Source organism: Shewanella carassii, from assembly GCF_019670705.1.
Lineage (GTDB): Bacteria > Pseudomonadota > Gammaproteobacteria > Enterobacterales > Shewanellaceae > Shewanella > Shewanella carassii.
The window spans coordinates 3,055,939-3,113,609 of the sequence record NZ_AP024618.1 but is presented as its reverse complement, the minus strand read 5'-3'; the positions used below and the strand labels follow the sequence as shown (position 1 = coordinate 3,113,609).

At 54.4% G+C, this 57,671-nt stretch carries 47 protein-coding genes (2 of these 47 only partly in view); 30 read left to right on the top strand and 17 right to left on the bottom strand.

Annotated elements, in window-relative coordinates:
- From bamA to K5621_RS13975, 18 genes are all read left to right on the top strand, one after another.
- On the top strand, positions 1-1,290 hold the 3' portion of the coding sequence (gene bamA / locus K5621_RS14060; RefSeq protein ID WP_221049542.1) for an outer membrane protein assembly factor BamA. 1,194 nt of this gene lie to the left of the window's left edge; only the last 1,290 of its 2,484 coding nucleotides appear in the window; its start codon lies off the left edge, out of view; its stop codon occupies positions 1,288-1,290.
- A gap of 58 nt (positions 1,291-1,348) precedes the next feature.
- A complete protein-coding gene (locus K5621_RS14055; protein WP_100145779.1) occupies positions 1,349-1,846 on the top strand; it encodes an OmpH/Skp family outer membrane protein in 498 nt (165 codons plus the stop codon).
- Positions 1,847-1,850: 4 nt separating this feature from the next.
- On the top strand, positions 1,851-2,876 hold the full coding sequence (gene lpxD / locus K5621_RS14050) for a UDP-3-O-(3-hydroxymyristoyl)glucosamine N-acyltransferase (RefSeq protein WP_221049541.1): 1,026 nt from the start codon (positions 1,851-1,853) through the stop codon (positions 2,874-2,876).
- Between the two features lie 37 nt (positions 2,877-2,913).
- Positions 2,914-3,375: a 3-hydroxyacyl-ACP dehydratase FabZ gene (fabZ, locus tag K5621_RS14045; protein ID WP_025010987.1), complete on the top strand. Its 462-nt coding sequence runs from the start codon at positions 2,914-2,916 to the stop codon at positions 3,373-3,375.
- A complete protein-coding gene (gene lpxA / locus K5621_RS14040; RefSeq protein WP_025010988.1) occupies positions 3,372-4,142 on the top strand; it encodes an acyl-ACP--UDP-N-acetylglucosamine O-acyltransferase in 771 nt (256 codons plus the stop codon). The genes fabZ and lpxA overlap by 4 nt, the downstream gene beginning before the upstream one ends.
- Before the next feature lie 14 nt (positions 4,143-4,156).
- Positions 4,157-5,317 carry a lipid-A-disaccharide synthase gene (gene lpxB / locus K5621_RS14035; RefSeq protein WP_221049540.1) on the top strand — a complete coding sequence of 387 codons (1,161 nt, stop codon included), beginning with the start codon at positions 4,157-4,159 and terminating at the stop codon, positions 5,315-5,317.
- On the top strand, positions 5,314-5,934 hold the full coding sequence (rnhB, locus tag K5621_RS14030) for a ribonuclease HII (RefSeq protein WP_221049539.1): 621 nt from the start codon (positions 5,314-5,316) through the stop codon (positions 5,932-5,934). Before lpxB ends, rnhB begins: the two co-directional genes overlap by 4 nt.
- A gap of 203 nt (positions 5,935-6,137) precedes the next feature.
- Positions 6,138-6,227: a K(+)-transporting ATPase subunit F gene (kdpF, locus tag K5621_RS14025; RefSeq protein ID WP_071238225.1), complete on the top strand. Its 90-nt coding sequence runs from the start codon at positions 6,138-6,140 to the stop codon at positions 6,225-6,227.
- Between the two features lie 2 nt (positions 6,228-6,229).
- Positions 6,230-7,915 carry a potassium-transporting ATPase subunit KdpA gene (gene kdpA / locus K5621_RS14020; RefSeq protein WP_221049538.1) on the top strand — a complete coding sequence of 562 codons (1,686 nt, stop codon included), beginning with the start codon at positions 6,230-6,232 and terminating at the stop codon, positions 7,913-7,915.
- Positions 7,916-7,934: 19 nt separating this feature from the next.
- Positions 7,935-10,040, top strand: a complete 2,106-nt coding sequence (gene kdpB / locus K5621_RS14015) for a potassium-transporting ATPase subunit KdpB (protein WP_243885961.1) — start codon at positions 7,935-7,937, stop codon at positions 10,038-10,040.
- 12 nt (positions 10,041-10,052) lie between these two features.
- Positions 10,053-10,610: a potassium-transporting ATPase subunit KdpC gene (gene kdpC, locus K5621_RS14010; protein WP_221049537.1), complete on the top strand. Its 558-nt coding sequence runs from the start codon at positions 10,053-10,055 to the stop codon at positions 10,608-10,610.
- A gap of 4 nt (positions 10,611-10,614) precedes the next feature.
- On the top strand, positions 10,615-13,272 hold the full coding sequence (locus K5621_RS14005; RefSeq protein WP_221049536.1) for an ATP-binding protein: 2,658 nt from the start codon (positions 10,615-10,617) through the stop codon (positions 13,270-13,272).
- A complete protein-coding gene (locus K5621_RS14000; RefSeq protein ID WP_221049535.1) occupies positions 13,256-13,975 on the top strand; it encodes a response regulator in 720 nt (239 codons plus the stop codon). The genes K5621_RS14005 and K5621_RS14000 overlap by 17 nt, the downstream gene beginning before the upstream one ends.
- Positions 13,976-14,150: 175 nt before the next feature.
- Positions 14,151-17,624, top strand: a complete 3,474-nt coding sequence (gene dnaE / locus K5621_RS13995) for a DNA polymerase III subunit alpha (protein ID WP_221049534.1) — start codon at positions 14,151-14,153, stop codon at positions 17,622-17,624.
- Positions 17,624-19,171, top strand: a complete 1,548-nt coding sequence (gene tilS, locus K5621_RS13990; protein ID WP_221049533.1) for a tRNA lysidine(34) synthetase TilS — start codon at positions 17,624-17,626, stop codon at positions 19,169-19,171. Before dnaE ends, tilS begins: the two co-directional genes overlap by 1 nt.
- Positions 19,172-19,702: 531 nt before the next feature.
- Positions 19,703-19,972: an OadG family transporter subunit gene (locus K5621_RS13985; RefSeq protein ID WP_221049532.1), complete on the top strand. Its 270-nt coding sequence runs from the start codon at positions 19,703-19,705 to the stop codon at positions 19,970-19,972.
- A 26-nt stretch (positions 19,973-19,998) separates the two neighbouring features.
- Positions 19,999-21,792, top strand: coding sequence for a sodium-extruding oxaloacetate decarboxylase subunit alpha (oadA, locus tag K5621_RS13980; protein ID WP_221049531.1), 1,794 nt, complete (start codon positions 19,999-20,001; stop codon positions 21,790-21,792).
- A 9-nt stretch (positions 21,793-21,801) separates the two neighbouring features.
- The gene (locus tag K5621_RS13975) at positions 21,802-22,935 is read left to right on the top strand and encodes a sodium ion-translocating decarboxylase subunit beta (protein ID WP_221049530.1); all 1,134 of its coding nucleotides are present in this window, start codon (positions 21,802-21,804) and stop codon (positions 22,933-22,935) included.
- Positions 22,936-23,117: 182 nt separating this feature from the next.
- Here K5621_RS13975 and K5621_RS13970 read toward each other — a convergent pair whose 3' ends face one another.
- A complete protein-coding gene (locus K5621_RS13970; protein WP_025010950.1) occupies positions 23,118-23,285 on the bottom strand; it encodes a hypothetical protein in 168 nt (55 codons plus the stop codon).
- A gap of 291 nt (positions 23,286-23,576) precedes the next feature.
- Here K5621_RS13970 and K5621_RS13965 point away from each other — a divergent pair, with 291 nt between their 5' ends.
- From K5621_RS13965 to K5621_RS13945, 5 genes are all read left to right on the top strand, one after another.
- Positions 23,577-24,002, top strand: a complete 426-nt coding sequence (locus K5621_RS13965; RefSeq protein ID WP_071477249.1) for a YqaA family protein — start codon at positions 23,577-23,579, stop codon at positions 24,000-24,002.
- A gap of 38 nt (positions 24,003-24,040) precedes the next feature.
- Entirely contained in the window at positions 24,041-26,896 is a 2,856-nt protein-coding gene (locus K5621_RS13960; protein WP_221049529.1) for a M16 family metallopeptidase, read from the top strand.
- A gap of 300 nt (positions 26,897-27,196) precedes the next feature.
- Positions 27,197-28,762 carry a glutamate--cysteine ligase gene (gene gshA, locus K5621_RS13955; RefSeq protein WP_221051207.1) on the top strand — a complete coding sequence of 522 codons (1,566 nt, stop codon included), beginning with the start codon at positions 27,197-27,199 and terminating at the stop codon, positions 28,760-28,762.
- Positions 28,759-29,184, top strand: a complete 426-nt coding sequence (locus tag K5621_RS13950) for a hypothetical protein (RefSeq protein WP_208181420.1) — start codon at positions 28,759-28,761, stop codon at positions 29,182-29,184. Before gshA ends, K5621_RS13950 begins: the two co-directional genes overlap by 4 nt.
- Before the next feature lie 104 nt (positions 29,185-29,288).
- Positions 29,289-29,921, top strand: a complete 633-nt coding sequence (locus tag K5621_RS13945) for a transglycosylase SLT domain-containing protein (RefSeq protein ID WP_245003088.1) — start codon at positions 29,289-29,291, stop codon at positions 29,919-29,921.
- 90 nt (positions 29,922-30,011) lie between these two features.
- Here the strand turns inward: K5621_RS13945 and K5621_RS13940 are convergent, their stop codons facing one another.
- From K5621_RS13940 to nadK, 6 genes are all read right to left on the bottom strand, one after another.
- On the bottom strand, positions 30,012-30,581 hold the full coding sequence (locus K5621_RS13940) for a LutC/YkgG family protein (RefSeq protein ID WP_100145206.1): 570 nt from the start codon (positions 30,579-30,581) through the stop codon (positions 30,012-30,014).
- Positions 30,582-30,585: 4 nt separating this feature from the next.
- Positions 30,586-31,962, bottom strand: a complete 1,377-nt coding sequence (locus K5621_RS13935; RefSeq protein ID WP_100145208.1) for a lactate utilization protein B — start codon at positions 31,960-31,962, stop codon at positions 30,586-30,588.
- Positions 31,963-31,972: 10 nt separating this feature from the next.
- Positions 31,973-32,716 (bottom strand): (Fe-S)-binding protein, encoded by a 744-nt coding sequence (locus tag K5621_RS13930; protein WP_100145210.1) that lies wholly within the window; start codon positions 32,714-32,716, stop codon positions 31,973-31,975.
- A 312-nt stretch (positions 32,717-33,028) separates the two neighbouring features.
- Positions 33,029-35,833, bottom strand: a complete 2,805-nt coding sequence (locus K5621_RS13925; protein ID WP_221049528.1) for an FAD-binding and (Fe-S)-binding domain-containing protein — start codon at positions 35,831-35,833, stop codon at positions 33,029-33,031.
- Between the two features lie 79 nt (positions 35,834-35,912).
- Positions 35,913-37,559 (bottom strand): L-lactate permease, encoded by a 1,647-nt coding sequence (locus K5621_RS13920; RefSeq protein ID WP_100145214.1) that lies wholly within the window; start codon positions 37,557-37,559, stop codon positions 35,913-35,915.
- 652 nt (positions 37,560-38,211) lie between these two features.
- The gene (gene nadK / locus K5621_RS13915; protein WP_100145216.1) at positions 38,212-39,090 is read right to left on the bottom strand and encodes an NAD(+) kinase; all 879 of its coding nucleotides are present in this window, start codon (positions 39,088-39,090) and stop codon (positions 38,212-38,214) included.
- A 94-nt stretch (positions 39,091-39,184) separates the two neighbouring features.
- Between nadK and grpE the strand changes: the two genes are divergently transcribed.
- Entirely contained in the window at positions 39,185-39,802 is a 618-nt protein-coding gene (gene grpE, locus K5621_RS13910) for a nucleotide exchange factor GrpE (protein WP_100145218.1), read from the top strand.
- Between the two features lie 307 nt (positions 39,803-40,109).
- Here the strand turns inward: grpE and K5621_RS13905 are convergent, their stop codons facing one another.
- From K5621_RS13905 to dauA, 8 genes are all read right to left on the bottom strand, one after another.
- On the bottom strand, positions 40,110-42,401 hold the full coding sequence (locus K5621_RS13905) for a toxin-antitoxin system YwqK family antitoxin (protein ID WP_342370171.1): 2,292 nt from the start codon (positions 42,399-42,401) through the stop codon (positions 40,110-40,112).
- A gap of 76 nt (positions 42,402-42,477) precedes the next feature.
- On the bottom strand, positions 42,478-43,701 hold the full coding sequence (locus tag K5621_RS13900) for a sensor domain-containing diguanylate cyclase (protein ID WP_221049526.1): 1,224 nt from the start codon (positions 43,699-43,701) through the stop codon (positions 42,478-42,480).
- Between the two features lie 65 nt (positions 43,702-43,766).
- A complete protein-coding gene (gene purK, locus K5621_RS13895) occupies positions 43,767-44,846 on the bottom strand; it encodes a 5-(carboxyamino)imidazole ribonucleotide synthase (protein WP_221049525.1) in 1,080 nt (359 codons plus the stop codon).
- Between the two features lies 1 nt (position 44,847).
- A complete protein-coding gene (purE, locus tag K5621_RS13890) occupies positions 44,848-45,339 on the bottom strand; it encodes a 5-(carboxyamino)imidazole ribonucleotide mutase (RefSeq protein WP_025010942.1) in 492 nt (163 codons plus the stop codon).
- A gap of 241 nt (positions 45,340-45,580) precedes the next feature.
- The gene (locus K5621_RS13885) at positions 45,581-46,747 is read right to left on the bottom strand and encodes a PQQ-dependent sugar dehydrogenase (protein ID WP_221049524.1); all 1,167 of its coding nucleotides are present in this window, start codon (positions 46,745-46,747) and stop codon (positions 45,581-45,583) included.
- 98 nt (positions 46,748-46,845) lie between these two features.
- Positions 46,846-48,237 (bottom strand): SPFH domain-containing protein, encoded by a 1,392-nt coding sequence (locus K5621_RS13880; RefSeq protein WP_221049523.1) that lies wholly within the window; start codon positions 48,235-48,237, stop codon positions 46,846-46,848.
- A 10-nt stretch (positions 48,238-48,247) separates the two neighbouring features.
- The gene (locus K5621_RS13875) at positions 48,248-49,333 is read right to left on the bottom strand and encodes an alpha/beta hydrolase (protein ID WP_221049522.1); all 1,086 of its coding nucleotides are present in this window, start codon (positions 49,331-49,333) and stop codon (positions 48,248-48,250) included.
- Between the two features lie 209 nt (positions 49,334-49,542).
- A complete protein-coding gene (gene dauA / locus K5621_RS13870; protein ID WP_221049521.1) occupies positions 49,543-51,330 on the bottom strand; it encodes a C4-dicarboxylic acid transporter DauA in 1,788 nt (595 codons plus the stop codon).
- Between the two features lie 284 nt (positions 51,331-51,614).
- On the opposite strand from dauA, the gene K5621_RS13865 reads away from it, so the two are divergent.
- From K5621_RS13865 to K5621_RS13850, 4 genes are all read left to right on the top strand, one after another.
- Positions 51,615-53,510, top strand: a complete 1,896-nt coding sequence (locus tag K5621_RS13865; protein WP_245003087.1) for a vWA domain-containing protein — start codon at positions 51,615-51,617, stop codon at positions 53,508-53,510.
- A 239-nt stretch (positions 53,511-53,749) separates the two neighbouring features.
- Positions 53,750-54,328 (top strand): sigma-70 family RNA polymerase sigma factor, encoded by a 579-nt coding sequence (locus K5621_RS13860; RefSeq protein ID WP_071476276.1) that lies wholly within the window; start codon positions 53,750-53,752, stop codon positions 54,326-54,328.
- Positions 54,325-55,170, top strand: coding sequence for a hypothetical protein (locus K5621_RS13855; protein WP_221049520.1), 846 nt, complete (start codon positions 54,325-54,327; stop codon positions 55,168-55,170). Before K5621_RS13860 ends, K5621_RS13855 begins: the two co-directional genes overlap by 4 nt.
- Positions 55,171-55,274: 104 nt before the next feature.
- Complete coding sequence (locus tag K5621_RS13850) at positions 55,275-55,745, top strand: cupin domain-containing protein (RefSeq protein WP_100145239.1); 471 nt, start codon at positions 55,275-55,277, stop codon at positions 55,743-55,745.
- A 206-nt stretch (positions 55,746-55,951) separates the two neighbouring features.
- Here K5621_RS13850 and K5621_RS13845 read toward each other — a convergent pair whose 3' ends face one another.
- Together K5621_RS13845 and K5621_RS13840 are read right to left on the bottom strand one after the other, a co-directional pair.
- Positions 55,952-56,374 carry a ribosomal maturation YjgA family protein gene (locus tag K5621_RS13845; protein WP_221049519.1) on the bottom strand — a complete coding sequence of 141 codons (423 nt, stop codon included), beginning with the start codon at positions 56,372-56,374 and terminating at the stop codon, positions 55,952-55,954.
- The gene (locus K5621_RS13840) at positions 56,371-56,709 is read right to left on the bottom strand and encodes a winged helix-turn-helix transcriptional regulator (RefSeq protein ID WP_100145242.1); all 339 of its coding nucleotides are present in this window, start codon (positions 56,707-56,709) and stop codon (positions 56,371-56,373) included. Before K5621_RS13840 ends, K5621_RS13845 begins: the two co-directional genes overlap by 4 nt.
- Before the next feature lie 206 nt (positions 56,710-56,915).
- On the opposite strand from K5621_RS13840, the gene K5621_RS13835 reads away from it, so the two are divergent.
- Positions 56,916-57,230, top strand: coding sequence for a monooxygenase (locus K5621_RS13835; protein ID WP_100145244.1), 315 nt, complete (start codon positions 56,916-56,918; stop codon positions 57,228-57,230).
- Between the two features lie 134 nt (positions 57,231-57,364).
- Positions 57,365-57,671 carry the 5' end (the start) of a S41 family peptidase gene (locus K5621_RS13830; RefSeq protein ID WP_221049518.1) on the top strand. Its footprint extends 2,960 nt past the window's final position, so only the first 307 of its 3,267 coding nucleotides appear in the window; it begins with the start codon at positions 57,365-57,367; its stop codon lies beyond the right edge, outside the window.

Genomic DNA, 57,671 nt, shown 5'->3' with positions numbered 1-57,671 from the left:
TACTTTGAAACAGTCGATACTGAAACCGTGCAGGTGCCGGGCACAGACGACTTGGTGGATGTGGCCTTCAAGGTGAAAGAGCAGCCATCAGGCTCCTTTAACGCTGGTATAGGTTATGGTACCGAGTCTGGCATGAGCCTGCAGTTCGGGGTTCAGCAGTCCAACTTCCTCGGTACGGGTAACCAGGCCGGGATCAACCTGAACACCAACAAGTACTCCAAGAACGTCAACCTGTCGTATACCGATCCTTATTTCACCAAGGATGGGGTCAGCCTGGGTGGCAGCATCTACTGGAACGAGTTCGATGCCAATGAGGCTAACCTCGAGCGTTATAAGAACAGCTCCTATGGTATTGCACTCAACAGTGGTTTCCCCATCAACGAGTACAACAGGATCAACGGCGGCATAGGCTATCGTCATAACACCATTTCTGAGATTTCCAGTTATGAGCAGGCGATCCGCTTCTATAACATCTATCGTGACAACGAGGATCCCAACTCTGACTTGAGCTTCGACAACTTCGAACTCAGCCTGGGGTGGTATCGCAGTACCCTTAACCGCGGAACCTTCCCAACCGACGGTTCATCCCAGCGTTTGAGCGGGAAAATGACGGTTCCCGGTTCAGATCTGCAGTACTTCAAGACAGACTTCGATACCAGCTTCTACTGGCCGCTTACCCGTAGCCATAATTTTGTGCTCTTGACTCGAGCTCGTTTGGGTTACGGTAATGGCTACGGTGGTTTCAATGACAACGACCAGATCCTGCCGTTCTGGGAAAACTACTACTCAGGGGGTTCCAGCTCATTGCGTGGCTTCAAGTCCAACTCAGTGGGCCCAAGGGCTTTCTATCTGTATCGCGGCAGCGAGCCTTGTGGACCCAATCCGGATGGTGAAGGTTGTAGCCTGCCGGGCGATCCAAACCAAGTTTACATCAGCTCAGGTCGTTCTATCGGTGGTAACGCCATCGCCACGGCCAGCATGGAGCTGATTGTGCCGACTCCTTTCCTGGATGAGGCTTATAGCAACTCAGTACGTACCAGCTTCTTTATCGATGCGGGTAACGTCTGGGATACGGAGTTTGATTATGACTCCTATCGTTTCTTGCCGGCAGATGAGTTTTCCAAGTTGGCCGACTACAGTGATCCGAGCCGTATCCGTGCTTCCTGGGGGCTTAGCCTACAATGGCTGTCGCCCATGGGCCCCATGGTGTTCAGCCTGGCCTGGCCTGTTAAGGAATACGATGATGACGAGACCGAGATCTTCTCGTTCAATATTGGCAAAACTTTCTAAATTACATAAACTCGGCAAGCATTGCTGAAGAAAAACAAGGAGTCTGACTTTGAAAAAAATGGTAAACGGCGCACTGATGACGCTGATGTTGATGGGTGCTCCCCTGGCCGCACAAGCCGAGAAGCTGGCGGTTGTTGATATGGGCGCCGTGTTTGAACAACTGCCACAACGCGAGCAGATCAGCAACGCACTCAAGACTGAGTTCGGTGATCGTATGGCTGAAGTTCAGAAACTACAGGAAGAACTTCGTGGTTTGCTGGAAAAGCAACAGCGTGATGCCGCACTGATGAGCGAAACGCAAAAGACCGAACTGGTTCGTAAAATGGAATCACTGAAGGCCGACTACCAGCTTAAAGGTAAGGCGTTGGATGAAGATCTGCGTCGCCGTCAGGGCGAAGAGCAAAACAAGCTGCTGGTAAAAGTGCAGAAGGCCATTAACAGTATTGCCGAAAAAGAGAAGTACGACATGGTACTGCAACGCGGCGCTGTGGTTTATGTTAAGCCAGCTGCCGATATCAGCTCTAAAGTGGTTGAAGCCTTGAGCAAAGGCCAGTAAATAGATGAAGTCTTTTTCGTTGAAAGAGCTTGCCCAGCTGTTAGGGGCCGAAGTCCGCGGGGATGACAGTGTGACTGTCTCCTCGGTGGCGACACTTGAAAAGGCGCAGCCGGATCAGATCTCCTTTCTGGCCAACACCAAATATCGTAGCCAGCTGGAGCAGACTCAGGCTGGTGCGGTATTGATCTCGCCTAAAGAGTTGGACGGTTTTGCTGGTAACGCCTTGGTACTCAATGACCCTTATGTCGGTTTTGCCAGAGTTGCGCAATTGCTGGATAGTACGCCTGCCGCTGCAGAGGACATCCATCCCTCGGCACAAATTCATCCCAGTGCCAAACTGGGTGAGGGCGTTGCGGTTGGTGCCAATGTGGTCATCGGCGCCAACAGCATTTTGGGCGAAAACGTCCAGATAGGTGCCGGTACTGTGGTTGGTCAGGATGTCATCATAGGCTCAGGCAGCCGTTTGTGGGCCAATGTCACCGTTTATCACGATGTTCATATGGGGCAAAACTGTATCGTTCACTCTGGGGCCGTTATCGGCTCTGATGGTTTCGGTTATGCCAACGAACGCGGTCAGTGGATCAAAATCCCTCAGACCGGCGGTGTGCGCATAGGTGACAGAGTGGAGATTGGCGCTGGTACTACTATAGATCGCGGCGCGATCGACCATACTGAAATTCATGATGGCGTGATAATCGACAACCAGGTGCAAGTAGCTCACAACGATATCATAGGGGCCAACACTGCGATTGCCGGCTGCACTGTACTGGCAGGCAGCGTGACTATAGGTAAGCATTGTATTATTGGTGGCAACTGCGCGATTTCCGGCCATCTGAGCATTACGGATGGGGTGCACGTCACCGGCAGCACCAACATTACTAACGATGTTCGTGAACCTGGGGTATACTCCTCGGCCACTGTGGCCATGCCCAACAGGCTATGGCGTAAAAATACGGTTCGCTTCCGTCAGTTGGACGAGCTGTTCCAGCGGGTCAAGACCCTGGAAAAAACCGTTAAACCCCAAGATTAATACCGCTGCGTGTTAAGCGGCATGAGGAAACGAGTTCGTGTCTAATCAATTAAATACAATGGATATCAAAGAGATTTTGGCTTACTTGCCACATAGATATCCATTTTTGTTGATCGATAGAGTACTGGATTTTACTCCGGGTGAAACTCTGCATGCGATCAAGAACGTCACCATCAATGAGCCTTTCTTCCAGGGACACTTCCCTGTGCAGCCGGTTATGCCAGGCGTGCTCATTCTGGAAGCCATGGCGCAGGCCACCGGCTTGTTGGCGTTCAAGACCATGAGCGACAAGCCGTCTCCGGACGTGCTGTATTATTTTGCCGGTATCGACAATGCTCGTTTCAAGCGGGTTGTTGAGCCAGGTGATCAGCTGCACTTTGAAGTGAAGATGATCAAGGAACGCCGCGGGATTGGCGTTTTCTACGGCGAGGCCAAAGTGGATGGTGAGCTGGTGTGTTCAGCCGAAATCATGTGTGCCCGCAGAGAGATTAGCAAGTGATAGATAAATTAGCTTTCGTTCACCCCGAAGCCAAGATAGGTAAAAATGTCACTATCGGTCCCTGGAGCTACATAGGGGCGGATGTGGAGATCGGCGATGACTGCTGGATCAGTTCCCACGTGGTTATCAAGGGACCCAGCATCATTGGCAAGGGCAACCGGATTTTCCAGTTTGCCTCCGTTGGTGAAGATTGCCAGGACAAGAAATACGCCGGTGAACCTACCCGGCTTATCATGGGTGATAACAATATCATCCGTGAATCTGTCACCATTCACCGCGGTACAGTGCAGGACAACAGCGAGACCCGTATCGGCTCCAATAACCTGTTTATGGCCTATGTACATATCGCCCACGACTGCGTGGTGGGTGACAATGTGATCATGGCCAATAACGCCTCTATTGCCGGTCACTGCCATGTGGGTGACTGGGCTATTCTCGGCGGTATGACAGGGGTGCATCAGTTTGTGCACATAGGTGCCCATGCCTTTACAGCAGGTTGCTCTTTGGTGCTGCAGGACGTACCTCCCTTCGTGATGGCCTCTGGCCAGGCGGCCATTCCCCGTGGTCTGAATATGGAAGGCATGAAGCGCCGCGGTTTTGCCAAAGAGACCCAACAAGCGCTGCGCCGGGCCTACAAGACCCTGTATCGCAGCAGCCTGACTCTGGAAGAGGCCGTTGCCGCCATGGCTGAAGACGCCGCAAAGGAGCCGCAGGTACAAGCATTTGTTGATTTTGTGACCTCCTCTAATCGAGGAATTATTCGCTGACACAGTGAGAACGAATGACACAAAATAGAAAGTTAGTCTTTGCAATGGCCGCCGGAGAAATCTCCGGCGATATTTTAGGTGCCGGCCTGATGAAAGCATTGCAACAGCGCTATCCGGATGCCCGTTTTATCGGTATCGGTGGCCCCCGCATGGAAGCACTCGGATTCGAGTCGCTGTTTGCCATCGAAGAGTTGGCCGTGATGGGAATTGCCGAGGTGCTCTCCCGCCTACCGAGATTGTTGAAGATACGCTCGAGTCTGGTCAAACAGATAACCGCGCTGCAGCCGGATTGCTTTATCGGCATAGATGCCCCGGACTTCAATATCGGCCTGGAGCTCAAGCTCAAGGCGAGCGGGATCAAGACGGTGCATTATGTCAGCCCATCGGTTTGGGCCTGGCGCCCTAAGCGGATCTTCAAAATCGCCCGCGCCACCAACATGGTGCTGTCACTGCTGCCGTTTGAAAAGGCCTTCTACGACAAGCATCAAGTGCCTTGCACCTTTGTCGGCCACACTCTGGCCGATGAGATCCCGATGGAGAATGACAAGCGTCTTGCCAGAGAAGCACTAGGCTTGAAAGTCGAAGCCGAATATCTGGCTATCCTGCCGGGCTCCCGTGGTGGAGAGTTGAAGATGTTGGCCCAGCCCTTTGTGGAGGCGGCCAGGCTGCTGAAACAGCGCTATCCGGATCTCAAGTTTATTACCCCCTTGGTGAATGAAAAACGCCGTCAACAGTTTCTTGCCGCGCTGGAAACCTATGCGCCGGATCTGGAAATTCATATGACGGAAGGGCGCTCTCGGGAAGTGATGGCCGCCAGCGATGCTATCTTGCTGGCATCGGGCACCGCCACGCTGGAAGCCATGTTGGTCAAGCGCCCCATGGTGGTCGGCTATCGGGTCAGCCCTATCACTTACCGTATTGCCAAGCGGATGATGCAGATAAACCACTTCTCTTTGCCCAATTTGTTGGCCGGAAGGGAGTTGGTGCCGGAGCTTATCCAAGATGATTGCACTGCCGAGCGGCTAGCCGAAGAGGTGGGTAAATTGCTGGATAAAGATAACCGGCCGCTGCTGGCCGAGTTTAGCAAGCTACACAGCCTGCTGGCCTGCAACGCCAGTGAGAAGGCGGCCCAGGCGGTTGTGGCCTTACTCGATAAAAAAACCGAGGAAAGATGACTGTCTATAAGCAACTCTCGGAAGCCGAAGCGCAGCTGTTGTGCCAGGGGCTGGTCGCCGGGGTAGATGAAGTGGGGCGTGGCCCCTTGGTCGGTGATGTGGTCACCGCGGCGGTGATCCTGGATCCCGCCAATCCAATTACCGGCCTCAATGATTCCAAGAAGCTCAGCGAAAAGAAACGCGATGCCCTCTATGAAGAGATCCTGGCCAAGGCGCTGGCGGTCTCAGTCGGTCGAGCCAGCCCCGCAGAAATCGATGAGCTCAACATATTGCATGCCACCATGTTGGCGATGCAGCGCGCCGTGGCGGGCTTGAACGTGCGTCCCGAGAAAGTCTTGGTAGATGGTAATCGGACCCCGGATTTTGGCCTGCCTTCGGCCGCAGTGGTTAAGGGTGATGGCTTGATCCCAGTAATCAGTGCCGCCTCTATCATAGCCAAGGTCACCCGCGACCGGGAGATGGCCGAGCTTGACCTCCGCCACCCTGAATATGGTTTTGCCGCCCATAAGGGCTACCCCACCAAGGCGCATTTCGAAGCCTTGAGTCAACACGGTGTCTTGCCTGAGCACAGGCGCAGCTTCCGGCCGGTACGCGAATGGCTGGAGCAGCATTCATAAGCCGTACTGAAACCTAAAGATGCAACCAAAAGGGCAGCAGCAGCTGCCCTTTTTTGTCGGTTATCACCCCGTAACATCTATTGATGGTTTTCGCCATTTATACAGCTTTTATACAAACCCTGCGGATATTTACACCCCGTTTTTATACCGGTTTTCATAAGCTTTGACCCTGAAATTAAAGTCTTTTTCAGGAGATATTCATTATGGCTGTTATGGAGTGGGCCGCTTTACTGCTGGCCTTGGGACTATTTGGCTATCTGTTTTTTGCCCTGATGCATCCAGAGGATTTCTGACTATGTTGACTATGGAATCCTTAGGCTTGCCGGCGATTTTTCTAGGGCTCTTGTTGGCGGCATCCCTATTGTTGGCAAAGCCGTTGGCGCTATTAATCCGGCATCAAAAGCCTTTCAAACGCGAGGCGGCGCTATGGTCCGGTATGACCGCGGTATTTGAGGAGATGAACTGGCGCCAATATGCGGCGGCGCTCTTGTGTTTCAATGCCCTTGGCGCCCTGTGTCTGATGCTTATCCTGCTGTTGCAACAATACCTGCCGCTTAACCCGCAAAACCTGCCGGGGATGGATTGGCAACTGGCATTCAACACCTCAATCAGCTTTGTGACCAACACCAATTGGCAGGCCTATTCGGGCGAAACCAGTCTCAGTTATTTCAGCCAGATGGCGGGGCTGACGGTGCAGAATTTCTGCTCGGCCGCCACGGGTATGGTGGTGGCCTTTGCCATTATCAGAGCCTTGACAACCAAGGGGCAGACTATGCTCGGTAACGCCTGGTTGGATTTGCTGAGGGTGAACCTCTATCTGCTGTTGCCTCTGGCCTTGTTGATCGCCCTGTTGTTGGTGCAGCAGGGCGTCATTCAGAATCTTGCCGCTTATCTGCCGGTGACCGGGCTGGAAGGTCAACAACAGCTGTTGCCCATGGGGCCCGTAGCATCCCAGGAGGCGATTAAGATGCTGGGTACCAATGGCGGCGGTTTCTTTGGCGCCAATTCGGCGCACCCCTTTGAAAATCCTACGGCGCTGAGCAATCTGCTGCAGATGCTGTGTATTTTCCTGTTGCCCTGCAGCCTGGTTATCGCCTTTGGCCTCTGCGCCGGGGATTGGCGCCAGGGGGCGAGTATTTTGGGGTGTATGGCATTGGTGTTTGTGGCGGCCTTTCTATGGATAAGTCACTCTGAGCTGCAACTGCAGCAGATGGCCGATATTCACTTCCCCGGCAATATGGAAGGCAAGGAGACTCGCTTTGGCATCGGAGCAAGCAGCCTGTTTGCTACTGTCACCACGGCAGCTTCCTGCGGTGCGGTGAATGCCATGCACGACTCCTTTACCGCGCTTGGCGGCATGATGCCCATGTGGTTGATGCAACTTGGTGAGGTGATCTTCGGCGGCGTTGGCAGCGGTTTTTACGGCATTTTGCTGTTTGTATTCCTGACAGTGTTTATTGCCGGACTGATGATAGGCCGCAGCCCCGAGTATCTGGGCAAGAAGATTGAAACCCGGGAGATGAAACTTGTCTGTCTGGCACTGCTCTGTTCGCCTGTGATAGTGCTGTCCGGCGCGGCGCTTGGCTTGGTGCTCTCTCCCGAGTCGCTGCAGGAAACCGGCCCCCATGGTTTCAGCGAGCTGTTGTACGCCCTGTCCTCGGCGGCCAACAACAACGGCAGCGCCTTTGGTGGCTTCAACGCCAATACGCCTTTTTACAACCTTCTGCTGGCGGCGGCCATGCTACTTGGGCGCTTTGGCGTGATCCTACCTGTGCTGATGATAGCCGGCAGTATGGCTGCCAAACCCGCCCAAGAGGCAGGCCCAGGCACCTTGCCCACCCATGGCTGGTTGTTTGCCAGCATGTTGTTGGGAACCCTTTTGCTCTTTGGCGCCTTGACCTTTATTCCGGCATTGACTCTCGGGCCTGTGGCCGAGCAGCTGACATTCCCGTTGCCGCAAGCACTGCCGACAGCTCAATGAATTCAGGGAGAAACAGACAATGAAAACCTTCAGTTTTGATATAACGCCAGATCATCCAAGAGAGACAGGCTGCAACAAGCGTCATCCGGTGCTGCAGATAGATGCCGCCATGCTGAGGCAAACGCTGCTAAGCGCGCTGACCAAGCTGGACCCCAGAGTGCAGCTGAAGAACCCCATCATGTTTGTGGTCTATATCGCCAGTATTCTTCTGTCGCTGGAGGCGGTGGCCATAGGCTTGGGTTGGCGCGCCGGAAATCCCTGGTTCAGCGGTATTATCGCCATCTGGCTGTGGCTGACCTTGCTGTTTGCCAACTTTGCCGAGGCGCTAGCCGAGGGACGCAGCAAGGCGCAGGCCGACAGTCTGCGGGGGCTTCGACGCAGCAGCTGGGCCAACAAGCAGACAGACAAGGGGCTTGAGAAAGTGCTTGCCGATACTCTGAAGTGCGGTGATATAGTGCGGGTGGAAGCCGGTGAGATCATTCCTTGCGACGGGGAGATTATTCAAGGGGTTGCCTCTGTGGATGAGAGCGCCATTACCGGTGAGTCGGCACCCGTTATCCGCGAGTCCGGTGGCGACTTCAGCTCTGTGGTGGGTGGAACCCGGCTGTTGTCAGACTGGCTGGTGGTGCGCTGCGCCCAGGAGAGCGGCAATACCTTCCTCGATCGCATGATTGCCATGGTGGACGGCGCCAAGCGGCGCAAGACCCCCAATGAGGTGGCGCTGAATATTTTGCTGATCACCCTGACGCTGATTTTCCTGTTGGTCACTGTGACTCTGGCGCCATTTTCCGCTTATGGTGCCATGGGCAGCGGCGGCGAGCCTATCTCGATGACAGTGCTGCTGGCGCTGCTCATCTGCCTCATTCCCACCACCATAGGCGGGTTGCTGTCTACCGTGGGTATCGCCGGCATGAGCCGCATGATAGGCGTCAATGTGATAGCCACTTCGGGAAGGGCGGTGGAAGCCGCCGGTGATGTGGATGTGCTCTTGCTGGACAAGACAGGCACCATCACCCTGGGCAATCGCCAGGCGAGTGATTTTCTGCCTGTGGCCGGTATAGCTGAAGAGGCATTGGCCAATGCGGCGCAGCTGGCCTCTCTTGCTGATGAAACCCCGGAGGGGCGCAGCATAGTGGTGCTGGCAAAACAGAAGTTTGCCATCCGGGAGCGCAGTCTTGCCGAACTCGATGCCAGTTTTATTCCCTTTACTGCCCAAACCCGCATGAGCGGTATCAATCTGGGGACGAGGCAGATACGCAAAGGCTCTTTCGACGCCATCAGCCAATATGTGAAGGCCAACGGCGGCGAGGTTCCCAAAGAACTGGGAGCCTTGGTGGATAAGGTGGCCAAGCAGGGCTCCACTCCTCTGGTGGTGGCCGAAGGCAACAAACTTCTCGGGGTGATAGCGCTCAAGGACATAGTCAAAGGTGGTATCAAGGAGCGCTTTATCCAACTGCGCAAGATGGGCATCAAAACCGTGATGATCACCGGCGATAACCCGCTCACCGCCGCGGCCATTGCCGCCGAGGCCGGAGTGGATGAGTATCTGGCCGAGGCCACGCCCGAAGCCAAGCTGGCGCTGATTCGGCAATACCAGAATGAGGGCCGCCTGGTGGCCATGACAGGCGATGGCACCAATGACGCACCTGCGCTGGCACAGTCGGATGTGGCACTGGCAATGAACTCGGGCACCCAAGCGGCCAAGGAGGCCGGTAATATGGTGGATCTCGACTCCAACCCCACCAAGCTTATCGAAGTGGTGCATATCGGCAAACAGATGTTGATGACTCGTGGCTCGCTCACCAGCTTCAGCATAGCCAATGATCTGGCCAAGTATTTTGCCATCATTCCCGCGGCTTTCAGCACCACCTTTCCGGCGCTCGAGAGCCTCAACCTGATGCGACTGCACTCGCCCGAGTCGGCGGTCATTTCGGCGGTGATCTTCAATGCGCTGATCCTGGTGGCACTGTTGCCGCTGGCACTCAAGGGCGTGCGTTATCGCGCCATGGCGGCCGCTGCAGTGCTCAAACGCAACCTGTTGTTTTATGGGGTTGGCGGCCTGCTGTTGCCCTTTGTTGCCATTAAAGTCATAGACGCATTGCTTGCCGCCACTGGCTGGATCTGATTGGAGTATGTTATGAAAACCTTGAAAATGGGCTTGTGGGTCTTCGGCGTTATCTTTGTCGTGACCGGGTTGGTCTATCCGCTGCTGGTCACTGTTGCCGCCACGGCACTGTTCCCGCATCAGGCGGGAGGCAGCATAATAGAGCGAGATGGCGTCTTACTGGGCTCAGAGCTTATCGGGCAGGAGTACAAGACGGATGGTTTTTTCCATGGCCGCGCCTCGGCCTCGGCTTATGACGCCCAGGCTTCCGGCGGCAGTAATCTGTCGCCCCACAGCCGTGAGCTGCAATCCCTGTGGCAGCAGCGAGCCGCGGCCTTGAATGCCCACAACCCTGGAAATTCGTTTGTGCCTGGGTTGCTGGTCACTGCCTCCGGCAGTGGTCTGGACCCCCATATCTCACCCGAGGCCGCCTACTGGCAGCTGGGGCGAGTCGCCAAGGCGAGAGGGGTATCAGAGGCGCGGTTAAAGGCACTGATTGACAGCCATATTCGGCAGCCGCCCTTGCCCTTTGTCGGCCAGCCCACGGTCAATGTTTCATTGCTGAACCTGGCATTGAGCAAAATGGAGTAATCACTTGTCAGAAATCAGGCCCAATGCCGATTTGCTGCTACAGCAACAGCCGTCCTCCCGGGGGCGGCTCAAAATCTTCTTCGGCGCCTTTGCCGGGGTGGGTAAAACCTATGCCATGCTCAGCGAGGCTCGCAGGCTAAGACTGCAGGGGCTGGATGTACTGGCCGGATTGGTTGAAACCCACGGCAGAGATGAGACGGCGGCCCTGCTCGAAGGCTTGGAGCTGCTGCCGCCCAAAGCGCTGAGCATAATGCACAGGCGTTATCAGGAGTTTGATATCGATGCCGTGCTTGCCCGGCATCCGGCGCTGGTATTGGTCGATGAGCTGGCCCACAGCAATGCCCCGGGATGCCGTCACCGCAAACGTTGGCAGGATGTCAAAGAGTTGCTGGATGCCGGTATAGATGTGTTTACCACAGTCAATGTGCAGCATCTTGAAAGCCTCAACGATCTGGTGGGCGGCATTACCGGTATCAAGGTGTCGGAAACCCTGCCGGACTCAGTGTTTTATGAGGCCGATGAAGTGGTGCTGGTGGACCTGCCACCCGATGACCTGATGCAGCGAATGCGTGAGGGTAAAATCTATCTCTCATCCCAGGTGGAAAGGGCGATAGAAAACTTCTTCAACCGTCAGAATCTCACCGCACTCAGGGAGTTGGCCCTCAACGCCACCGCCGAGCGGCTGGAGCAGCGCAGGCGTCAGGACAATGAGCCCGGCCTCAGGGGCGGCCTGCTGCTGGGGCTGACCCATGGTGAGCAGCAGGAGAAGCTTATTCGCCACGCCATGCGTCTGGCCAAGCGTCTCAATTGCCGCTGGTATGCCCTGCATGTGGAAACGCCCGAGGCGCAGCAGTGGGATGATAGCAAGCGGCAACAGCTGCAGGATAACCTCAAGCTGGCCGAGAGCCTGGGGGCCGAGACCGCGACTCTGGTGGATCATGATATCTGCCACGGCTTGCTGGAATTTGCCGGCGAACACAGGTTGGAGCGGATCCTTATCGGCCACCACAGCGGCAAGTGGCAGCTGCCATGGCGCCGGGAGCTTGGCCAGAGTTTGAGAAAGCGCGCCGCAGATGAGGAGATTATCAGCCTCAACCTTGATCAAGCCACTAAACAGCCCAAGGCCGCCAATCCCAGAGCCTGGCCAAGACTGCGCCCGGCGAATATTGCCATGGCCCTGGGTATGTCGGCCTTTTGTACCTTGCTTGGCTATTGGCTGGCGCCCTGGTTTCATGCCACCAACATAGTGATGATCTACCTCTTGGGCACTGTCTTGCTGTCGCTCAGGCTCGACAGAATGAGCGCCTTGTTGGCAACTTTGGTCAATGTGGCCTGCTTTGACCTCTTCTTTGTCGAGCCCAGGTTCTCCTTCTCGGTTGCCGATGCCCAATATCTGATGACCTTCTTCGCCATGGCCATAGTCAGTATCGCCATCACCCAACTCACACATACCACGCGTATTCAGGCGCAAATGGCCCGGCAGCGGGAGCTGCGCACCTATCAGCTGTTTGAGATGTCGCAGCAACTGGGCTCGGCGCAAACTGAGCGGGAGATGGCTGCCATCGCCCAGCAGCATATCGGCAAGAGCTTCGCCGCGGCGGTGGCGGTATTGAAGGCCGAAGAGCAGGGAACCTTGCTGTTGACCAAGGGGTTTACCCGTTATGATTCGGCCATTGCCAAGTGGAGCATAGCCAACAACTGTGCAGCCGGCGCCGGAACAGATACCCTGCCCAATGCCGGTTGCTACTATCAGCCGGTAGCGATAGAGCAGCGGGTGCTGGCTATGGTGGTGCTCGAACCTGTGAGTCTCAGCGGTTGGTTGGCACCTGAGCAGCAAAGGCTGCTCAATGCCTTTGTTTGCCTGTTGGCGCAGGCGCTTGAGCGGCTCGAGCTGGCCAAGGCCTCCAAGCAGGCGCAGTTGAATGTGGAAACCGAAAAGATGCGCAGCACCATGCTCTCTTCCCTGTCCCATGACTTGCGCACTCCGCTGACGCTTATCCGCAACCAGAGCGACAGCCTGGTGACCAGTCTGGCGCCTTTCCCCGAACAGTGTCAGCAGGCGCGCCAACTGGCGCAGCGGATAGGTGAAACCATTCGGCTGACCAACAATGTAATGGAGATGATCCGCCTCGAGTCGTGCCATTTTATTTTGCAGCTTGACTGGCAGGATCTGGAGGAGATCCTCGGGGTGACGCTAAGGCAACTGGAACCCAGAACCCAGATTCGGTTGAATATCCCTGCCGAGCTGCCGCTTATCTATTGCGATGGCAATCTCATTCAGCGGGTGCTGTTGAATCTTTTGGAAAATGCATTTAAATATGGCCCGCCAAAGGTACAGATAAGCATCAGTGCTCAGTTGGATGCCGAGCAGTTTTATATCGAAGTGGCCGACAACGGACCCGGGCTTCCCACAGAGGATGCCAGTTGGCTGTTTACCAAGTTTGAGCGCGGCAACAAGGAGTGTGGCATTCCCGGGCTGGGGCTCGGCTTGGCCATCTGTCAGGCGATAGTCTCGGCCCACGGTGGCCGCATCTGGGCCCATAACCGCGAACAGGGCGGCGCCGTGTTCACCTTCAGCTTGCCCTATGTTTCACCGCCCGAGATGTGCGGCGAAGAAGAGTATTTACCCGAGCAGGAATCCAGTTATGCCAGCATTGATTGAGCCGCAGCCGTTTCATCACAGAAGGGTATTGGTGATAGATGATGCCCAGGAGATCTGTCAGTTTGTCAGTAAGGCCTTGCAGCAGCAGGGGCTTGAGGTGTTCACCGCTCACTCGCTCAATCAGGGCTTGATGGAGGCCTCGACCCGGCAGCCGGATACTGTGATCCTGGATCTCGGCTTGCCCGATGGCGATGGCCAGAGCTTTATTCCCCGCTTTCGCAGCTGGAGTGATGCTCCTGTGATAGTGCTGTCGGCCCGCAGCGATGAAGCCGACAAGGTGCAGGCGCTTAACAGCGGCGCCGACGATTACCTGTGCAAGCCCTTCGGCATAGAGGAGCTGCTGGCCCGGGTGCGGGTGGCGTTGAGGCGACACTTACGTCACAGCCATGAGCCGGAGGCTCAGGTGCAGTTGGGAGAGGTCTTGTTCGACCGCCACCGTCAGCAGCTGAGCCGCAACGGCAAGCCCGTGCATCTGACCAAGACGGAATTAAAGCTCCTGAACGCCTTGCTGGAGCAGCCGGGCAAGGTATTGACTCAACAAAGCCTGCTGAAACAGGTCTGGGGGCCGACATTTGTCGAGCATGGCCACTATGTGCGCACCTATATGAAGCATCTGCGCAATAAGATAGAAGCAGAGCCCGCCAACCCCAAATACCTGCTGACGGAAATCGGCATAGGTTATCGCCTCGTCACAGGTAAATAATGGAGAGGCCCGGCTCGGCTTCACGGCTTAGATTTTGATTTTGTCGCAAAAGCCGCCAGATAACGCCTTTGGCGTGATTTTGCCGACAAGGCGGCCGGTTTTAACTTTGGTGAACCTCTCCCGGCGTGTTATCTTTCCCTATTGATTTTCAGCCAGTCAGAGTAATCGGATTTTCATGTCACAGCCCCGTTTCGTCCATCTACGTGTTCACTCAGACTTTTCCATGACCGATGGTCTGGCCAAGGTCAAGCCCATTCTGGCCAAGGTGGCCGATGAGGGCATGGCGGCAGTGGCACTGACGGATCAGAACAACCTCTGTGGCCTGGTGAAATTCTACGGTGGCTGCCATGGCGCCGGGATAAAGCCCATCATAGGGGCCGACTTCTGGATGTTGGTGCCCGGCTTTGAAGATGAGTTCTGCGCGCTTACCGTGCTGGCCATGGATAACGACGGCTACCAGAACCTGACTCAGCTGATCTCCAAGGCCTATCTGCGCGGTCAGGTGCGTGACCGGGTCGCTATCGATCAGGAGTGGCTGCTGGAGCACGGCGCCGGTATTTTGCTGCTCTCCGGCGCAAGGGAAGGGGACTTGGGCAAGGCGCTGCTCAAGGGCAACCTGAACCAGGCCCAGGAACTGACCGATTTCTACAAGCAGCACTTCAACGACCGTTACTTTATTGAACTGATCCGCACCGGGCGCCCGGATGAGGAGCGCTACCTGCATATGGCGGTGGAACATGCCGCCAACACAGGCCTGCCTGTGGTTGCCACCAACCAGGTGGTGTTCATGACCCCGGAAGAGTTTGAGGCCCATGAAATTCGGGTGGCTATCCACGATGGCTACACACTGGCTGACCCCCGTAGACCCAAGAAATACAGCGAGCAGCAGTATCTCAAGACAGAAGCTGAGATGTGCGAGCTGTTTGCCGACATTCCGGAAGCGCTGCAAAACACGGTGGAGATCGCCAAGCGCTGTAACGTTACTGTGCGGCTCGGCGAATACTTCCTGCCCAACTTTCCCACGGGTGAGCTGTCTACCGAAGACTATCTGGTAATGCGCTCCAAAGAGGGACTGGAAGAGCGTCTCGAGTTCCTGTTTCCGGATCCAGAAGAGCGGGCGGAAAAGCGTGGCGAGTATGACGAGCGTCTGGATATTGAGCTCAAGGTAATTAACCAGATGGGCTTTCCCGGCTACTTCCTTATCGTGATGGAGTTTATCCAGTGGGGTAAGGACAACGGTATTCCCGTGGGCCCGGGGCGGGGGTCGGGTGCCGGCTCCCTGGTGGCCTATGCGCTTAAGATCACTGACTTGGACCCGCTGGAATTTGACCTGCTGTTCGAACGTTTTCTTAACCCCGAGCGGGTGTCGATGCCCGACTTCGACGTCGACTTCTGTATGGACAGGCGCGATGAGGTTATCGATCACGTGGCCGAACTCTATGGCCGGGATGCAGTATCGCAGATCATCACCTTCGGTACCATGGCCGCCAAGGCGGTAGTGCGTGACGTGGGCCGGGTGCTGGGTCACCCCTATGGCTTTGTCGACAGAATTTCCAAGATGATCCCGGCCGAGCCCGGGATGACGCTGGCCAAGGCTTTTGAGGCCGAGCCTGCGCTGCCCGAAGCCTATGAGGCCGATGAGGATGTCAAAGACCTTATCGACATGTGCCGCAAGCTTGAGGGGGTGACCCGTAACGCGGGTAAGCACGCCGGTGGCGTGGTGATTGCGCCGACCAAGATCACCGACTTCTCGCCGCTTTATTGCGACGCCGAAGGGAAAAACCCGGTGACCCAGTTCGACAAGAACGACGTGGAAACCGCCGGTCTGGTGAAGTTTGACTTCCTGGGTCTCAGAACCCTGACCATTATCGACTGGGCGCTGGGGATGATTAACCCAAGGCTCGCCAAGCTCGGCAAGCCGCCGGTCGATATTGCCGCCATTCCGCTTGACGATGCCAAGTCCTTCGGGGTACTGAAACGCTACGAAACCACGGCGGTATTCCAGCTGGAATCCCGCGGCATGAAAGATCTTATCAAGCGTCTGCAGCCCGACTGCTTCGAAGATATGATCGCTCTGGTGGCCCTGTTCCGCCCAGGCCCCTTGCAGTCGGGGATGGTAGATAACTTTATCGAGCGTAAGCACGGCCACGAGGCCATCTCCTACCCGGATGAGAAGTGGCAACACGAGAGCCTTAAACCGATTTTGGATCCTACCTACGGCATCATCCTCTATCAGGAACAGGTGATGCAGATTGCCCAGACGCTGGCGGGTTATACCCTGGGCGGCGCGGACATGCTGCGCCGGGCCATGGGTAAGAAAAAGCCGGAAGAGATGGCCAAGCAGCGTGCCGGTTTTGAAGCCGGGGCGATAAAAAACGGCGTCGACGGCGAACTGGCGATGAAGATCTTCGATCTGGTGGAGAAATTCGCCGGTTACGGCTTCAACAAATCGCACTCGGCCGCCTATGCACTGGTGTCCTATCAGACCCTCTGGCTCAAGACCCACTATCCGTCTGAATTTATGGCGGCGGTAATGTCCGCCGATATGGATAACACAGACAAGATAGTGACCCTGGTGGATGAGTGTGAGCGCATGGGACTCAAGCTTATTCCGCCGGATGTCAACAAGGGCCTGTTCAAGTTTACCGTCGATGAAGAGCTCAATATCGTCTACGGCATAGGCGCCATCAAGGGCGTGGGCGAGGGGCCGGTCGAATCGATTCTGGAAGCTCGCAAGGGTGGGCCGTTCAAAGACTTGTTCGATTTCTGCGCCCGGGTGGATTTGAAAAAACTCAACCGCCGGGTGATCGAGAAGCTGATCAATGCCGGCGCCATGGACAATCTGGGGCCGCACCGGGCCTCCATGATGGCTACCTTGCCGGAGGCGATACGCGCCGCCGATCAGCACGCCAAGGCCGAAGCCATAGGTCAGTGCGACATGTTCGGTCTGCTCAACGACGACCCAGAGGACAGCAAGCAACAGTTTGTTGACTGCCCGCGTTGGCCGGACAAGGTCTGGTTGGAAGGGGAGCGTGAGACCCTGGGGCTTTACCTCACAGGTCACCCCATCAACCAATATCTCAAAGAGCTCAGGCACTACACCTCCGGGCGGCTCAAGGATATTCACCCCACAGACAGGGGCAAGACGGTCAAGGCCGCCGGATTGGTGGTCGCCACCCGGGTGATGCTGACCAAGAGAGGCTCCAAGATGGGGCTGCTGACACTGGACGACAAGAGTGCCCGTCTGGAAGTGATGCTGTTTACCGAGGCCTTCGAGAAATTCAATCACCTACTGGAGAAAGACAGGATCCTCATCTGTGAAGGTGAAGTGAGCTTCGATGACTTCTCCGGCGGTAACCGGATGACGGCGCGCAACATCATAGATATGGGCGAAGCCCGCAGCCACTTTGCGGCGGCGGTGGAGCTGGATCTCGATGCGGCAATATTGAGCCCGGAATGGCTGACACAGTTTTATGAGACCCTTTCGCCCTGGCGCGGTGGCTCTGTGCCTGTGGCGATCAACTATCGTCAGGCCCAGGCCAAGGGACAGTTCCGTTTGAGTGACGACTGGCGGGTAAACCCCAGTGATGAACTCATGATGGCACTGGAAGCCATGCTCGGCACAGATAAGGTCAGGATCCTCTTTTAATGTCTCACACTCTGGTCGATACCCTGGTACTCAAGTTAACGGCGCTGCTGGATCAAATCGGCGCCACGGCTGACAACCACCTCTGGCTGGGTTACAGCGGCGGTATGGACTCAGAGCTGCTGGCCTACACCTTGGCGCGCTTTCGCCAGACTCATTCCAATACGCCTTATCAAATCTCCCTGGTGCACGTACACCATGGCCTCAGCCGCAATGCCGATGCCTGGGCGGCCCATTGTCGCCAAAGAGCCGAGCATTATGGCCTGAATTTTGTTCTTCGGAAGGTGCAACTTGAGCTCGGTCCGCGCGTCAGTATTGAGGCCGAGGCGCGGCGCGCCCGCTATCAGGCGATTGCCGAGCTGCTCAATCCCGGTGACATTTTGCTGACGGCCCATCATCAGGACGATCAGTTGGAGACGCTGCTGCTGGCACTCAAGCGTGGTCAGGGTCCCAAGGGGCTGGCGGCCATGGGGCAAGCCCAGCACTTAGCTCTGATATCCAGGGCAGAAAGTGCACCATGCTGGCAATTACGGCCGATGCTGGACAGCAGCCGGGCTCAGATAGAGCAGGCGGTGGCGAGTCTCGAGCTGCCCTATATCAATGATGAGAGTAATCAGGACACCCAGTATGACCGCAACTTCCTGCGCGCCGAGGTGATCCCTGTACTCAAGCAGCGCTGGCCTTCGATTGCCACAACGGCCTCACGCAGCGCCGCCCTGTGCGCCGAGCAGCAGTTGCTGCTCGATGAAGTCAGCGCCGAAAAGTTGCAGCCCTTGCTCGGCCGTTGCCGCTTCAGCGGCGTTCGGGTACTGGATAGCGCCGGGCTCAAAGTGCTGTCACCCCAGTGGCAGGCGCAGTTGCTGCGGCAGTTTATTCAGATGCAGCGCTTGCCCTTACCGGCGCAGGTACAGTTGCAGCAAGCCTTGGCGCAGCTACTCGATGCCAGGGAGGATGCTCAGCTTGAGCTTAGCTTTAAGGGATTGCTCCTCAAGCGTTATGGGCAACAGATCTATGCCATGGCGCCTCTGCCGGGGGCAGCATTCCAATTGCTTGATGGCGCAGGTGCGACCGAAGATTTGGCAGCAAACCCCTCGAAACTGACCCTGAGCCAAAAGCAGCTACAAGCACTGAGCCAAGGGCAGAGTCTGAGTGTTGGGCTCACCTCCCCCTGGCAGCGCCTGGAGCTGACATTGGCTGACTCAGGGCCCAGGGTGGCGCTGGCTCAAGTCATGGCCCCACAACTGGCGTCACTATCGGCGTCACTAGGGGCAAAAGTTCAACTATCAGATACCGCTGCTGCGCCTGAATTGCTCATGGGGCTCAAGGGCAGTTACCGCTGTCAGCCCCACAATAGAGACAAGGGGCGGGAGCTCAAGAAACTCTGGCATGAACTCGGGGTGCCGCCCTGGCTCAGAGACAGAGTACCGCTGCTGATGCAAAATGGCCGACTGCTGGCGCTGGCCGGTGGTTTTGTCGAGCGTAGCGCACTGGCATCTGGCTCAGAACCCGGAATCGTGTTGAAGCTGGTGGCCGATGCAAGCTTTGAGTGACGGCCACCAGAGTTAATTGGTGTTGCCCCATACATGCTGCGGGTTACCGCTCGGGTAATTTAGTGTCTTTATGAGCATGTTACAACGGTCTGATTTTGACTGTCAGTGATAAGCTTTTGGGGATAGAGTTAACCTTTGTTAATTAATATTCAGTGGCAGCCATCCGCAACTGAATCATCCTGGTTGTTGGTATATTCGTATCGATACTTTGTCTTTCCAGCCTTTCAAATAGTGTTTTTATAAATTTTTTGCCATTATATTTGTGATTTCTCAATTGATTCGAGATTTTATTAGTTTGTTTTGGTATTACCAATTTACATTCAGGCAGGTTTTTTGTTATAGATTGGTTGTGTTTTTTGATGCCGGTCACATACCTCAATAGATACTCACTGTTAGTTCAGAATAAAAATGTGACTACAAATGACATTTTTCTGCATGTTTACCATTTATGCCCGGGTTGAGTTGTTCGCCATCCCGGCCTGCCCTTAATCGGGAAAAGCGAGCCAAGCCGTTAACAATGATGAGGAAGAGATGATGTCGCTATCTGAGCAACTCATGGAGTCTGTAGGGATTATGCTGCTCGGTATGGGGTTGGTTTATCTATTTTTGGGGTTGCTGATCTTGGGGATCCGGATATCGGCTCACTATCTGGCACCGAGACCCGGTTTGGAAACGAGTCACTCACAAACGCAGGAAAGAGCTGCGGCTCGCTCCCCCGGTGTAGCTCAAGCAGGAGCGCCCACACCGCAACAGCTGGCAGCCATTAGCTGTGCCATTCACCAATACCGCAAACAGGCTTAACTGCCGTAATCTGATGGATAAGAAAGATGAGTAAAGCTTTAGCATTAACCGACGTTGTCCTGCGGGATGCTCACCAATCACTATTGGCAACCAGAATGCGTATCGACGATATGTTGCCAATCGCCGCCAAGTTGGACAGTGTTGGCTTCTGGTCCCTGGAGTCTTGGGGCGGTGCCACCTTCGATGCCTGTATCCGTTATTTGGGGGAGGATCCCTGGGAGCGGATCCGGGCGCTGAAACAAGCTATGCCTAATACTCCGCAGCAGATGTTATTGAGAGGGCAAAATCTGCTGGGTTATCGCCATTACAGTGACGACCTGGTGACTCGGTTTGTCGAGCGTGCCCATGAGAGCGGGGTCGATGTATTCCGAGTATTCGATGCCATGAATGATGTGCGCAACTTGCAAGCGGCGCTGAAAGCCGTGATTGATGTTGGCGCTCATGCCCAGGGCACAATTTCTTATACCACAAGCCCCGTACATACACTGCAAACCTGGTTGACCATGGCCAAGCAGCTGGAAGATATGGGCTGCCATTCACTCTGTATCAAGGATATGGCCGGGTTGCTCAAGCCGATGGAGGCCTTCGAGCTAATCAGCCGCTTGAAGTCGGAAACCGATCTCTTGATCACCATGCAGTGCCATGCCACCACAGGGTTATCGACTGCCACCTATCAAAAGGCGATTGAGGCCGGGGTCGATGTGCTGGATACGGCCATCTCTTCCATGAGTCAAACCTATGGTCACAGTGCCACCGAGACCCTGGTTGCCATGGTCGAAGACACCGATAGGGCGACCGGCTATGACTTGGCGCTGCTGGAGGAGATTGCCGCCTATTTCCGTGAAGTCAGAAAAAAATATGCCCGTTTCGAAGGGGCACTCAAGGGCATAGATTCACGCATTCTGCGGGCTCAGGTGCCGGGTGGCATGCTGACCAATATGGAAAACCAGCTCAGAGAGCAGGGCGCCGAGGACAAGCTGGATCTGGTGCTCGAAGAGATCCCCAGAGTGCGGGAAGATCTGGGCTTTATTCCACTGGTGACCCCCACCTCCCAGATTGTTGGTACCCAGGCGGTAATCAATGTGCTGATGGGCGAGCGCTATAAGTCGCTGACCAAGGAGACAGAAGGGGTTCTCAAGGGCGAATATGGCGCCACCCCTGCCAAGGTCAACAGTGAATTGCAACAGCGGGTGCTGCAGGGAGCCGAGCCTGTGAGTTGCCGCCCGGCCGATCTGCTCGCGCCCGAGCTTGAACATCTGCGGGCCGAACTGGCCGAAAAGGCGTTGGCGCAAGGTCTGAGGCTCAGTGAAGAGCGCGATGATGATGTGCTGACGTATGCACTGTTCCCGCAAATCGGTCTGCAGTTTATTAAGAACCGTGGTAATCCTGCGGCATTTGAACCCAAGCCAGAATTGGAAGCTCCTCAGCCGCAAGCCACTCAAACCAAGGCCGGTGGTCGTCAGCCCGAGGTTTATACCGTAGATGTGCAGGGCCAGCGTTTTGTGGTGCAGGTCAGTGAAGGCGGTGATATCAGTCAGGTGGCGCCTTTGCCGGTGGCAGAGCCCCAGGCCACCCCAGTGCAGGCCCCTGCTGTTGCCTCTGGCCCGGAGCTGGAGATGAGCGCGCCGCTTTCCGGCAATATCTTCAAGGTACAGGTGGCCGCCGGAGACAGCGTTCGCGCCGGTGATGTCGTTATCATCCTCGAAGCGATGAAGATGGAAACTGAGATCCGGGCTCAGGCCGATGGCGTGGTCAGCCGCATTCTGGTCAAGGAAGGCGATGCCGTCAGCGTCGGTACCAAGCTGTTGGCTCTGGCCTAAGGAGCAATGATGGACGGTTTACTCGCTTTTTGGTCCGAGACGGGAATAGCGCACTTTACCTGGCCGCAGGCCTTGATGATGTTGGTCGGCGCCTTGCTGTTGTATCTGGCAATCGTGCGCAAGTTTGAACCACTGCTGCTGCTTCCCATCGGCTTCGGCGCCATTCTGGCCAATATCCCCAACGCAGGATTTACCGAGGAAGGTGGGCTGCTCTACTATGTTTATCACGTGGGCATAGATACCGGGATTTTTCCGCTGCTGATCTTTATGGGGGTCGGCGCCATGACAGACTTCGGCGCCTTGATAGCCAACCCAAAGATGCTGCTGTTGGGCGCGGCCGCTCAGTTCGGGATCTTTGCCACCCTGATTGGTGCGATAGCCCTTAACCTGGTGCCCGGGTTTGAGTTCAGTATGCAAGATGCCGGTGCCATCGCCATCATAGGCGGCGCCGATGGTCCGACGGCCATTTTCCTCGCCTCCAAACTGGCGCCTGATTTGCTGGGAGCCATTGCGGTGGCGGCATACTCCTACATGGCCTTGGTGCCGCTTATTCAGCCACCCATCATGCGAGCCTTGACCACGGAAGCCGAGCGGCAGATCAAGATGGAACAGCTGCGGGAAGTCAGCAAGAAGGAGAAGATCATCTTCCCCCTTATGGTGCTGGGAATGACCATACTGTTTTTGCCGACGGCGACCCCCCTGGTGGGCATGTTCTGTCTCGGAAATCTGATGCGTGAGTCCGGGGTGGTGGATAGACTTTCCAACACGGCGCAGAACGAACTTATCAATATAGTCACCATTTTCCTCGGATTGGCGGTGGGTTCCAAGCTCTCGGCCGAGCAGTTTCTTCGGGTCGAGACATTGGGGATCTTGCTGCTCGGGGCGGTGGCTTTCAGCATTGGCACCGCTGCCGGGGTCTTGATGGCCAAGCTTATGTGCAAACTCAGTGGTGGCAAGGTCAACCCCTTGATTGGTGCCGCCGGGGTCTCGGCCGTTCCCATGGCCGCCAGGGTGGTGAATAAGGTGGGGCTAGAGGCCAATCAGCAAAACTTCCTGTTGATGCACGCCATGGGCCCTAATGTGGCCGGGGTGCTGGGCAGTGCAGTCGCTGCCGGTATTCTGCTGGCGGTATTGGGCAACTGAGCGCTTTGAGCGCTTAACGCTGAGTGCCATGACGTTAAAATAACCGGCGTAGCCAGTGGCCGCGCCGGTTATCTGTTTTAAGGCTCGCTAGCGGGCAATCCGCAACGAACGGGTTTTGGTACGCTCTGAGTCGATTCAAGCACTCATTTCAAAGGCTCATATCAAAAGTTCATATCAAAAGCTTAGGCCGTCAGCCAGATGGCCAGTGACAGCAGGGCTATCAAGGCGCCACTGACGCCTATTATCCAAATAAACCCGCGTTTCCCCTGCGCCAAAGGGACATTATTGAAGTGTAAAAATGCTATCCAGAATAGGGACAGGATAATAGGCAGAAACAAAAGACGGGCCATGATTGCTCACTATTCAAAGGGATATGGCTTAATCATAGACTGGGATACTCACGGAGTACCAGTCAGATGCTTGAATATTGCTCGCTGCAATGCCTTTATCCGCCAGCACCTTAATTAACATCTGTCTCAGTTTCTTGGCTTGGGACAAGTATGGCTCTAGTGGCAGACTCAGCTGGGCAAGGGCGCCATTTTCTTATATCTTTCAGCACTAAAAAATCAGTTTTTATCCATTTATCTATAAAGTCCGCCTGGCCGGGCCTTTGATTCAAGCAGTATGCAGGAAGGTATCTTATGTGGGAACTCTGGCTGATGTTCAGCGGCGCTTTTTTGGCGGCGACATTGCTGCCTGGAGGCTCGGAAGTCTTGTTGCTGGCTTTGCTGGACAAGCAGCCGGAGATGGCATGGTCGCTGCTGCTTAGCGCCACTATAGGCAACACCTTGGGGGCCTTGAGCAGCTATCTACTTGGGCTTTTGGGGCGCAAGGCGGTCACGCCAGAGCAACTCGACAGTGGTCGTCACAAGCAGGCGCTGGCGCTGCTGAAGCGCTACGGTTATTGGGCCTTGTTACTTTCCTGGGTGCCGCTTATTGGCGATATTTTGTGCCTTTTAGCTGGTTGGATGAAACTTCCTCTTACAAAATCCACTCTGATGATTTTGACAGGCAAGGGCCTGCGCTATTTGATAATTGTGTTGTTGGCTTTAGAGTGGCTGCAATGAGTTTTTTGAGTTTGGTTTCTGGTTGAAGGAGTAACGTTTTGAAGAAATGGTTATTGGCGGCGGCAATTTCGGCCGCATTGGCGGGTTGCTCAGTGCAAACCGACACAGGATTGACTGAGGTTTCCTCGGTACAACTGCCGGCGGGAGTGACTCTAGTCGAGTCGGTCACCCCCAAGGCCGGTGAAGTCGGTATCCCTTACAGCAAGTATCGCTTGGCCAACGGCCTGACCGTGATACTGCATCAGGACAATTCTGATCCTCTGGTGCATGTGGATGTAACCTATCATGTGGGCTCGGCTAGAGAGCAGGCCGGGCGCAGTGGTTTTGCCCATCTGTTTGAACACATGATGTTCCAGGGCTCTGAAAATGTGGCCGATGAACAGCATTTCAAGATAGTCACCGAGGCTGGCGGCACCTTGAATGGCACCACCAACACAGACCGCACCAACTATTTCGAAACTGTTCCCAGTAATCAATTGGAAAAAATGCTTTGGCTGGAGTCGGATCGCATGGGCTACCTGCTTCCGGCCCTGACCGACAAGAAATTTGAAGTGCAGCGGGAAACCGTGAAAAACGAACGGGCCCAGCGCATCGATAACCGTCCTTATGGGCGGATGAATGAACGCTTCAATCAGGCGTTTTATCCCGCCGGTCATCCCTATTCCTGGCCTGTTATCGGTTGGCCGGAGGATCTCGACCGCGCCACGCCTGACGATGTAAGACACTTTTTCCAGCGCTGGTATGGCCCCAACAATGCCACTCTGACCATAGGCGGCGATATAGATACCGCGCAAACATTGGCCTGGGTCAGCAAGTACTTTGGAGATATTCCCAAAGGGCCTGAAGTAGCAGACGAGGCCAAGCCTTTGGTAACGCTGGACAAGAGCCGCTATATCTCGATGGAAGATAAGGTCCATCTGCCACTCATCCGCATGGCTTTCCCAACCGTTTATGCCCGTCACCAGGATGAGGCTGCGCTGGATCTGCTGGCCAATATTCTCGGTGGCGGCAAGACCTCGCTGGTTTACAAGAATCTGGTGAAAGATGGTTATGCGGTGCAGGCCGGGGTCAGTCATCCTTGCCAGGAGCTTGCCTGTCAAATGTCCATCTACGCCTTGGCCAATCCGGCCAAGGGCGGAGCACTGGCGCCGATAGAGGCCAAGATCCGCGAATCGATTACCGAATTTGAACAGCGGGGCGTCACAGATGAAGATCTGCAGAAGGTCAAGGTGCAGTTCCGCGCCGACAGTATCTTCTCGCTGCAGAGTGTCTCGGGTAAGGTGTCCAACCTGGCCTATAACCAGACATTCGCCGGTGATCCCAATCAGATAGCCAAAGATTTAGCCCGTTATGATGCAGTGACCAAAGAAGATGTGATGCGGGTATTTAAGCGCTATATCAAGGATAAGCCCAGTGTGGTGATGAGCGTTGTGCCCATGGGCGCCAAGGCGCTGGTGGCCAAGGCCGATAACTTCACCCCGCCTGAGCCAAGGGTTGCCGCCGAAGCCGTTGCCGGGTTGCAGCAGGCCGTAAGTGCCAACAGCAGTTTCGATCGCACTAAGATCCCCGCTGCCGGCAAGGCGCCCTCCATGCAGGTGCCCAAGCTTTGGTCTGCCCAGCTGAACAACGGTATCAGTGTCATGGGCACTGAAAGCCATGAAACGCCCACTACCGAGCTGGTCATCTACCTCAACGGTGGTCACAGACTGGTGCCGGTGGAAAAGGCCGGGCTTGCCGGTTTGACTGCGGCCATGCTCAATGAGTCCAGTGCCAAACGCAGCAGTGAAGAACTGGCCCAGGCGCTGGAGCTGCTGGGATCTTCCGTGGTGTTTGACAGTAGCGGTTATCAAAGCAGCATCCGGATCTCGGCCTTGACCGAAAACCTGGATAAGACCCTGGCGATAGTCGAAGAAAGGCTGTTTGAGCCAGGCTTCAAGGAAGCCGATTTCGAGCGGGTAAAACAGCAACAGTTGCAGAGCCTGCAACATCTGGCCTCGGATCCCAACTATCTGGCCGAAGAGGGGTTCAGTAAGTTGTTGTTTGGCAGCCAGACCAGTCTAGGTGTCAATGATAACGGCACGCTTGAGAGTGTCAGCCAGCTGACGCTCGATGATATCAAGGCTTTCTATAAGGAGCAGTATCGAGCCGGTAACGCCCAACTGGTGGCGGTAACCGATCTGCCTCGCGAGCAGCTAATCGGTAAGCTCAAGGGATTAGAGTCTTGGGGCGGTCAGGCGGTGTCTTTGCCGGCCTTGAGTGAGCTGCCCGAGGGCAAACCCGGAGTGGTATTCCTTATCGATAAGCCGGGAGCAGCCCAGTCGGTTATCAGCATAGGCAAGCGCGCCCTGCCTTACGATGCCACGGGCGACTTCTTCAAGGCTTACTTGATGAACTATCCCTTAGGCGGCGCCTTCAACAGCCGTATCAACCTTAACCTCAGGGAAGACAAGGGCTACACCTATGGTGCCCGTAGCTTCTTCAGTGGTGGGATTGAGCAGGGCTACTTCAAGGCGGGCGCCAGCGTTCGCAGCGATGTCACCGACAAGGCGCTGGCCGAGTTTATCAAGGAGCTTAAGGCTTATCATGATAAGGGGATGACGGCACAAGAGCTTAGCTTTATGCGGGCCTCCATCTCTCAGGGCAAGGCTCTGGATTATGAAACGCCTTACCAAAAGGCCGGCTTTATCCGCATGATCCAGAAGTACGGTCTGAGCGATGATTTTACCGCCCGTCAGGATGAGATTATCAATGATGCCACGCTGGGCAGCCTCAATGAACTGGCCAAAGAATGGTTGGATCCTGCCAGCATGCAAATATTGGTGGTCGGGGATAAAAATCTTATCGAGCCTGGGATTAAGGCAATGGGTTATTCAGTGATCAATCTGCCCTTGTAAAACGACCACTTTGACCCCATATTGATCTTAACCGCGGCGGGTTACGACTCGCTTGCCACTACGCAAGGCGGTGATGCTTCGAGGAGCATCACCGCCTGTGTCTTTTAAATTACACTTGCCTGAAAGGTCGCTTAGGCTTTATTTTTGGGCAACCGTCATACAGAGCAGTCCTGTGCCTTTTGATGCTGAATCATCAAGAGATGAAAGCGGAGCAGGTATGCCCCGGTCTATTGGCCCGAAAAAGGCCTAAGCCGTCAAGCAGAGAACAAGAATTTGAAGTCATTTACCGAATCTGTCGCAATGCTCAAAGGAGCCGAAGGTCGCGCCGCACTTAAGGATATGCGCCGTGGGATTGAGCGAGAAGCCTTGAGAATTGATGCCAGCGGGCACCTGGCTATGGATGGTCATCCCAAAACCCTGGGCTCGGCCCTGACCCACTCGCGGATCACTACCGATTACAGTGAGGCGCTGCTTGAGTTCATAACGCCGGTTACCCACAGCATAGATGAGCTGCTGACCGGTCTCACCGAGACTCATGCTTTTACCCTCAATCAGCTTAAGGGACAACAGCTTTGGCCCGTGAGCATGCCTTGCTATGTGGGCGATGAGAAGGATATTCCCATTGCCCAATATGGCAGTTCCAACTCGGGACGGATGAAGACCCTCTATCGCAAGGGGCTGACCTACAGATACGGCGCCTTGATGCAGATCATCTCAGGAGTGCACTTTAACTTCTCGGTTTCTGACGAGCTTTGGGATCTACTCTATGCCCAGAGCGACAAGTCGGTTTCCCGTTGTGATTTTATCTCGGAACGTTACTTCGGCCTTATCCGTAACTACCGCCGTTTGGTGTGGGTGTTGCCTTATCTGTTTGGCGCTTCGCCGGCGTTGTGCCACTCTTTCATCAAAGAGCAGCAGACAGAGCTGGATTTTGAAAAGATGGGCCGTGGCACCCTGTATCTGCCCTGGGCGACTTCATTGAGAATGAGCGACCTGGGTTACACCAACAAGGAACAGGAGCGGCTCAGTATCAGCTATAACTCGCTGGCGGATTACCTCAAGGGGATCCGTGCCGCCATCAAGATGCCTTCCGACAACTTTGCCAACATAGGGGTGAAAGTCGACGGCGAATATCGCCAGCTCAACGCCAATGTGTTGCAGATAGAAAATGAGTTTTATGCTCCCATTCGCGCCAAGCGGGTGACCCGTAGCGGTGAAAAGCCCTCCGAGGCGCTGGCAAGAGCCGGGGTGGAATATATCGAAGTGCGGGCACTGGATGTAAACCCCTTCAGTGCCATAGGCATCGAGGCCTCTCAGGTGCGATTCCTGGATCTGTTTTTGCTCTATTGTCTGTTGAGTCCATCGGCGACCACTGACGCTGCAGGTGAACAAGAGATAGCCGCCAACCTCAAGGCCGTGGTGTTGGAAGGGCGTAAGCCCGGCTTGATGCTGAGCCAAAACGGCGAGCCTGTGGCGCGTGAGCAGTGGATGCTGGCACTGTTTGCCGAGCTGCAGCAACTGGCCGAGCTGCTCGATGGACAAGATGACGCCCAATATCAGCAGGCGCTGGCCAAGTGGCATCAAGCCGTTATCGACCCGAATGAAACCCTGTCTGGGCAGGTGATGAAGACCTTGGCTGATAAGGGGCTGGATCACGGCGCCTGGGTGATGGCATTGGCGAAAGAATATCAGCAGCAACTGCTGGATTACCCGTTGAGTGCCGCAACGCTGGCTTCCTTTGAAGCCGAAGCCCAGGCCTCCATCGAGAGTCAATTGCAGATGGAAGCCGCGGATCGTTTGAATTTTGATGATTTTCTGGTTCAGTACTTTGCCAATGAGCCAGCCAAGGAAGCAGTCAGTCAGTGAAGTCTTTGTTGTTAATCTCGGCCGCAGCCCTGTTGTTGTCGGCCTGCGCCAGTGCTCCCGAGCCCGGGCGCGAATGTGGTACGGTTTCAGGTTATCTGGAGCCGGATCGGGAGCAGCAGTTCTACCGCTTGGTGGTCACTCATCTCGATGGCCAACCTGTGATCTCCAAACCCAACTATCAGTTGCCGCCGGGGGAGCACAGCTTTACCGTCTCTGAGCTGATAGATTCACCTGAGCTCAAGGTACGGCTGTCGGCTCGCACGCCCAAGGAACTGAAGTTGCTGGTGGAAGCCGGGCAACGTTATCACCTGGCGGCCAAGTTCAATACCGACAGGCGCTATACCGGCAAGGATACCGGTTACTGGGAACCTGTGGTCTGGCAACAAGAAGCACACGAGTGTGAGTTGCCGGAGCCGCAATAGAGCTCACTTTTTCAGAGGCTCAGGTTGCATTTGATGTTTGACTCGGGTGACACTTGAGCCCAAGTTCAAGCAAAGGCCTGGCCTTTGAAAGCCGTGAGATTCTCGTGAAGCGACAGTTGTTATCCAAATTTGCCCCGGTGCTCGTCATTACCGCCTCCCTGTTTTTGGGCGGCTGCGCCACATCTCCTCCCAAAGATCCCGATAATATCTGCGCCATCTTCAAAGAGCACAGATCTTGGTACAACGCCGCCAAGGATGCCCGCGAAAAGTGGGGCGTTCCCGTGCATGTGCCCTTGGCTATGATGTATCAGGAGAGCTCCTTCAAGCACAATGCGGCGCCACCTATGGAATATTTCTTGTGGATCATTCCCATCGGGCGCGCCAGTGACGCTTACGGTTATGCCCAGGCCAAGACCATGACCTGGGACGATTATGTGCGTGAGACCGGCAACAGCTGGGCCAGTCGCAGCGATTTTGATGATGCAATGGATTTTATGGGCTGGTTTATCTACAAGAGCCATAAGATCAATGGCGTGTCCAAGTGGGATGCCCGTAACCAGTATCTCAATTATCACGAAGGCTGGGGCGGTTACAAACGCGGCAGTTACCGCAGCAAGGCTTGGTTGGTAAGGGTGGCCGACAAGGTGGACAATCGCTCTCGCCGTTATGCGGCGCAATATAATCAATGCAAGGAAGATCTGGACGCCTCTTGGCTTTGGCGGCTGTTTTTCGACTAAGCGCAGGCAATAAATCGTGTCAAATACGCGCATAAAAAAATGCCACTCGCTACAGAGCGAGTGGCATTGAATGCGTTTCTAATCTAAATACTAGATCAGGTAAACGTTCAGGCTACAGGCGCCATGGGCACCTACTACCAGTGCTTGCTCGATGTCGGCCGTTTTGGACGGACCGGCGATAAACACCCCAAACTCACCCGAGTCCAGCATGATCTTGTCGGCCGCTTCGTGCATGTTGGCGACAATGGCATCGGCTTCCAATACCAGAAACAGGTTTTCACAGATAAAGGGCGTGATCCTGTGGGACAGAGACTTCTGACTGACCCAGATGGCACCGTTTTCGGCAACACCCACTTGGCCCTTGATCACGGCATAGTCGATATCACGCAGATCATGGCTGTCTTCAGGGACTTCACGGTTACCACTAACCCCTTCCACTTGAGAGATAATCTGCTTGCCTTCGGCAATCAGCGCATCGACCTGTTGTTGCAGCTCGGCAAAACCACCGCGTTTATGCAGCTTGCCAGCAACGGTTCCCAGGTTGGTTTCAAACTGGCCAATCAGGTCGTCCAGTCGAGGGGCCACATCTATGGCGGGCATATCGTGTCCTTCAAGTGCACAGGACTTGAGGGCATCCAAAATAAAAGATTTGCTGGACATCTAATTAGCTCCTGTTTTTCTTGAACCAGGCCTCGAAACTGGAGGCGGGTGCCTTGGGCAGTTCACGGTATTTACCCCAAGCGCCAGAGAATGGCTTGAGCAGGCTGCCGGGCAGTATTCTCAAGCCCAGTCTTGCCATGCTCATGGAGCAGTTCAGCATAGTGGTGCTGGCCATAAACTTGCCGACTAATGGCATATAACCGCCTTTACCATAAGGCAGTTGACCCGACTCGGCCTTGAGGCGACGATGACGGAAGATGATCTTGTCCAATGGCACCTTGGTAGGGCACACGTAGGAGCAAGAGCCGCACAGGGTACAAGCCCAGGCGATGGAGTTGGTGTCATCGTGCTGGGCGCCAACGGCGATGCCGATTGGGCCTGGAATGGTGTAGTTGTAGCTGTAACCACCGCTGCGACGATACACTGGGCAGGTGTTCAGACAGCCTCCACAGCGAATACACTTGAGCGACTCGGCCAGGATCTTGTCCTTGAGCATCTCGGTGCGGCCGTTGTCCACAATGATGACGTGCATCTCACCACCGGCCTGAGGACCGCGGTAGAAGCTGGAGTAAGTGGTTACCGGCTGGCCGGTGGCGTTGCGGGCCAGAGTACGCAGGTAAACGGCAGCGCTTTCTACCGATGGTACCAGCTTGTCTATCCCCATGGAGTGCAGCTGCAGCTTAGGCAGGTTACAGCCCATGTCGGCGTTACCTTCGTTGGTACAGACAACTACTGCGCCCTTGTCGGCGATGGCCATGTTAACCCCTGTCATGGCCGCATCGGCACTGAGGAATTGCTCACGCAGATGGGCACGGGCGGCACGGGTCAAATAGGTTGGATCGCTGGCGCCGGCTTCGGTGCCTAGTTTTTCATGGAACAGGTCGCCCACTTCCTCTTTCTTGAGGTGAATGGCGGGGACCACGATATGTGAAGGTGGCTGTTTTTTCAGCTGAATGATGCGTTCACCCAAGTCTGTGTCTATGACCTCTATGCCCTTGCTTTCGAGGAAGGGGTTAAGGTGACACTCTTCGGTGAGCATGGATTTGGATTTCACCAGTTTCTTCACCTGGTGGCTGGCCAGAATCTCATGCACGATACGGTTGTGCTCGGCACCATCTTTAGCCCAGTGCACCTGAATCCCGTTCTGGATACAGTTGGCTTCGAACTCTTCTAGATATTTAGCCAGATTAGTCAGAGTGTGCAGCTTAATAGCCGAACCCAGATCCCTCAGCTGTTCCCATTCAGGCAGGCTGCCGGCAGCGCGGTCACGCTTTTCCCGCAGCACCCATAGAGCTTTGGAATGCCAATCGACCCTGGACTCATCGCGGCAGAAGATCTCTGCCTGGTTGGCGTGGACATTCGCCCCTTGTGTCTGTGACATAACTATCTCCCTAAATGGCAGCGTTGAGGATCTGTGCCAGGTGGCGGGTTTCTATCGGCAGTTTTTGACGGCGGACAGTACCATCCAGATGCATCAGACAGGATGGATCGAAGCCAACAATAAAGTCGGCGCCGGTATCTGCGTGAGCGTGAGCCTTGTCTTTGCCCATCTTGGCTGACACCGCGCCTTCATCCACTGCAAAAGTACCACCGAAGCCGCAGCATTCGTCGTAGCGTTCCGGGTAGGTGATCTCAATACCGGGGATACGCTTCAGCAGGGCTTCCATCTTGTTGTAACGTGGGCCCATGTATTCGCTTGGGGTCGCCAGATCCAACATACGGATACCGTGGCAGCTCAGCTGCAGGCTCACCTTGTGCGGGAAGGCTTTAGGGAAGCTCTCGACCGGAGCGACATCATGCAGGAATTCGGTCAACTCATAGAGCTTGGCAATCACGGCCGCGGCTTCAGGGCTGTCATCAAACTCGTGGAAGTTTTCTTTGGCTGCTACCAGGCAGGAAGCAGCTGGACAGACGATAGCGTCACATTCGACACCCTTGAATGCATTGAGCAGCTTCATAGTGGTCTTGCGGGCTTCGTCAAAACAACCCGAGTTGGTCATGGGTTGACCACAGCAGGTTTGGCCTTCAGGTAAAATCACCTGGTGCCCCAGTTTTTCCAGCAGTTCCAAGGTGGCAATGGCCACATCCGGCAGCATCTGGTTGACCAGACAGGGAATAAACAAGGCTATCTTCATTTGGTGTTTCCTAATTGGATGTTGCTTGCGTTAACCGACATTATCTATGTCCGATGTGGTCAGCTTGTTTCTGACTCTTTGTGTAAACACCATCTGACACAGGGTAAATATGTTTGAATATAAGCTTATAACCACACAATAAATAGTGCTAATTCAGTAAATGATTAAAATCTTTTTTGCAAAAATGGAAAAATTGTAACCACTTGATATTAATTGGTTTTTTGTCATTTAGTTTGTTCGTTAATCCGAACGCATTTCTGTTTACTAACACAGATGAAAAAAGAGGGAGACATAGGCTCCCTCTGACCGTTATCAGCGGCTGCACTCTTCCAGCAGATAGGCCAAGTGGCGGTAGGAAATGCCACTGTGGTGGCTCAGGCCCACTTCACACATACGGTTGGCGTAGTAGCCTTCCTTGAAGTCGGTGGGAATGAGTTTCTTGATGTTACGCAGTGCCGAGGCGTTGATCTCAGGTTTGTAGAGACCTTTCTCACCGGCATAACCACAACAGTCGACCCCGGCCGGGCGCAGCACCTTGTCGGAACAGGCATCGGCGATGGCTTGCATCTTGGGTTCCAGCTTCATCTTACGCGCCGAACAACCCAGGTGCAGTGCCACATTGACCTTCTTGGTGAGGGTGAGTTTGGGTAACACCTTGTCGTGCAGGAATTCGACCAGATCCAGCAGCTCAACCTTGGGATTGCCGGAAAGAGCGCGGTAGGTGCAGGACAGGGCATCGACGACTACAGGCAGCTTGCCGCCCTCGGTCATGGCGCTGACCGCCTCGATAAGCTCATCGCGCTTCATATCGGCATTCTTGAAATCCCCTTTGGATTCCCACATCTGGCCACAGCACAGATTGCGGGTATTGTCCGGTGTGATCACGTTATAACCGGCGCGTTCCAGCAAGGTCACGACCACTTCAGGTAGGGTGCGATCATCGGGATCCAGCGGTGTTGGACCAAAGGTGCGGCCACCGCAAGCGGCGAAGTAGACCACGGTTTCCTGGTTGGCCTTGGGAGCCGATGGCTTGGGCAGCTTGCCACCTTTGGGGAAATCCGGGTTCCAGTAAGGCACTTCTTTGGAAATCGCCCGGCCCATGTTCATCAGCCCTGAAGTGATACCCGTACCCGTGAGCTTGTGTATTGTGCCCAACACATCAAAACCTGTGCTAAGCGCTTGGTTGACCGTACCCCAGTGTTTGGCCTGGAAGTCGAGAACCTTCTGCTCTGTGGTGGTGATGTAAGGAGTACGCAGCTTACGAACCAGTTGACCCATGCTGTTGTCTACCGGGCAGGCAATGGTACACAGCTGACAGGCGGCGCAGGTATCCACCACATCGTATTTGGCGGCGGCGCGCATCTTGTCGGCGGCTTCTTTATCGCCGCTTTGCTCCAGACGTTCGATTTCACGCAAGGTGGCTATCCGTTGTCTTGGGGACAGGTTCAGCGCCGAGGTGGGGCAGGTCTTCTCGCAGAAGCCGCACTCGATACACTTATCTACCAGATCGTCCACTACGGGACAGGGTTTGATATTTTTGATGTGTACCTGTTTGTCGTCGTTAAGGATAACCCCTGGGTTCAGCAGGCCTTCGGGATCGAAGATCTGCTTGATGTTCTTCATCAGGGTATAGGCATCGCTGCCCCATTCCATCTCCACAAAAGGTGCTACGGCGCGGCCGGTGCCGTGCTCGGCCTTCATGGAGCCGTCATACTTGTTGATCACCATATCGGCGACCGCTTCCATAAATTGATGGAACTGCTCGATATCGGCCTGGGAAGCAAATTTAGGGGTGATGATAAAGTGGAAGTTACCGGCCAGTGCATGGCCATAGATCACCCCTTCAGGATAGCCGTGCTTATGGAACAGTTCGGTCAGATCGTGGGCGGCACTGGCGAGGTTTTCAACCCGGAACGCCACGTCTTCGATGATCACCGAAGTGCCTTTGGGGCGCTCGCCACCGATAATGGGGAACAGGCCTGAGCGCATCGCCCAGTATTGACCGTATACGGCTGGGTCGCGGCTGAAGCAGATGGGGCGCTCGGTCTCAATATGTGAAAGCTTGGTAATCACATCCTGGGTATAACGCTCCAGAGTCTCATCATCGTTGGCGCGGGATTCTATCAGCAAAATCGCAGCGCCTTCCGGCAATTCAGTCAGCCAATCTGGCATACCTTTCTTGCCGGTAACCGCCTTGATGGAGGCCCAGTCCAGCAGTTCGGCTGCGGCCACGCTTTCGCCCTGAATAGGAGGGATTGCCCGGGCAGCATCCTCCATATTGAAGAATACCGCCATGGCAGAGGCCTTGAATTTGGCCTCGTCCACTGTGTGATAGGTGACTTCGTTAACAAACGCCAGGGTACCTTCGGCGCCGACTATGATGTGGTTGATGATATCGAAGGGATCTTCGAAATCCACCAGGGCGTTGAGGCTATACCCTGTGGTATTTTTGATAGCGAATTTTTTGCGAATTCGCGCTGCCAGAGTCTCATTACCGCGGGCCATCGCACCTAAGTCTGCCAACGCCTTGAGCAGCTCGGGGTGTGACTGACGGAAGGCTTCTCTGGACTCTTCGCTGCCGGTATCCAGCTCAGTGCCATCGGCCAGCAACAGTTTGACAGACGAAATAGTTTGGTAGCTGTTTTGAGCCGTACCGCAGCACATACCGGAAGCGTTGTTGGAGACGATACCACCCACCATGGCCGAAGCCAGTGTGGCTGGATCCGGACCAATTTTTTTATTCAAGGGTTTGAGGGCGGCGTTGGCATCGGCGCCAATAACTGCAGCCCCCAGGGTGACCTTGTTGTTGTCTTCACTGATCTCCAGGGTGCGGAAACCGTCGAATCCCAGGATAAGCAAGATGCCTTCACCTATGGCCTGACCCGACAGACTGGTACCCGCGGCGCGGAAAGTCACTGGAGCGCCATAACTTCTGGCCACCGCTAGAGTACGTTTTACCTGCTCCAGATCTTCGGCATGTACCACCACTTCGGGCACTATTCGGAAATAGCTGGCATCGGTTGACCAGGCAAAACGGCGTACAGGATCGTCACTGACGGCGGCTTCTCCCACCTGCTTGCGCAGATCGCGGATCACGGCTTCATAGTTGATAGACATAAGACATTTCTCTACACATAGAATTTGGAAATAAAGGCAGCGCCGGCGGCGACTGCCTTATTCAAGGATTATTATTGTTTTAGAACCCGCCCCAGATCACCGCCAGGGTGCCGGCCACTAAGGCATAACCAAGCGCCACAGGCATAGTCTTGCGGATGATTTCAGATTCGCGACCTGCCATACCGACCACAGTTGCTGCCGCGACCACGTTCATTACACACATCATGTTACCGGCGTTGGCACCAATCCCCTGTAGTGCCAGGATAAGTGCATGGTTGGCCCCGATGTTATCGGCCACACTGTACTGCAGGCCGGAGAACATCATGTTGGAGAAGGTGGCCGAACCCGACAGGAATGCACCGAAAATACCGACTATCGGGGAAATCCAGGCCCAAACACTGCCGAGGCTTCCGGCCAGCATATCGGCCAGCGCAACCGGCATGGATTGCAGACCGGCACTGTTGGTGCCTGAGTTGAGGAAGATTTTCACCATAGGCACAGAGGCGCCCAAGGAGATAATGGTTGGCACCATGGATTTGCAGGAAACCGTGACCGATTCTTTAATGGCCTTGGAGTTCATTCTGAACAGGAAGAAGCCCAGAATACACACGGCAACAAAGAAGGCACCCGGTGCAAAGAAGGTGGCGAATCCGGCTTTGAGCTCAGTGCCCAGCAAGCCGGTCCAGCTGATGTTGAAGCTGTTCAGCCAGACTTTCAGTGGCTGTACCACGCGTGAAAGCACCAAGAGACCGGCCATGATCAGGTAGGGCGTCCAGGCGGCCAACTGAGAGAAACGTGCCTTAGTTTCCACTTGAGCCGTGTCACCCTCTTTGTCGTTTTCGGCAAAGTCATTCCAAGGTGTTTTCGGCAGTAACCAGCCTTTGCGGGCAACCGGGATAACCAGTGCCATGCCGACCAGCGCGCCAATCACTGAAGGGAATTCCGGGCCGGCAAAGAAGTTGATCAGCCAGGCTGGGATGGTAAAGGCCATACCGGCGAACAGGGCGAATTTCCAGATGGCAAAGCCTTCCTTGAAGGATTTGTTGCGGCCGAAGAAGCCTGTCAGTACAGACACCATCACCAAGGGGATCAGCGTACCTGTTATCAGATCTATGGTGATCATATGCATAGCAATGAACTGAGCATAATCACTGAAGTGACCGCCATGTTCGGCAATTTGCGCTGCAGCCATGCTGGTACCGCCTTCGAGCAGCCCCTGCTCCATACCAAATAGCACCGGCAGACCAATGGCGCCGAAAGACACTGACGTTGAGTCGGCGATCAGCGCAACCACGGCGGCGGCGACCGGCGGAATACCCAAGAGCACCAGCAGTGGAGCACCGATGGCGGCGGGTGTACCAAAACCGGCAGAGCCTTCAATAAAAGAGCCGAACAGCCAACAGATGATAATCACCTGAACCCGGGCGTCTGCGCTGATATTGGTAAATCCGGCGCGAATGGTATCCATGGCTCCCGAGTATTTCAGGGTGTTGAGCAGGAATACCGCACCGAAGATGATGGTCAAAGGGGTAATTGCCGACAGCAAACCTTCAACCACCGAGGCGGCCAGCAGAGTGGTGTCCATCTGCCAGATAAAAACGGCTGCCAGGGCGGTGATCACCATGGAGATAGGCATGGCTCTGGATGCGGGCATTCGGAGCAATACCAGGAACAGCATGACGCTGATCACGGGGGTTAGGCTTGCGAGTAACTGTAGAAATGTCATGGTTGCCTCATCATTTCAAAATTTCATATGTTGCTTGTGCTTATTGTGGTGTTGAGAAAGTGCTGTCGCCTTTCCCATTTTTGTAGTTTTGCGTGCTTATCATGATTAATTTACCCCGAACCAAAATGATCTGGATCATCTTGCTATTTGTATCTCAGTTTAGTTTTTGGTTATGAGAACCGCCCCTGTGTTGTTGCAAAGTTTAATGTGATCAAGATCACTGTTGAATTGATTGTTTTCTGGCACTTGAGCGGATGAGGTGGAAAAACAGCCCCCTAGGCCCGGGATTATGGCCTTGTTTTACTCGAAACGGTAATAAAGTGATCCTGTTATTTCATTTATGATTGAAATCTAGGCGTACTATTGAAAATTATAGTGTGATCAATGTCACATCTATTGGCATTTAGTGACTTTTGGATTGTGTCTTCTTTAAATTATTTACATGTAAATCAACTAGATAATTTATTTTAGACCTTTGTTTTGTCAGTGACTTGGCTCACTGTTTTTTACGGGGTGGTGTTTTGTGATCTGGGTCACGCGGTGGCTGTTTTACATTTTTCTGAAATCAAATAACAAAAAGCACCTTTCGGGAGAAGGTGCTTGGATTGGTGTGGGTTTGTTATTCGGCAGTAAAAGGCTTTGAGGGGTGAGGTCAGAAAAGTTTACTTCCCCAGCCCAGTTTGTTGCGCAATACGTGAAAGTAGTTGTGTCCCTTCGGATGGATCAGTTTGAGTCGTTCCTGACTGCGTTTCAGCAAGATTTCATCGCCCGGCATCACAGATAAGGTGACATGACCATCACAACTCACTTCCAGGTTTTCGCCGTTTTCCGGTGACACCACCAGTTTGATGGTGCTGGAAGCATCGACCACTATGGGACGACAGGAGAGGGTATGGGGAAACATGGGCACCAAGATCAGCGCTTCTAGGTTGGGGGTCAGTATCGCACCGCCGGCCGACAGCGAATAGGCGGTTGAGCCGGTCGGGGTCGACACTATCATGCCATCGGCACGCTGGCTGTACATGAAATGGTTGTCGATATAGACCTCAAACTCGATCATATGGGCAATCTTGCCAGGGTGCAGCACGGCTTCGTTGACGGCGGTATTGCTGGCCTTCACTTCGCCATGGCGATACACCTCGGCCTCCAGCAGAAATCTGTGTTCAGTATCAAACTCTCCATCCAGTACCTTGGCCAGAGACTCTTCAAAGGCATCCGGAGGCAGATCGGTTAAAAAGCCCAGATTGCCGCGGTTGACGCCGATAACGCCGAGATCGAAGCGTGCCAATACCCGAGCCGCACCCAGCATATTGCCATCACCACCAACGACTATCGCCAGATCGCAATGTTCACCAATTTCAAGTAGATCCACGGCTCGAACATCTTTTCCGAGTTCGGCCGCGACTCGCTCTTCCACCAAGACATCATAACCTTGCATTTTCAGCCAGTGATGCAGGCGCTTGAGGGTCAGGTTGGTCCCCTGATGGTGGGGTTTTCCTATCAGGCCTATAGTATGAAACTCAGTGGACATAGATTTTGGGAACTCTGGGGGTTGAAACGGTCAATTTGATCCCCATAATATGCCCAGAGTATGCAGAAACAAAGCATTTTTAGCTGGAGTAGAAATGAACAAAGAGTCATTTAAAGCAGAGCAGGAACAGGTCGAAGAAGTGGTTGAACAGGTTGAAACCACTGAGGGCGTAGCTGAGGAAGGCGGCATTATCGACGAGCTGACTCAGGCGAATTTCCGTATTGAGGAGCTGGAGCAGGCTTTATCTGACGCGCAGGCGACAGTTCAGGAGCAGAAGGATTCTGTTATCCGAGCCGCTGCTGAAGTTGAAAACATTCGTCGCCGCGCGGCGCAGGATGTAGAGAAGGCGCATAAGTTTGCGCTGGAAAAGTTCAGCAATGAGCTGCTGCCGGTGATCGATAACATGGAGCGTGCTCTGGTGGGTGCCGACAAGGCCGATGAAGCCACCAAGCCTTTGTTTGAAGGGGTTGAACTGACACTGAAGAGCTTCCTATCTGCGGTTGAGAAGTTCGGTGTCAAGCAGCTAGATCCTATGGGTGAAGCCTTTAACCCTGAGCAGCATCAGGCCATTGGCATGCAGCCAAGCGCCGAGTTTCCGGCCAATACTGTAATGCTGGTGATGCAGAAGGGCTATCAGCTCAACGAACGTCTGTTGCGTCCCGCCATGGTAATGGTGTCCAAGGGCGGTGAAGGCATCGATACTCAAGCTTGATTCTTAAGCTTGATATCTAGGCTCTATGTCAGTTTGATATCGCCGCGGAGTTTTTCCCGGCTCGAAAATCAGCCGTAACTCGAGTTACGGCTGATTTTTTATATGTGAGTTATCTCGCCTGGCGGTGACTATATTGGATTGGCTAAATATCGTCGTTGAATTGTCATCGACTTCGAGTGCTGAATCGGGGCTCAGCGGCAAAAGACCTGCGAACCAATCAAACAGTAGTGACATGGAAACGTCAAAATGCCACTCGCGTTGCAGCGAATGGCTATCTGCTCAATCACGGGCGTTTAACTGTACTAGCTTAGCCGTGATGCTCTGTCTTTATCAGCTTGCCGAACTGATCGTAGAAGTTCCAGTCGCCGGATTCACGATTGCTGATATAGCTGCCTTCGGTACGTTTTTCGCCATTGGTCCAGAAGGTCTGCCACAGCCCCTCTTTTCTATCCCTGAGGAAGGTGCCTTTCTCGGCCAGCTTGCCGTTGTTGTGGAAGTAACTTGCTTCACCCTCTTTCTGGCCCTTGAGCCACTGTTCATGGCTCTGTGGTTTGCCATTTTGGAAGTACTGGCTCAGTTTGCCATCGAGTTTTCCCTGCCAGTAGTTGGCCTGCAGTTTCAACTGGCCGTTACTGTAGTACTGCTCAGACTTGCCGTGCAGTACATCGTCCTTGAATTCCTGACTGGCGGCGAGTATGCCATCTTCAAACCAGCTTTGCCACTGGCCGTTTTTGGCCCCTTTTAACAACTCGCCGGCCAGTTTCTGCTGCCCATTGTCGACATAGTACTCGCTGTAGTTGCCGGTCTTGTCGCCATTGGCATAGGTTTCCTTGCGATAAAGGACGCCCTTGAAACTGTAGTGCTCGCGTGCGCCATGCAACTTGCCGAGCTGCCACAGGCTCTTGATCCTGACATTGCCCTCGGGGATGGTGCCGAAGGTAGGATCGTCCTCTTCGTAGCGGTAGTCTATCCAGGTACCTGTCTTCTTGTTGTCCAGGTACTCCCCCGTAACCCGGCGGCGGCCATGGTAATACTCGGCATATTGGCCATTGAGTTTGCCTTTGACAAAGGTCTGCTCCCGGCTCTTGACCCCTTCGCGATACTGAATCCAGAGCCCGTCCTTGTCGCCGTTGAGATATGCGCCTTCCTCATTGGGATCGCCGTTGGCGTACCAGCGCTTGAAGGCACCATCGAGCGGATAACGATAATCCTTGGCGGCCTTGTCTTTGGCATAGTGGGCCAACTCCCTGGGTTTGCCATTGTCGTAGAAGCTCTCATATTTGCCGACCCACTTACCGTCTATGACTTCGCCCTGTTCTTGCACTGTGCCATCTTCAAAGTAGCGGATGGACTTTCCGGTTTGCTTATCATGCTGATATTGCAACAGGCTGCGTTTTTCCCCGTTCGGGAAGTAACGGATAAAGTCGCCGTGACGTTTTCCCTGTTGCCATTGGCTGGACTCTTGCAAAACGCCGGCGCTGAAACGCTGATATAAGCCATCCAGCAGGCCCATGGCGAACTGGGACTTTTCCAGGGGCTTGCCGTCGATATCGAAACGTTCATACTTGCCATGGCGGGGATATTGACCGTTGTCGCTCAATTGGCTGTCGTGGAAGGTTTCCAGCTCGGCCAACTGGCCATTGGGATGAAAACGCTTCTGTATACCGGTTTGCAGGCCATTTTTGTAATGCTGCTCTATGACCAGCTTGCCTTCACTGTTGAAGTACTCCTGGGGGCCATCTTTTTCGCCGTCACTGAAGAGTTCATTGCCCAGCAGCACGCCTTTATTGTCGAAGGTTTGGCATTGGCCCTGGCGTTTACCTGCGCGGTAAGCACATTTGACCGCCAGTTCACCGCCGGGGTGATATTTCAAGCTTTCGCCGTCCCGTTCTCCGGCGTTGAAATGAGTTTCGCTCTCTTTACTGCCATCATCAAAAAAGCTCTGCCAGACGCCCTGACGTTGGCCATTGGCATCGAATTTGCCCTTGATCTTGATGACGCCCTGGTTGTTTTGTTCCAGATACTCGCCAAAGAGTTGGTTGTTGGCATATTGCTGACTTTGTGCCAGGGTGCCATTTTCATAGAAGCTCTGCCACTGACCATGGCGCAGGTTATCGGTATAGGTTTCGCTGGCCTTGAGTTTACCGCTGGCGTAGAAGCGCTTGACCAGCTCTTTGTTGCCGCTGCGGTAGAATACGCTTTCATTGAGGCGGCCATTGCTGTCGAAGGTTTGCCATTCCCCTTCCGGCACGCCCTTGTTGAACACCTGTAATTCGGTCATCTGGCCGCTGAGGTCATACATGCGCCAGCTGCCATTCTGATAACCCTGGAAATACTGGCCCTCAATCAATTTGGCATTGTTGCTGTGAAATACCTGCCAGCGGCCATTGGGTAATCCTTGAGAGAAAGTCGCTTGGGTATAACCTTGGTTATCGCGAACGATGGAGATCTCACCATTGAGGGGCATGCCACTGGCCAGATTGTAATAATGGGGGATACCATCTTGTTGCCGGACTTCCACCATTAAAGACGAGAGGTTTTGTGCGGCCTGCGCCTGTTGCAGCGCCGGTTGTATTGTGGCAGCGGCCAGCATGGCCATGATGGTGAGATGTTTGTGCATCGGTTCTCCTTGTTACCTACTGCAGCAATCCCGTCATTGGGATCCAGGTTTTTTCTTAGGAAGTGTGCCTGCTCTTGCGGGCTCTTTTATGGAAGTACATTTGGCTGTCAGCCTGTTTCAGGCTGGATTCAATATCGCCGTTGAAAGGCGCAATGCCGACACTGAAATAAATCGCCACATCCTGAGTAGCCAATTGGGTCTCGACTTGCTGTAAGCGTTCTTTGAGCCAGAGTTCGCTGCCGTAGCAGAGCAGCACAAACTCGTCGCCGCCAAAACGACTGATGAGCGATGGGGCAGGAAAGTTGTGCTTCAACTCGGTCGCCAGACGCTTGAGGGCATAATCTCCGGCGCCGTGTCCCAAGGTATCGTTAATCTGTTTCAGATTGTCCATATCAAGCAGCGCAGACATGGTTTCCACTTTACTTTGGGGCTGCCATTTTTGTGCTTGGGTTTCGAAGTACTTGCGATTGGCTAATCCGGTCAGGCTGTCAAAGTTGGCTAACCTATGGATCTGGCGAGATTTTTGATATAGGGCGATGGCATTGGCGGCTTCGCGGGTCAAAATAGCCACCAAGTCCCTGTCATAGCTGCTGAAGCTGGCAACCAAAGAGCTATCCAGGTTGAGCATGGCATAGAGCTTTTTATCAATATGGATTGGACTGGACAGGGTCGCCCGAATGGGCGGGCTGGCGGCGTTCAATAATAGCGACTGGGCTTCGAGACTGAGACCGCTTCCGGCGTTGATTTTGCGCATATCATTGACCACAACTACCCGGTCGCATTGGCCGTTAGTTAAACGATAGGCAAAAGATTGCTCCAGGGTCATATTCAGCTGTTTTAGCTTGGTCATATCCAGGCCCACAGCCGATTCAAAGTGCAGCTTATTACTGCCGGGTTCCACCAGTATGATAGTGCCCATTTCGGCACCATCGACCATGGCAACGGCTTTACCCAGCAGGGCGTTGAGAAAGGCGTGTTCGGTCTCATATTGACTGGATAGATGTACCAACTCGAAGGTGGCATCATTGACCCCGATGACCTGTTCCAAGTGTTGCCACAGTCGTCCAATATGACCTTGATGGACATAGCATCCCAGACTATAAGCCAGGAAATAGATGATAGAAACACCGCCCCACTGCAGCCAGGGCAGTGTGTCAGTAGGGCTGGTGATCCAGAACAATATGGTTATCAGCAGCAGCGGCAGTAACAGAAGCAGTAGGTGATAGCGCAGATCCAAAGTGTCTATCTTCTGCTTTCTGAGTCCATTCCGATCCGGCAAATTCTGAAAATCCTAAAGTAATACCTGGAATTGAGGTAAAAGGCGGGTTATTACCCGCCTGTTTATCAATTAAACTCCGCCAGTATCCACGTGAGCGGTGCCTGATACTGTGACGGCATCCATTGTTTGAGTTGGCTGATACTGTCTGTCAATGCACTTTTATCCAGTACCGACAGGTTCAGGTGGCCTACCTTACGGCCGGGGCGCACCTCTTTGTCGTACCAGAACAGCTCGGCATTGGCCAGGCTCAGCCAACGGTCGTCCTTATCTATGCCTATCAGGTTGACCATCACACACTGGAAGTTAACCTGAGGCGTCATCAGTGGCAATTCGCACAAGGCCCGCAGGTGCAACTGGAACTGATCCATATGAGTGCCTGCCTGAGTCCAGTGCCCTGAGTTGTGCACTCTGGGAGCCAGCTCATTGACCAGCAGGTGATCGCCCACCCGGAAACACTCCATCGCCATCACCCCCACATACTCCAGCTCATGCATTATGCTGCTGAGCATAGTCTCGGCTTCGGCCTGCAATGGTTGCAATCGCGCCAAGGGGGCTATCGATGCCATCAGAATACCATCCTGATGCAGATTGAGTGTCAGAGGATAAAAGAAGCACTCGCCGCTGCGGCTGCGAACCCCAACCAGAGATACCTCTTCATCGAAGGGGATCGCCTGCTCGGCAATCGCCTCATTACGCCAATCGGCCGGGATAGTGCTCGACTCGGCTTGCTTCAGCCAGTGCTGCCCCTTGCCATCATAGCCGCCGGTGCGGCGTTTCAGTAGAACTCTTTCACCATATTTGTGATAAAGATCATTAACTTGGGTGTTATCGTCCAGCAGTTCCCAAGGCGCTGTGGCCACCTTGAGCTGATCCAGCAGGGATTTTTGGGTGTATCTGTCGGCGAGGCGACCAAATACCGGGCCATTAATGAAATGACAGTGCTGCGATAATTGCAGGCTCAGGGGCGACTCCGGCCACTGCTCACGCTCGGCAGTAATAATATCTGTGTCAGTCAGCGGCAACTTTTCATCGCTTGGCGCCATGATATCCACCGGGCGGACATCTATCGCCAGCGGTTGGCCGGCATGACGCAACATGGCACCCAGTTGGCCATCGCCCAGTACCCAAACTCTCTTGTCAGCCATCTCAGTCTTCCCTCGGATCCGGATTATCCAGTACCGCGCGGGTTTGAGCTTCGCGGAAGGCTTCGAGGCGCTCGGCCAGTTGCGAGTCCTGAGTTGCCAGCATCTGGCAGGCCAGCAGGCCGGCATTGAATGCCCCGGCTGTACCTATGGCCAGCGTTCCCACGGCAATACCCTTGGGCATCTGCACTATCGACAACAGGCTGTCCATGCCGCTGAGGGCCTTGCTTTGTACCGGCACGCCCAGTACAGGCAAGCGGGTCTTGGAAGCTATCATACCCGGCAGGTGAGCGGCGCCGCCGGCACCGCCTATGATGACCTTGTATCCTTTGTCTGCTGCTGATGCGGCAAATTCCATCAACTTGTCTGGGGTTCTATGGGCCGAAACCACTTCGACATGGTAGGGCACCTTGAGAGAATCCATGATCTCTGCGGCCGCTTCCATGGTGGGCCAATCACTCTTGGAACCCATTACAACAGCAACGAGGGCTTGCATGATAACTCCTTAACTACTGATTTTATTTATAATATTTTGCCTGTTTCCAGGTCGGGTACAGTAACGGACGGTGCAAACCAGTTCCATGAGTGCTCTGCGTGGGCTTACAGGCCAGGATACAAGGCGTGGTTCGCAACGTCCTTAACCCGGCGTTGTTCCCAAGGCCGGGCGATAATGGCTGCAGATAATATCATGACAGGACGGCGCGCGCTGCCCTTGAACACTGTGTTTCGGACAAAAATCAGCCCGAGTAAAAGATGCGATAGAGGCGGCCTTTGGCATCATCGGCTATCAGCAAGGAACCATCCGGTAACTGCAGCACATCGGCGGGGCGTCCGGATACGGTTTCGCCCTTGAGCCAGCCTTCGGCAAACACCTGAGGTTCACTGGCCTTGCCCTGTTTTATCGGCACGAAACGCACTCGATATCCTACCTTGCTGGACCGGTTCCAGGAGCCGTGCTCGGCAATAAAAATGCCGCCGTGATAGGCCTTGGGGAAGCTGTCGCCGCGATAGAAGGTCATCCCCAGCGCCGCTACATGGGCGCCCAGCTTGACTTCAGGAGGGCTGAAATCGGCGGGCTGCTTACCTTTGCCGAATTCAGGATCCAGGGTATCTCCTTGATGAACGTAGGGATAACCAAAATGTTGGCCGCGCTGACTCAAATGATTGAGCTCATCGGCTGGCATATCGTCTCCCATCATGTCGCGGCCATTATCGGTAAACCACAGCTGGCCACTGATAGGGTCGAAGTCGAAACCGACACTGTTGCGCACACCGGCGGCTTCGAGCCTCGGTTGTTTGCTTTGGAGATCCAGGCTGATTATTTTGCTGTAGTCGCTGCCGGCATCACAGATATTGCAAGGCGCGCCTACGGGTATATACAGGCGGCCGTCGGCGGCAAACTTGAGGTATTTCCAGCCGTGATGCTTATCTGAGGGTAAGTCATCATAAAAGATTCGGTAGCTCGGGGAAGCACTCTGACTCAGCTGTTGCTCGATATTGTCAAAGGCGAGAATTTGGCTCACGGCGCCTACATAGAGAGTCTGGTCCCGAAAGGCTAGTCCGGAAGGCATATTGAGCCCGGAGGCGATCACTTTGACCTTGTCGTGGCGGCCATCGGCATCTGTATCGATTGCGGCATAGACTTTACCTTCGCCGCGACTGCCGATAAAGAGTGTGCCCTGGCTGCCAAGCGCCATCTGGCGGGCATTGGCGACATTATCCAGATAGACTTCTATCTCAAAGCCCTGGGGCAGGCGGATATCCTTCAGTTCCGATGGCGCTGAATTTTTAGCCAGTGCAGAGCCACTCACAGTAGCTGTCAGCAAAGCCGCCGTCGAGAGAGCCGCTGCAAGCGAGATAGCGCGGCGCAGCGGGCGCAGTGAAACGGATGAGTGCTTAGACATAAGGCCTCCTTGCGGTTGGGCATATCAGTATGACCTGAAATGAAGGCGAATAAAAAGGGAGGCTAAGCCTCCCTTCAATTTACCTTCTAGCCAGCCCGTTATTTGGCGGATGCTTTACTGCCAAGGACGGTGCTTTTTTCCATCAGTCCCAACGCCGACAAGCCGGTGATCACGTCCAGATTGGAGGTCATGCCGTTGCCGCCACTGCCGTTGATATAGTTCTTCGGCATATCCACCTTGAAGTTGGGCAGGTTCTGATACAGAGCGTTGGCTACATCCCGGTTCAGCTCGGCCAGATACACCTTCTCATGGGCACCCAATGCCTTGTATTTCGCCGCCAGTACGTCGGCTTCGGCTATCCCTTTTTCACGGATCGCCTTGGCCTCAAACATGGCCGAGGCCGAGTTGGCTTTCTGGATCTCCAGGTTGGCCTGGGCGATTTCCAGCTCCTTGGCCTTGCTCAGGGTGGCGATATCTTTCTTCTTGCGTTCTTCCACCAGTTCACGCTCGGCGATTTGCCGCGCCACTTCAACCTCTTTTTGCTGGGCAATAACGGCCAGCTCCTTGGCACGCTGGGCATCCTGTACTTCGCGGGTACGCTGGATCTCTTTGCGCAGCTGCTCTGTCTTGGCCTGGGCCTTGGACGTTTCCTGCTCCTGAATAGTGCGGATCCGCTCGGCAACCAGTTTTTTTTTATCGGTCAATAGCTTGTCAAGCTGATCTTCCGGCTTGGGATCGCCGATAGTGACCTGGGTGACCGTGATGCCATAATGTTTAAGCGGGTTGTCCTGACGTATCGGATTACCGCTCTTGTCGGTAATAGGCACTGTCTTCCACACCAATTGCTTGGTGGCTTGCAGCTTGTTGGAATCCTCCTGATCGAAGCCCACCGGCACCAGATCCACCTGTTCGACTTCAACCTGGCGCCGCTCAGTGGTGTAGATACCGTTGCTGAGCTGATCTGACAATTGTGCCTTGAACTGATTGAGGCCGCCCTGGAAAAACTCTTCGCCGGTATATTGGGTCGAGGTGATTACAGTGACGTTGCGGGCGTTCTTGATCAACATGGTGTCAATCAGGTTGTCGTTGGAGCGAAACTCCCGATGCATGGTCTTGAGCTGCTCGGGATCATAAGACAGCTTGAAGCGGAAAGTGGCCGGTACCTGGCCTGTGTAGGTATCGGCAAAACGTACCTGCAGCGCCGGCAGACGTTGGTAGAATACCTCGCCCTGGTTGTTGCCAAAGGAGACGGTAACGACCTGATCATAGCGGGTTATTTTCGACAGAAACGGCATGCGAAAGTGGATGCCGGGCTCGGTGAACACATCCAAAGAGCCGGTAACATTGTTTTGATGCACATAGGTGTAACCGGCATCCGTCATCAATACTGAGCTTTGGGCAATACCCAGGGCCGCCAAAACGCCCACCCCAATCAGAATACGTTTGGGGGTAAAATAGGATTTAAAACCTGAGGCACTTTTCAGTTCCATCTAATCTTCCTTAATTGAGTTCCAATACGAAATTGACATAATCCAGGTATTTCTGCTGCCAGGCATCATCAAAGAAATGCCCGCCCTGATGCGGTTTGAGCTGCAGTTGATTACCCGGGCTAAAAAATTGTTCCAGCTGTTTATCCAGCGCCAGATTACTGCTGTGCTCCTGTTCGCCGTATGAGATAACCAGTCGCTTACCGGCGGGCGCCGAAGCCTTGATTTCGGTTTGCATGCCGCCTGCCGACAATAGCAGGGCGCCGACATAATCATTCGGGTGTTTGGCCAGCAGGTGCGCGCTGTGAAGGGCACCCTGGGAAAAGCCCATCAATGCTACTTTCTGCTTGTTGACAGGGCTGGTCTTTGCCGCCTGGGCTAAAGCCTGCTGCACCGCCTGGTGACTGGATTCGGTTTCGGTTGTGGCCCAGCGGAAGCTGTGCTCATTAAGCTTTTCCGTGCCGTTGATCCCGATAAATATTGCCCGTTCACTTGTCAGCAGTTTGGCCATATGGGCGCTGTTACTGCCTTCTGTGCCATAGCCGGATAACCAGACCAGCACGGGCCAGCCACCTTCAGGGGCAGCCCCCTGAGGTCGGTAGATATAAGCTGTACCGGCATCTTTTGCATGCTGAGGATAACGGCGTTTAACATTATCCAGCACGGCGCGGTACTCATCCGAGTCTCTGATGGCGTTAAGTTCGTCGTCTTCCTCGAGCATGATATATTGCCACAGGCCACGATTGTCGGCTTGCAACAGCATTTCGATGGCTTGCTCTTTAAGTTCCAGCATTGCCAGAGTACCGGCGGCTTGATAGGGCGCCCAGATATTACTGCTATCGCGCTCTGTGGCCATTAGGTAATAGGCGAGGGCGCCTGCGTAGTTGTTGTAGCGGTTTTTTTCATTATCCCCTTGGGCGATGAAGTCTTCCGCATTGGCTTGACTCAGATACAGGTTGGCTATCGGGCTCAACGTCTGCCAGCGGATCTCCGCCTCCGTTTTTTCTTCATCTGCCAGTGCCAGTTGGCTTAGGCAGAGCAGTCCCAGCCCGGCTCCCCATCTCAACAGGTGGTAGAGCTTAGTGTGTTTGGTTTCCATCCCCAGTCCTTTGTCGTGTGGCGGTGATCCGCATTGCACTTTTTCGAGAGTTTTTAGTCAGCGCGCATACTAGCAGATTCGCTTTAGTGGGGGGATAGCCAATTTCTTACAATTGTGTCAGTAGTTTGCGATGGTTATTGTTTGGGGAGGATAAGCGAGCGCCCGGGTAAAACCGGGCGCGGGAAGATACAAGCAACGGCACGTTAACGCTATTGTGCCGGTTTGCTCTGGGGGGCTTCTGCACGAGTTTGACCATCCGTGCTGAGCGGCACCTGTTCTTCAATCAACTCTCTTAAGGTGGGATAGAACTTGAGTACACCTTCGATAGGCTGAACTTTGGCCTTGGCCAGAGTTCGGATCGGTTGGAATTGCAGATCGGCGACCAGCAGACGGGTATTATTGCTCTGGCATTTGCGTATCAATTTATTCAACGCCGCCATGCCACCGGCATCGAGAATAGACACCCCATCCATATAGAGCACTATGGTCTGTTTGTCCTGAGTCATCTGCGCGATTTCAGCAAAGATGCGCTCCGCCGCGGCAAAAAACAGTGGGCCATTAATCTTAAGTACCACCCAGTCGTCCGGCAGTGGCCGGTCGATGTAGCGTTTATTGTTATTGATTTCATAGAGCCGGGTCATCTCGGCGATCTCTTTCATAAACAGCAGGGCCGCCAACATGATCCCGAAAGAGATAGCGATCACCATGTCGAACACCACAGTTAGGAAAAAGCAGCTTAAGAATACCCAGATATCGCTGCGCGGCGCGGTTTTCAGCAATTGCCAGGCCTTGGGAGCTTCGCTCATGTTCCAGGCCACTACCAGTAACAAGGCCGCCATGGCCGCCATCGGCAGGAAGGACAGTAAGCCAGCCAGCGCCACCAGTCCCAGGAGTACCACCAGAGAGTGGATAATTGCTGATACTGGGCTATAGGCCCCAGCCTTGACGTTGGCTGCGCTGCGGGCAATGGCGGCTGTGGCAGTGATCCCACCAAAGAAGGGCGCCACTATATTACCTATCCCCTGGCCAAGCAGTTCACTGTTGGCGCTGTGACGCTTACCTGTCATACCATCGAGTACAACGGCGCATAGCAAGGATTCGATGGCGCCCAACATGGCGATGGCAAAGGCGGCCGGGGCCAGGGCCTTAATCATCTGCCAGGATAGCCCCAAAGGTTCGCCATCTGGTCCAGGTTGCAACCAAGGCCACTCAAAGCTAGGCAAGAAGGGCGGAATACCATTGCCTTGGCTGCCATCGGGCAACAGATAATGAAAGCGGCTGCCTATGGTTTCTATTTCTTGCCCAAAACTGCCAAGCAGCAATGCCAGTAGGCTGCCGACTATGATGGCCGGTAGATGCGCCGGTACCGGCAATTTCAGTTTTGGCCACAGCAACATGACCGCTAGAGTGACCAATGCGACCAATAGGCTGGGTAAGTCGGTTTGTGGTAAGGCTTGCACCAACACTTGCAGTTTTTCACCAAACTGCTCCGGCATGCTGTCTATGGGGAGACCGAAGAAGTCTTTCAACTGCAAAACCGCAATGACTACGCCTATCCCGGCGGTAAAGCCCAGCGTCACCGACTGAGGAATATATTGGATCAGGCGACCAAGGCGCAGCAGCGCCATGGCTATCAGGATAACGCCTGACATCATCCCCGCTATCAATAGACCTGCTAGGCCAAACTCCTGGGCTATTGGGTAGAGCAGCACCACAAAGGCCGCGGTCGGGCCTGAGATCGAGTAGCGTGAACCACCGGTAATGGCGATGATAAAGCCACCTATGATCGCAGTATAGAGACCATATTGAGGGGCCACACCACTGGCGATAGCCAAAGCCATAGCCAATGGAATGGCGATGATCCCCACAGTGACCCCGGCCATCAGATCCTGGCCAAAATGCTTACCGCTGTATCCTTCCTTGGCGATGACTTCACGCAGGGCATGGCCCAGGCGTAAAGAAAAGAGTTGGGTTCTGAAATTGCTTATGTGAGGCACGTCGACAGGGCTCCATAAAATCGAACCGGTTTGTGACCGGGAAAAAAAGAGCCGTTATTTTAGGCTTCCGTTAATGACCCTTGTGTGATGTCTGACTCAGAATCAAAATTTTAGGCTTTTTTTTATTGTGGAAGTATGTTTGGTGTTTAAGTGATTATTTTCGCGATAGAAGAAGGCTTTTGGCTATGGCCTTTGGTTTTTTATTTCCATTTTCTTATCTGGCGATAACCCTTTTGTCCTTGGCATCCGTTTGCAATAACAATAGCCGAATAAGGAGAAATGTTATGAAGGCGACAATGTTGCCAGGCAAATGCAAGGTGAGTACCAAAGGGAAGATGGGGATAAATCAAAGCGCTGCCATTGCCGGGCGCCGCTATTATCTTAGCCTATGGGCCATTCTAGTTGGCAGTTTGGGGTTAGCCGCCTGCCAGCCACAGCAGTCCCATGAGCCACCCAAGGTAGCCAATCAAGCGAGTGAGGCTCAGTCCTCTGAGGCTGAAACTACTGTGCTGCCAAGCAAAGACCCCGGGCGGGATATCGCGAATGCTATAACCCATGCGCAAGCTCAGAAGTTAGCCGTCAGCGCCGCAGCATCACCTCGGACTTTGTACCAGCCGAGTGTCCAGCCAAGAAGCTTGAGCGTGCCTGCTGAGTTGACTCTGGCGGATGTGAATTATCCCAGCGCCACAGTGCTTGCCAATGGCTCGGAGGTGTATATCGCCAACGGCATCATGGTGGCGGGCGAAACGCCGTTATCGACCTTTTCCGTCGATGTGGACAGTGGCAGTTACAGCCTGATGCGGCGCAGTATCAACCTGGGAGCATTGCCAGCCAAGGGCACTGTGAGAGTCGAGGAATTGATTAACTATTTCGACTACAACTACCCACAGCCGGACAAAGGCGAGCCTTTCTCCATCAGTACTGAGCTGGCACCGTCGCCTTACAATGAAGGCAAGATGTTGCTGCGTATCGGGCTTAAGGGCTATGAAGTGCCAGCCAGTCAGATAGGCGCCGCCAACCTAGTGTTCTTGCTGGATGTGTCTGGCTCCATGTCATCGAAGGACAAGTTGCCGCTGCTGAAATCGGCCATCAAAATGCTCAGCGACACGCTCACCTCACAGGACAAGGTGTCGATAGTGGTCTACGCCGGCGAGGCCGGCGTCGTACTAGACGGTATCAATGGCGCCGATAAAGAGAGCTTAGACGCCGCTTTGGCTGAGCTTAAGGCCGCCGGCGGCACCAATGGCGGCGAAGGCATCCAAACAGCTTACCGTTTGGCCCGCAAGCACTTTATCAGTGGCGGGGTAAATCGGGTTCTGCTGGCCACCGATGGCGACTTCAATGTAGGCCTGACCAGCAGGCAGGAGCTGCTGGCGCTGGTTGAACAACAAAAGCAGCAGGGGATTGGCCTGACAACTCTGGGGTTTGGCCTAGGCAACTACCGCGACAGCATGTTGGAGCAGTTGGCGGATAAGGGTAATGGCCAATACGCTTATATCGATACCTTGAGCGAAGCCCGCAAAATCCTGGTGGAGCAGCGTAGCGGCACCCTGCTGACCATAGCGTCGGATGTCAAAGTGCAGCTCGAGTTCAACCCGGCGCTGGTGGCTGAGTATCGCCTCATCGGCTATGAAAACCGCGCCCTCAAGCGGGAGGATTTCAACAACGATAAGGTCGACGCCGCCGAAATGGGCGCAGGGCATGCGGTGACGGCCCTGTATGAGCTCAGCCTTACGGATTCAAATAATCTGGCCAACGATGCATTGCGCTATGGTCGCGACCCTGTCAGCGGCAAGGAAAAATACAGCCGTGAAGAGCTTGGCTATCTGAAACTGCGAGCCAAACCGCCCTTGAGTGAGAGTAGCAAAGATAGCAAGAGTCAGCTTTATACTCACGCCATTCGCCTGGATTCGGCCCACAAGTCGCTTGCGCTCGCCAGTGATGATCTGCGTTTTGCTGCGGCGGTAGCCGGGCTTGGGCAACTGCTTAACGGTTCAGTGTATCTGCATGACTTTGACTGGCGCCGGGTCGCCGAGCTTGCCGATTCGGCCAAGGGCGAAGACCCATACGGTTATCGACATGAGTTTGTCGGCCTGGCTCGCAGCGCCGCACTGTTGGCCGGGCAAGGCGCGCTTAAACCCGGACGCAAAACCGTGGCAGGGCTCTCTGTAGCAGGGTAACCCGGGATTAAGAAAGTCATGATTAACAAAATCAGGGCCGAATCTATGCCCGAACCCATGCTCGAACCTATGCAAGCCGCCGGATTTAAGCCGCTGGAACAGGGGCATAGGCAAAACTGAGATCCAGAGTTGCGCCATTGGGGTTTACAGCCCAATGGCGTGGGGGCAAACTCTCATCCCAATAACCAATTAAGCTGCCGGTCAGGAGAGAGAATTTGGAACAGCAAAGGCAGACGGGAATGCCAAGTGGAGAGGATGAGACCTGGATGCTGGCTTATGCCGCCGGGGATGCCCAAGCTTTTGAGCGCCTCTATCTTAAACACAAGGGCGGACTCTACCGGTATTTTGTCCGCCAGTTAAGTGACATGGCCTTGGCTGAAGACTTGTATCAGGAAACCTGGAGCCGGGTGATCAAGGCGGCGCAGAGTTATCAACCCAGCGCCAAGTTTACTACCTGGCTGTACCGGATAGCTCATAACCTGCTGATTGACCATGTGCGGGCGGTTAAACCGGTCGACAGTCTCAGCATAGATGAGGATGAGCCGGATGCGCAGGCCAATCTGCTGGGCCCACAAACCGCCGAGCCGGATAGCGAACTGCTGCGAGGTCGTCAGGTCGCCTGGCTTAAGGAGTGCATCGGCCTCTTGCCCCAGGTGCAGAAGGAAGCCTTCTTGCTTAATCAGGAGTCCGGGCTGACGGCGCAACTGATCAGCGAAGTGGTCGGGGCGACGCTGGAGGCCACCAAGAGCCGGATACGTTATGCCTATCAGAGTCTGCGTGACTGTTTGGGGCGCAAGACCCAGGAGAGCATTGAATGACAGAGAACAAACGCGATGATGCTGCCACGCCAGAGTCGCAGATAGATGCGCTCTATCGTGAAGGTGCTGTCGAGCAGCCGCCCCAGACCTTGGATCAGCAAATTCTGCAGCAGGCGAGGGATAACTGCCGTCAAGCGCCAGAGGTGATCCGTCCGGCGCCCGGTTTCTGGCAAAAGCACAGATATGGCCTATCTGCAGCGGCTTCTGTGATGCTGGTGGCAGGGTTGTTTATTCTGAATCCCGAACTGCGAAACTCATCGGCGCCGCAGCTCAGTGCTCCGGCTAATCTGGAAATCAGCCCGCAGCCAGATAGCGCTGAAGATGCGGCGCAGCCCGCCAGGCTGCAACCTATGGCGGCGCCGCAGTCCATGGCCGCCAAGCGAGCGGCACCTCAGGAACAGGCTGTTCAGCAACAGGATATGCCTCCTCAAGAAAGTGCTGCAAAGAATCGCTCCGTGGCAGAGGACACTGTGCAGCAAAGAGCGAGATTGGCTCCCAGGCAGCAGCAAGCCCTGGCCGCGTTGCCAAGGGATATCGACGGCCGTTTGGATCTGCTGACAACTACCATCGAAGCCGGTGAACTTGAGCAGGCGGCAGTGCTGGTACGAGGCATAGCCGCAGATTATCAACTGACGCTGCCGGATACCTTGGCCAAGAGCTTGAGCCCAAACGAAGCGGCCCAGGTGGGAGAAGCGGCCCAGCGGCAACTGAAGCAGCAGTCCTTTATCCATCAGGATACGGCGCCCGAGAGTGCGCAAGCGCTTAATAAGGAGCAGAGCGAGCGCTGGCAAGCCTTGCTTGAGCATCTCGAGCAGAGTCTCGAAGCCAAAGAGAATCACTGAGGCTAAAGACTGAGCTTAACTTAAAAAGAGTTATCGGGAAGCCAGTCAGTTTCAATCCATCACGGGGCAGGGAGCCTGCCCTCATTTTAATAACAGGAGTTTTTATGTTGACCGCCGATGATGTTATCCAGGCACTCGAGCTTGAGCCCCATGTTGAGGGCGGGTATTTCGGTCGTTCATTCGTCTCGGACAGCCGGTTTGATGACAGCCGTAACCTGTGGACCAGCATTTACTTTATGCTCAAGACGGGTGAAGTGTCCCACCTGCATCAACTTACAGCCGATGAGATGTGGTACTTCCACAGCGGTGAGTCGCTGACCATCTATATGATCTCCGAACAGGGTGAGCTGACCGAGGCGCAACTCGGGATGGACTTGGCCAAAGGTGAGCGGCCACAGGTCTTGGTGCCCAAAGGCACTATTTTTGGTTCGGCAATGAATAATCCGGGTTATTCGCTGGTAGGTTGTATGGTGGCACCTGGCTTTACCTTCGATGACTTCAAGCTGTTCGGCCGTGATGAACTGCTTGAGCGTTTCCCTCAGCATCAGGCGTTGATAAACCGCCTGACCCGCTAGCTGGCGTTACAAGGTTTAAGCTTATTTTGAGCCGTGATTTTTAAACCGCCTTTTTGAACCGTCAAATCCACGGGGGCAGCTGCCAACCTGCTCCCGGTCTTTTAGCCCGACTTAGCGGGTAATTCTCAGTCCCATTGCCGCCCAGGTGGTGCTGATATTGGCCTAAGCCGGGGTTAAGTACCGAAACTGAGTTCTATTTCAGGGGGTTATTCCCGGGCACTTTGAGCTTGGCTCTTCCCCGGGAAAGATAGCGCCAGGGAGCCCGGGAGTAACAGCAAACACCCCAGGCTGTATGCCAGCAGATCCAGCCAGTCAAAGTGGCTGCCGATAACGATTCGTGCCAGGCGAATATGGCCCAGCCCCAACTTATCCACCAAGCCAAAGGCCTGGCCAAACTCTATGGCGAAGGCAAATGCCAGTACCAAGGGAAGCAGCAGCCGACTTGCCCAGGGGCTCACGGTTTTAAGGGCGCAAAACATCAGTATTACTACCAGCAGATCGCCGATAAACCCGCGGATGAAGCCGGGCGGGGCGTAGCGGGCGATCAATACTTCAATACCGAACAATAAAACTGTGGCTAAGGCAAAATGCCAGCGCTTCAAACCATCGAACCAGGGCACAGGTTTCATTGGGCCTCTCCCGTCAGCAAGTCGGCGTTTTGCTCGGCAAAAAGGTGCATCTGCTCCAGCAGCGGTAACAGTGCCATTCCAAGCGCGCTGAGACGATAGTCGACTCTGGGTGGCACTTCAGGGTAGAGAGTACGGGTGAGTACGCCGTCTTGCTCCAGCTCCTTTAGCTGAGCGGTCAGCACTTTTTGACTGACACCGGGTAGATGCCGTTTTAGGTAGCTGAAGCGCTGTGGCTGCTGTTGCAGCAGGAACAGAATGGCGGGTTTCCATTTGCCGCAGATCAGCCGCAGAACCTGATAGGCCGGGCAGAGAGGGGCTTGCTGATTGAGTGTCATAAGGCTTGGCGCAAGTTACTTTAGGGTAACTATGCCACCAATTTGTGCCTCCTTGTAGCGAACGCGCAGCAGTTTTATGATTTTATCAGGAAGGTCCTCATGGCGCTCTCTTGAAAGAGAGCGGCTAAAACAGTGACAGGTGTTCAAGGCCTATGACTTGTTTGCATCTTCCCTGACATTTATCCGCAAACCAAGGGGAGGGTTGAATGACCACTCTACTGCAAATCGATTTTGAATTTCCCACCGAAATGATGGGCGATGCCCTGACTGAGCAGGCCAAGCCTCTGGCCGAGTCCATTACTCGGGAGCCGGGTTTCATTGCCAAAATCTGGACCGAAAACCCACGCAGCGGCGAGGCCGGTGGCATTTATCTGTTTGAAGATGAAGCCAGCGCCGAAGCTTACGCCTGCATGCACTCACAACGAGTGGCGGCCATGGGCGCCCACAACATACGCATCAGGCTGTTCGATGTGAATGAACCCTTGAGCAAAATTACCCACGGCTGGCCGCTATCAGTTTGATTTTTCAGTATGCCTGCCGACACATTTGCTAAAACTTCTGTCGTCGGCAACAGCTGAATCCCGCCGCTTTCTCTGTTAACTTGTTGGGCTCGTAAAACCGCGCTAACTGATTAATAACAGAGATAGAGGCATTGATGAAACTTCGTCACTCCGTGGCCTGCTGTATGCTGGCATTGGGAACTTTGGGCAGTGCAGCCGCCTATGCCGCAGAAGCGGGTCAGGGCTATTACCGTTCGCCCGCGATTCATGACAACACCCTGGTGTTTACTGCCGAAGGGGATATCTGGACTCAGACACTCGGGCAGGATAAAGCTGCCCGTTTGACCAGCCTGCCGGCCGAAGAGTTGAATGCCAAGATCTCTGCCGATGGAAAATCGCTGGCGTTTACCGCCAACTATGATGGTGCCCAGGAAGTCTATGTGATCCCCATGAGTGGCGGGC

Excerpts from the sequence above, each read along its gene's own strand:
- K5621_RS13860 (WP_071476276.1), top strand. The coding sequence starts at position 53,750 with ATGCCAAGTGGAGAGGATGAGACCTGGATGCTGGCTTATGCCGCCGGG.
- kdpA (WP_221049538.1), top strand. The coding sequence starts at position 6,230 with ATGTTGACTATGGAATCCTTAGGCTTGCCGGCGATTTTTCTAGGGCTC.
- K5621_RS13885 (WP_221049524.1), bottom strand. The coding sequence starts at position 46,747 with ATGTCTAAGCACTCATCCGTTTCACTGCGCCCGCTGCGCCGCGCTATC.
- oadA (WP_221049531.1), top strand. The coding sequence starts at position 19,999 with ATGAGTAAAGCTTTAGCATTAACCGACGTTGTCCTGCGGGATGCTCAC.
- dnaE (WP_221049534.1), top strand. The coding sequence starts at position 14,151 with ATGTCACAGCCCCGTTTCGTCCATCTACGTGTTCACTCAGACTTTTCC.
- K5621_RS13880 (WP_221049523.1), bottom strand. The coding sequence starts at position 48,237 with ATGGAACTGAAAAGTGCCTCAGGTTTTAAATCCTATTTTACCCCCAAA.
- kdpB (WP_243885961.1), top strand. The coding sequence starts at position 7,935 with ATGAAAACCTTCAGTTTTGATATAACGCCAGATCATCCAAGAGAGACA.
- K5621_RS13865 (WP_245003087.1), top strand. The coding sequence starts at position 51,615 with ATGAAGGCGACAATGTTGCCAGGCAAATGCAAGGTGAGTACCAAAGGG.
- K5621_RS13925 (WP_221049528.1), bottom strand. The coding sequence starts at position 35,833 with ATGTCTATCAACTATGAAGCCGTGATCCGCGATCTGCGCAAGCAGGTG.
- purE (WP_025010942.1), bottom strand. The coding sequence starts at position 45,339 with ATGCAAGCCCTCGTTGCTGTTGTAATGGGTTCCAAGAGTGATTGGCCC.
- purK (WP_221049525.1), bottom strand. The coding sequence starts at position 44,846 with ATGGCTGACAAGAGAGTTTGGGTACTGGGCGATGGCCAACTGGGTGCC.
- K5621_RS14055 (WP_100145779.1), top strand. The coding sequence starts at position 1,349 with ATGGTAAACGGCGCACTGATGACGCTGATGTTGATGGGTGCTCCCCTG.
- lpxD (WP_221049541.1), top strand. The coding sequence starts at position 1,851 with ATGAAGTCTTTTTCGTTGAAAGAGCTTGCCCAGCTGTTAGGGGCCGAA.
- K5621_RS13835 (WP_100145244.1), top strand. The coding sequence starts at position 56,916 with ATGACCACTCTACTGCAAATCGATTTTGAATTTCCCACCGAAATGATG.
- K5621_RS13845 (WP_221049519.1), bottom strand. The coding sequence starts at position 56,374 with ATGAAACCTGTGCCCTGGTTCGATGGTTTGAAGCGCTGGCATTTTGCC.
- K5621_RS13985 (WP_221049532.1), top strand. The coding sequence starts at position 19,703 with ATGATGTCGCTATCTGAGCAACTCATGGAGTCTGTAGGGATTATGCTG.
- kdpC (WP_221049537.1), top strand. The coding sequence starts at position 10,053 with ATGAAAACCTTGAAAATGGGCTTGTGGGTCTTCGGCGTTATCTTTGTC.
- gshA (WP_221051207.1), top strand. The coding sequence starts at position 27,197 with ATGCTCAAAGGAGCCGAAGGTCGCGCCGCACTTAAGGATATGCGCCGT.
- K5621_RS13840 (WP_100145242.1), bottom strand. The coding sequence starts at position 56,709 with ATGACACTCAATCAGCAAGCCCCTCTCTGCCCGGCCTATCAGGTTCTG.
- K5621_RS14000 (WP_221049535.1), top strand. The coding sequence starts at position 13,256 with ATGCCAGCATTGATTGAGCCGCAGCCGTTTCATCACAGAAGGGTATTG.
- K5621_RS13920 (WP_100145214.1), bottom strand. The coding sequence starts at position 37,559 with ATGACATTTCTACAGTTACTCGCAAGCCTAACCCCCGTGATCAGCGTC.
- K5621_RS13930 (WP_100145210.1), bottom strand. The coding sequence starts at position 32,716 with ATGAAGATAGCCTTGTTTATTCCCTGTCTGGTCAACCAGATGCTGCCG.
- K5621_RS13940 (WP_100145206.1), bottom strand. The coding sequence starts at position 30,581 with ATGTCCAGCAAATCTTTTATTTTGGATGCCCTCAAGTCCTGTGCACTT.
- K5621_RS13965 (WP_071477249.1), top strand. The coding sequence starts at position 23,577 with ATGTGGGAACTCTGGCTGATGTTCAGCGGCGCTTTTTTGGCGGCGACA.
- K5621_RS13970 (WP_025010950.1), bottom strand. The coding sequence starts at position 23,285 with ATGGCCCGTCTTTTGTTTCTGCCTATTATCCTGTCCCTATTCTGGATA.
- K5621_RS13875 (WP_221049522.1), bottom strand. The coding sequence starts at position 49,333 with ATGGAAACCAAACACACTAAGCTCTACCACCTGTTGAGATGGGGAGCC.
- K5621_RS13975 (WP_221049530.1), top strand. The coding sequence starts at position 21,802 with ATGGACGGTTTACTCGCTTTTTGGTCCGAGACGGGAATAGCGCACTTT.
- rnhB (WP_221049539.1), top strand. The coding sequence starts at position 5,314 with ATGACTGTCTATAAGCAACTCTCGGAAGCCGAAGCGCAGCTGTTGTGC.
- K5621_RS13905 (WP_342370171.1), bottom strand. The coding sequence starts at position 42,401 with ATGGCCATGCTGGCCGCTGCCACAATACAACCGGCGCTGCAACAGGCG.
- nadK (WP_100145216.1), bottom strand. The coding sequence starts at position 39,090 with ATGTCCACTGAGTTTCATACTATAGGCCTGATAGGAAAACCCCACCAT.
- kdpF (WP_071238225.1), top strand. The coding sequence starts at position 6,138 with ATGGCTGTTATGGAGTGGGCCGCTTTACTGCTGGCCTTGGGACTATTT.
- K5621_RS13850 (WP_100145239.1), top strand. The coding sequence starts at position 55,275 with ATGTTGACCGCCGATGATGTTATCCAGGCACTCGAGCTTGAGCCCCAT.
- K5621_RS13935 (WP_100145208.1), bottom strand. The coding sequence starts at position 31,962 with ATGTCACAGACACAAGGGGCGAATGTCCACGCCAACCAGGCAGAGATC.
- K5621_RS13855 (WP_221049520.1), top strand. The coding sequence starts at position 54,325 with ATGACAGAGAACAAACGCGATGATGCTGCCACGCCAGAGTCGCAGATA.
- tilS (WP_221049533.1), top strand. The coding sequence starts at position 17,624 with ATGTCTCACACTCTGGTCGATACCCTGGTACTCAAGTTAACGGCGCTG.
- grpE (WP_100145218.1), top strand. The coding sequence starts at position 39,185 with ATGAACAAAGAGTCATTTAAAGCAGAGCAGGAACAGGTCGAAGAAGTG.
- lpxB (WP_221049540.1), top strand. The coding sequence starts at position 4,157 with ATGACACAAAATAGAAAGTTAGTCTTTGCAATGGCCGCCGGAGAAATC.